Annotated in this window: 55 protein-coding genes and 2 pseudogenes (1 of these 57 running past the window's edge); 19 read left to right on the top strand and 38 right to left on the bottom strand. The window is 44.8% G+C overall.

The genetic code is table 11. From position 1 onward, the window contains the following. The 8 genes from LGT40_RS12415 to LGT40_RS12380 form a co-directional block, all read right to left on the bottom strand. Window positions 1-1,531 carry the 5' portion of an SPOR domain-containing protein gene (locus tag LGT40_RS12415; protein ID WP_226072379.1) on the bottom strand. The gene continues 242 nt to the left of window position 1, outside the view, so 1,531 of the gene's 1,773 nt are visible here — the first part of the coding sequence; the start codon lies at window positions 1,529-1,531; its stop codon lies beyond the left edge, outside the window. An 8-nt stretch (window positions 1,532-1,539) separates the two neighbouring features. After that, window positions 1,540-2,625: a 3-dehydroquinate synthase gene (gene aroB, locus LGT40_RS12410; RefSeq protein WP_226072572.1), complete on the bottom strand. Its 1,086-nt coding sequence runs from the start codon at window positions 2,623-2,625 to the stop codon at window positions 1,540-1,542. Continuing rightward, window positions 2,625-3,158 carry a shikimate kinase AroK gene (gene aroK, locus LGT40_RS12405; RefSeq protein ID WP_226072382.1) on the bottom strand — a complete coding sequence of 178 codons (534 nt, stop codon included), beginning with the start codon at window positions 3,156-3,158 and terminating at the stop codon, window positions 2,625-2,627. The genes aroB and aroK overlap by 1 nt, the downstream gene beginning before the upstream one ends. A gap of 93 nt (window positions 3,159-3,251) precedes the next feature. Next, a complete protein-coding gene (locus tag LGT40_RS12400; RefSeq protein ID WP_226072386.1) occupies window positions 3,252-5,363 on the bottom strand; it encodes a type IV pilus secretin PilQ in 2,112 nt (703 codons plus the stop codon). Window positions 5,364-5,415: 52 nt separating this feature from the next. After that, a complete protein-coding gene (locus LGT40_RS12395) occupies window positions 5,416-5,964 on the bottom strand; it encodes a pilus assembly protein PilP (RefSeq protein WP_226072389.1) in 549 nt (182 codons plus the stop codon). Window positions 5,965-5,972: 8 nt separating this feature from the next. Then, window positions 5,973-6,560, bottom strand: coding sequence for a type IV pilus inner membrane component PilO (locus LGT40_RS12390; protein WP_226072392.1), 588 nt, complete (start codon window positions 6,558-6,560; stop codon window positions 5,973-5,975). Between the two features lie 2 nt (window positions 6,561-6,562). Then, a complete protein-coding gene (locus tag LGT40_RS12385) occupies window positions 6,563-7,123 on the bottom strand; it encodes a PilN domain-containing protein (RefSeq protein ID WP_226072402.1) in 561 nt (186 codons plus the stop codon). Next, window positions 7,123-8,181, bottom strand: a complete 1,059-nt coding sequence (locus LGT40_RS12380; RefSeq protein WP_226072404.1) for a pilus assembly protein PilM — start codon at window positions 8,179-8,181, stop codon at window positions 7,123-7,125. The genes LGT40_RS12385 and LGT40_RS12380 overlap by 1 nt, the downstream gene beginning before the upstream one ends. A gap of 187 nt (window positions 8,182-8,368) precedes the next feature. Between LGT40_RS12380 and LGT40_RS12375 the strand changes: the two genes are divergently transcribed. Next, a complete protein-coding gene (locus LGT40_RS12375) occupies window positions 8,369-10,771 on the top strand; it encodes a penicillin-binding protein 1A (RefSeq protein ID WP_226072407.1) in 2,403 nt (800 codons plus the stop codon). Between the two features lie 94 nt (window positions 10,772-10,865). On the opposite strand, the gene LGT40_RS12370 is transcribed toward LGT40_RS12375, so the two are convergent. The 12 genes from LGT40_RS12370 to LGT40_RS12315 form a co-directional block, all read right to left on the bottom strand. Beyond that, window positions 10,866-12,344 carry a M48 family metalloprotease gene (locus LGT40_RS12370; protein WP_226072410.1) on the bottom strand — a complete coding sequence of 493 codons (1,479 nt, stop codon included), beginning with the start codon at window positions 12,342-12,344 and terminating at the stop codon, window positions 10,866-10,868. Between the two features lie 25 nt (window positions 12,345-12,369). Then, window positions 12,370-12,570, bottom strand: coding sequence for a 50S ribosomal protein L31 (rpmE, locus tag LGT40_RS12365; RefSeq protein ID WP_014705308.1), 201 nt, complete (start codon window positions 12,568-12,570; stop codon window positions 12,370-12,372). A gap of 124 nt (window positions 12,571-12,694) precedes the next feature. Then, window positions 12,695-13,270, bottom strand: a complete 576-nt coding sequence (locus tag LGT40_RS12360; RefSeq protein ID WP_226072415.1) for a class I SAM-dependent methyltransferase — start codon at window positions 13,268-13,270, stop codon at window positions 12,695-12,697. Next, window positions 13,270-14,721 carry a TrkH family potassium uptake protein gene (locus LGT40_RS12355; RefSeq protein ID WP_226072418.1) on the bottom strand — a complete coding sequence of 484 codons (1,452 nt, stop codon included), beginning with the start codon at window positions 14,719-14,721 and terminating at the stop codon, window positions 13,270-13,272. Before LGT40_RS12355 ends, LGT40_RS12360 begins: the two co-directional genes overlap by 1 nt. A gap of 6 nt (window positions 14,722-14,727) precedes the next feature. Continuing rightward, window positions 14,728-16,239 carry an apolipoprotein N-acyltransferase gene (gene lnt, locus LGT40_RS12350; protein ID WP_226072420.1) on the bottom strand — a complete coding sequence of 504 codons (1,512 nt, stop codon included), beginning with the start codon at window positions 16,237-16,239 and terminating at the stop codon, window positions 14,728-14,730. Continuing rightward, window positions 16,239-17,108, bottom strand: coding sequence for a CorC family transporter (locus tag LGT40_RS12345; protein WP_226072422.1), 870 nt, complete (start codon window positions 17,106-17,108; stop codon window positions 16,239-16,241). The genes lnt and LGT40_RS12345 overlap by 1 nt, the downstream gene beginning before the upstream one ends. Next, the gene (ybeY, locus tag LGT40_RS12340) at window positions 17,105-17,569 is read right to left on the bottom strand and encodes an rRNA maturation RNase YbeY (RefSeq protein WP_226072425.1); all 465 of its coding nucleotides are present in this window, start codon (window positions 17,567-17,569) and stop codon (window positions 17,105-17,107) included. Before ybeY ends, LGT40_RS12345 begins: the two co-directional genes overlap by 4 nt. Further along, entirely contained in the window at window positions 17,566-18,540 is a 975-nt protein-coding gene (locus LGT40_RS12335) for a PhoH family protein (RefSeq protein ID WP_226072428.1), read from the bottom strand. The genes ybeY and LGT40_RS12335 overlap by 4 nt, the downstream gene beginning before the upstream one ends. 21 nt (window positions 18,541-18,561) lie before the next feature. After that, window positions 18,562-19,902: a tRNA (N6-isopentenyl adenosine(37)-C2)-methylthiotransferase MiaB gene (gene miaB, locus LGT40_RS12330; RefSeq protein WP_226072444.1), complete on the bottom strand. Its 1,341-nt coding sequence runs from the start codon at window positions 19,900-19,902 to the stop codon at window positions 18,562-18,564. 142 nt (window positions 19,903-20,044) lie between these two features. Further along, the gene (locus LGT40_RS12325; RefSeq protein ID WP_226072447.1) at window positions 20,045-21,634 is read right to left on the bottom strand and encodes a glucan biosynthesis protein G; all 1,590 of its coding nucleotides are present in this window, start codon (window positions 21,632-21,634) and stop codon (window positions 20,045-20,047) included. A 71-nt stretch (window positions 21,635-21,705) separates the two neighbouring features. Further along, a complete protein-coding gene (locus LGT40_RS12320; RefSeq protein WP_226072450.1) occupies window positions 21,706-22,968 on the bottom strand; it encodes an acyltransferase family protein in 1,263 nt (420 codons plus the stop codon). 99 nt (window positions 22,969-23,067) lie between these two features. Continuing rightward, window positions 23,068-23,379 carry a hypothetical protein gene (locus LGT40_RS12315; RefSeq protein ID WP_226072452.1) on the bottom strand — a complete coding sequence of 104 codons (312 nt, stop codon included), beginning with the start codon at window positions 23,377-23,379 and terminating at the stop codon, window positions 23,068-23,070. A gap of 218 nt (window positions 23,380-23,597) precedes the next feature. Between LGT40_RS12315 and LGT40_RS12310 the strand changes: the two genes are divergently transcribed. From LGT40_RS12310 to ycaO, 3 genes are all read left to right on the top strand, one after another. Continuing rightward, complete coding sequence (locus tag LGT40_RS12310; RefSeq protein ID WP_226072454.1) at window positions 23,598-24,032, top strand: GlcG/HbpS family heme-binding protein; 435 nt, start codon at window positions 23,598-23,600, stop codon at window positions 24,030-24,032. 33 nt (window positions 24,033-24,065) lie between these two features. After that, a complete protein-coding gene (locus LGT40_RS12305) occupies window positions 24,066-24,269 on the top strand; it encodes a DUF3185 family protein (RefSeq protein WP_226072457.1) in 204 nt (67 codons plus the stop codon). A gap of 407 nt (window positions 24,270-24,676) precedes the next feature. After that, window positions 24,677-26,419: a 30S ribosomal protein S12 methylthiotransferase accessory factor YcaO gene (gene ycaO / locus LGT40_RS12300; protein ID WP_226072460.1), complete on the top strand. Its 1,743-nt coding sequence runs from the start codon at window positions 24,677-24,679 to the stop codon at window positions 26,417-26,419. A gap of 223 nt (window positions 26,420-26,642) precedes the next feature. On the opposite strand, the gene LGT40_RS12295 is transcribed toward ycaO, so the two are convergent. The 6 genes from LGT40_RS12295 to LGT40_RS12270 form a co-directional block, all read right to left on the bottom strand. After that, complete coding sequence (locus tag LGT40_RS12295; protein ID WP_226072462.1) at window positions 26,643-26,939, bottom strand: DUF1840 domain-containing protein; 297 nt, start codon at window positions 26,937-26,939, stop codon at window positions 26,643-26,645. A gap of 124 nt (window positions 26,940-27,063) precedes the next feature. Further along, window positions 27,064-28,383 (bottom strand): ferredoxin reductase family protein, encoded by a 1,320-nt coding sequence (locus LGT40_RS12290; RefSeq protein ID WP_226072465.1) that lies wholly within the window; start codon window positions 28,381-28,383, stop codon window positions 27,064-27,066. Between the two features lie 204 nt (window positions 28,384-28,587). Next, window positions 28,588-28,908 carry a hypothetical protein gene (locus LGT40_RS12285; protein WP_226072468.1) on the bottom strand — a complete coding sequence of 107 codons (321 nt, stop codon included), beginning with the start codon at window positions 28,906-28,908 and terminating at the stop codon, window positions 28,588-28,590. A 121-nt stretch (window positions 28,909-29,029) separates the two neighbouring features. Next, window positions 29,030-29,302, bottom strand: a complete 273-nt coding sequence (locus LGT40_RS12280; RefSeq protein ID WP_226072471.1) for a TehB family protein — start codon at window positions 29,300-29,302, stop codon at window positions 29,030-29,032. 139 nt (window positions 29,303-29,441) lie between these two features. Further along, window positions 29,442-30,059 (bottom strand): uracil-DNA glycosylase family protein, encoded by a 618-nt coding sequence (locus LGT40_RS12275; protein WP_226072473.1) that lies wholly within the window; start codon window positions 30,057-30,059, stop codon window positions 29,442-29,444. Between the two features lie 22 nt (window positions 30,060-30,081). Beyond that, window positions 30,082-30,336, bottom strand: a complete 255-nt coding sequence (locus tag LGT40_RS12270; protein ID WP_226072475.1) for a DUF1488 family protein — start codon at window positions 30,334-30,336, stop codon at window positions 30,082-30,084. Between the two features lie 202 nt (window positions 30,337-30,538). Between LGT40_RS12270 and LGT40_RS12265 the strand changes: the two genes are divergently transcribed. Further along, on the top strand, window positions 30,539-32,467 hold the full coding sequence (locus LGT40_RS12265) for a metallophosphoesterase (protein ID WP_226072477.1): 1,929 nt from the start codon (window positions 30,539-30,541) through the stop codon (window positions 32,465-32,467). A gap of 3 nt (window positions 32,468-32,470) precedes the next feature. Here the strand turns inward: LGT40_RS12265 and LGT40_RS12260 are convergent, their stop codons facing one another. The 3 genes from LGT40_RS12260 to LGT40_RS12250 form a co-directional block, all read right to left on the bottom strand. Continuing rightward, window positions 32,471-33,916, bottom strand: a complete 1,446-nt coding sequence (locus tag LGT40_RS12260) for a phospholipase D-like domain-containing protein (protein WP_226072479.1) — start codon at window positions 33,914-33,916, stop codon at window positions 32,471-32,473. 230 nt (window positions 33,917-34,146) lie between these two features. Then, on the bottom strand, window positions 34,147-34,527 hold the full coding sequence (locus tag LGT40_RS12255; protein ID WP_226072481.1) for a hypothetical protein: 381 nt from the start codon (window positions 34,525-34,527) through the stop codon (window positions 34,147-34,149). A gap of 202 nt (window positions 34,528-34,729) precedes the next feature. Continuing rightward, window positions 34,730-35,524, bottom strand: coding sequence for a malate dehydrogenase (locus tag LGT40_RS12250; RefSeq protein ID WP_226072482.1), 795 nt, complete (start codon window positions 35,522-35,524; stop codon window positions 34,730-34,732). A gap of 238 nt (window positions 35,525-35,762) precedes the next feature. On the opposite strand from LGT40_RS12250, the gene pstS reads away from it, so the two are divergent. Beyond that, the gene (gene pstS / locus LGT40_RS12245) at window positions 35,763-36,824 is read left to right on the top strand and encodes a phosphate ABC transporter substrate-binding protein PstS (RefSeq protein ID WP_226072484.1); all 1,062 of its coding nucleotides are present in this window, start codon (window positions 35,763-35,765) and stop codon (window positions 36,822-36,824) included. A 91-nt stretch (window positions 36,825-36,915) separates the two neighbouring features. Here pstS and LGT40_RS12240 read toward each other — a convergent pair whose 3' ends face one another. The 4 genes from LGT40_RS12240 to LGT40_RS12225 form a co-directional block, all read right to left on the bottom strand. Beyond that, a complete protein-coding gene (locus tag LGT40_RS12240; RefSeq protein ID WP_226072487.1) occupies window positions 36,916-37,923 on the bottom strand; it encodes a YihY/virulence factor BrkB family protein in 1,008 nt (335 codons plus the stop codon). Between the two features lie 227 nt (window positions 37,924-38,150). Beyond that, window positions 38,151-38,627, bottom strand: coding sequence for an AAC(3)-I family aminoglycoside N-acetyltransferase (locus LGT40_RS12235; RefSeq protein ID WP_226072489.1), 477 nt, complete (start codon window positions 38,625-38,627; stop codon window positions 38,151-38,153). Window positions 38,628-38,771: 144 nt separating this feature from the next. Next, window positions 38,772-39,356 (bottom strand): DJ-1/PfpI family protein, encoded by a 585-nt coding sequence (locus LGT40_RS12230; protein WP_226072491.1) that lies wholly within the window; start codon window positions 39,354-39,356, stop codon window positions 38,772-38,774. A 194-nt stretch (window positions 39,357-39,550) separates the two neighbouring features. Next, entirely contained in the window at window positions 39,551-40,273 is a 723-nt protein-coding gene (locus tag LGT40_RS12225; protein ID WP_226072495.1) for a hypothetical protein, read from the bottom strand. 226 nt (window positions 40,274-40,499) lie between these two features. Between LGT40_RS12225 and LGT40_RS12220 the strand changes: the two genes are divergently transcribed. Then, a complete protein-coding gene (locus tag LGT40_RS12220) occupies window positions 40,500-40,865 on the top strand; it encodes a transposase (protein ID WP_226072498.1) in 366 nt (121 codons plus the stop codon). Between the two features lie 359 nt (window positions 40,866-41,224). Beyond that, the gene (locus LGT40_RS12215) at window positions 41,225-43,018 is read left to right on the top strand and encodes an inverse autotransporter beta domain-containing protein (RefSeq protein ID WP_226072509.1); all 1,794 of its coding nucleotides are present in this window, start codon (window positions 41,225-41,227) and stop codon (window positions 43,016-43,018) included. 246 nt (window positions 43,019-43,264) lie between these two features. On the opposite strand, the pseudogene LGT40_RS12210 reads toward LGT40_RS12215, so the two are convergent. Next, window positions 43,265-43,411: pseudogene (locus LGT40_RS12210) on the bottom strand (TA system antitoxin ParD family protein); the annotation flags it as partial. A 184-nt stretch (window positions 43,412-43,595) separates the two neighbouring features. On the opposite strand from LGT40_RS12210, the gene radC reads away from it, so the two are divergent. The 3 genes from radC to LGT40_RS12195 all read left to right on the top strand — a co-directional run bounded on the left by radC (window position 43,596) and on the right by LGT40_RS12195 (window position 47,637). Next, the gene (gene radC / locus LGT40_RS12205) at window positions 43,596-44,270 is read left to right on the top strand and encodes a RadC family protein (RefSeq protein ID WP_226072513.1); all 675 of its coding nucleotides are present in this window, start codon (window positions 43,596-43,598) and stop codon (window positions 44,268-44,270) included. A gap of 126 nt (window positions 44,271-44,396) precedes the next feature. Then, window positions 44,397-46,424 (top strand): TonB-dependent receptor, encoded by a 2,028-nt coding sequence (locus LGT40_RS12200; protein WP_226072522.1) that lies wholly within the window; start codon window positions 44,397-44,399, stop codon window positions 46,422-46,424. Between the two features lie 76 nt (window positions 46,425-46,500). Then, a complete protein-coding gene (locus LGT40_RS12195; protein ID WP_226072524.1) occupies window positions 46,501-47,637 on the top strand; it encodes a PepSY-associated TM helix domain-containing protein in 1,137 nt (378 codons plus the stop codon). 9 nt (window positions 47,638-47,646) lie between these two features. Here LGT40_RS12195 and LGT40_RS12190 read toward each other — a convergent pair whose 3' ends face one another. From LGT40_RS12190 to LGT40_RS12180, 3 genes and pseudogenes are all read right to left on the bottom strand, one after another. Further along, the gene (locus LGT40_RS12190; RefSeq protein WP_226072532.1) at window positions 47,647-48,384 is read right to left on the bottom strand and encodes a cytochrome b/b6 domain-containing protein; all 738 of its coding nucleotides are present in this window, start codon (window positions 48,382-48,384) and stop codon (window positions 47,647-47,649) included. A gap of 85 nt (window positions 48,385-48,469) precedes the next feature. Continuing rightward, complete coding sequence (locus LGT40_RS12185; protein WP_226072534.1) at window positions 48,470-48,904, bottom strand: bacteriohemerythrin; 435 nt, start codon at window positions 48,902-48,904, stop codon at window positions 48,470-48,472. Between the two features lies 1 nt (window position 48,905). After that, window positions 48,906-49,082: pseudogene (locus tag LGT40_RS12180) on the bottom strand (thymidylate synthase); the annotation flags it as partial. A gap of 138 nt (window positions 49,083-49,220) precedes the next feature. Between LGT40_RS12180 and LGT40_RS12175 the strand changes: the two are divergent. The 5 genes from LGT40_RS12175 to LGT40_RS12155 are packed head-to-tail and all read left to right on the top strand — an operon-like array spanning window position 49,221 to window position 55,679. Beyond that, window positions 49,221-50,444: a tyrosine-type recombinase/integrase gene (locus LGT40_RS12175; protein WP_226072544.1), complete on the top strand. Its 1,224-nt coding sequence runs from the start codon at window positions 49,221-49,223 to the stop codon at window positions 50,442-50,444. Further along, window positions 50,437-52,536, top strand: a complete 2,100-nt coding sequence (locus tag LGT40_RS12170; RefSeq protein WP_226072546.1) for a site-specific integrase — start codon at window positions 50,437-50,439, stop codon at window positions 52,534-52,536. The genes LGT40_RS12175 and LGT40_RS12170 overlap by 8 nt, the downstream gene beginning before the upstream one ends. A gap of 2 nt (window positions 52,537-52,538) precedes the next feature. Then, window positions 52,539-54,401, top strand: a complete 1,863-nt coding sequence (locus tag LGT40_RS12165; RefSeq protein WP_226072548.1) for a site-specific integrase — start codon at window positions 52,539-52,541, stop codon at window positions 54,399-54,401. Beyond that, complete coding sequence (locus LGT40_RS12160) at window positions 54,394-54,828, top strand: hypothetical protein (protein WP_226072549.1); 435 nt, start codon at window positions 54,394-54,396, stop codon at window positions 54,826-54,828. Before LGT40_RS12165 ends, LGT40_RS12160 begins: the two co-directional genes overlap by 8 nt. Beyond that, window positions 54,828-55,679: a thymidylate synthase gene (locus LGT40_RS12155; protein WP_226072551.1), complete on the top strand. Its 852-nt coding sequence runs from the start codon at window positions 54,828-54,830 to the stop codon at window positions 55,677-55,679. Before LGT40_RS12160 ends, LGT40_RS12155 begins: the two co-directional genes overlap by 1 nt. Before the next feature lie 395 nt (window positions 55,680-56,074). Here LGT40_RS12155 and LGT40_RS12150 read toward each other — a convergent pair whose 3' ends face one another. Beyond that, a complete protein-coding gene (locus LGT40_RS12150; RefSeq protein ID WP_226072553.1) occupies window positions 56,075-56,353 on the bottom strand; it encodes a helix-turn-helix domain-containing protein in 279 nt (92 codons plus the stop codon). Window positions 56,354-56,442: 89 nt separating this feature from the next. Between LGT40_RS12150 and LGT40_RS12145 the strand changes: the two genes are divergently transcribed. Genes LGT40_RS12145 through LGT40_RS12135 form a run of 3 tightly spaced genes read left to right on the top strand, consistent with a single transcriptional unit; the run spans window position 56,443 to window position 57,591 of the window. Continuing rightward, complete coding sequence (locus tag LGT40_RS12145; protein ID WP_226072555.1) at window positions 56,443-56,922, top strand: hypothetical protein; 480 nt, start codon at window positions 56,443-56,445, stop codon at window positions 56,920-56,922. Then, window positions 56,916-57,260: a hypothetical protein gene (locus tag LGT40_RS12140; protein WP_226072557.1), complete on the top strand. Its 345-nt coding sequence runs from the start codon at window positions 56,916-56,918 to the stop codon at window positions 57,258-57,260. The genes LGT40_RS12145 and LGT40_RS12140 overlap by 7 nt, the downstream gene beginning before the upstream one ends. A 46-nt stretch (window positions 57,261-57,306) precedes the next feature. After that, complete coding sequence (locus LGT40_RS12135) at window positions 57,307-57,591, top strand: hypothetical protein (RefSeq protein WP_226072566.1); 285 nt, start codon at window positions 57,307-57,309, stop codon at window positions 57,589-57,591. The last annotated feature ends 80 nt before the right edge of the window (window positions 57,592-57,671 follow it).

The following is a 57,671-nucleotide window of genomic DNA, read 5'->3' as shown; positions in this document are numbered from 1 at the left end:
ATGTCCCCATTAACTGGAACGTAAAGGCCTTGGCAGACTGTTGCATAACCCAGTCTTTATCTTTCAATGTTGTATCTGCTAAAACCTCTAATTTAGGCTGCGTTTTCACTGAGTCGGTTGGTGAGATCAGCTCGACAGGCTTGAGTTCTTGGGTCGGAGTCGGAGTCGGAGTCGGAGTCGGAGTCGGAGTCGGAGTCGGAGTAACATCATCCTCATTTGATGTTTCTGCTACTGTGTTTTCCCCCTCCTCGATTGAATCGTCAGACATTTCAGTCTCTTCACCTGAAGAAGCTTCGCTCGTCACCGCACTCGGCAAGGATAATTCATTGACTTTGGCATCATTAATTGCTGGTTCGGCTTCAGAATCGTTGGTTGATGTTAATTCGATGATGGAAGCTTGTTCTGCCTCTATCTCTTCACTGACCAATAAGTCAGCTTCACTAGCCGGCTCTTGCTCTACTTCTATGCCGGGTTCTGAAGCTGCAATATCCTGTTCCAACTCTTCGACTAATTCCACTAACTCCTGACGGTCAGCTTCTGCCACACTGGTGAAATCTTCCGGCTCATCCACAATTACCATAGGTAAATCTTCCGTTAGATTATCCATGTTGACAACATCATCTTCTATGACATTTTTATCGGCCACAAACCAGTTATTGATCTGTTGCTGATACACAAGAATCAAGGCTAATAAAACGCCCAACGGAACGAATGCAAACCCTTTATGCCATTTAAAGGGCACGGCAGGCAGTTTGAAACTTACAGCAGGAACCTGAAACGGATTGCGCTTGCCTTGCCCTAATAAAAATTGATGTGCCAGATGATTTAATTTTGCTGGAATCCCGGCTGATTGACGATGAAATCGTAATAATGCTTTCTGATTAAACGGGCTGTCACCATTGAAACCCACGCCTTGCAGTCGTTGCAGTAAATATGCCGCTGTTTCTTGCTGGGGAATGGGACTAAGCATCAAAGCTTGTATACGGTCATTCTCAACCACCAGTGCATCAGCTTTGATATCTGTCAGTACGGCACGCCACAGATACTTTTCGTCGTGCTGCCAGTCAAACCATGCTGTTACTTGCTGTCGTACAGGTTCAGCCAGTTTACTGACATCATCAATAAACAAAACGGGTCGTATATGTAAGGCTTGAAGTTGTTGTAACCGTTGCTTTAACAGTTGCAGGTTGTTACTGCCCAAAGTACTTTCCTGCGGAGCACCAAAAAACTGTAAACAACGACTGACCAAGAATTGAATGGTCAATGAGGCTTCTGCCTGAATAAAACAAAAACGCAAATCATCACCGCCCAAATGCATTAAAGCTTTTAGCGCAGTAGTTTTACCCAGTCCAATTGGGCCATAAAGTAATGGAATTTTATCGCTGGCGCGAAGTAAATGCAGAACCAGATCAAGACGCTGTTTTATTTCCGGCCCCAAATATAGACCGTCTTCCCCAACCTCAGCACTAAACGGATTCGCCTGTAGGGCTAATCTTGAAATATATTTTGGTTCTGCTGCCGCTGCAGTCATTACATTACTCAATTTCCAACAGTAAATTTAGCCAAAGTTGTTGCCAAGGCATGACTGTCATAGTCATCGGAAATAATCGCCTCACCAATATCATGCAATAGCACTAAACGAATCTGTCCATCCTGAACTTTTTTATCCACCGCCATCAACTCCATAAAGTCTGCAGAGCTTAATTGACCCGGGACAGTGATCGGTAAATTTGCCGCTGTCATAATGTCACGAATACGATTGACTTTATCTTCACTGAGCCACCCCATACGTTGTGACAGATCGGCTGCCATCACCATACCAATAGCAATGGCTTCTCCATGCAGACAATTGCCATACCCGGATCCCGTTTCAATTGCATGACCAAAGGTATGGCCAAGGTTTAGCAGAGCTCTGACACCTTGTTCTCTTTCATCATCGGCCACAATTGTGGCTTTATCCTGACAGGAGCGAGCAATCGCCTGTGCCAATGCCGCTGAGTTCCGTGCCACCAGCAAGGCCATGTTCTGTTCCAGCCATTCAAAAAACTCGGCATCATTAATCAAACCATACTTGATGACTTCAGCCAGACCGGAAGAGAACTGTCGATCGTCCAGGGTGTTTAATGTGGCGGTATCTGCCAGCACACATTGCGGTTGGTAGAACGCACCTATCATATTTTTGCCTAATGGGTGGTTAACCGCTGTTTTCCCCCCCACTGAAGAGTCCACCTGTGACAGCAATGTGGTCGGAACCTGGATAAATGGTACACCCCGTTGGTAACAAGCTGCTGCAAATCCTGCCATATCACCAATAACCCCTCCACCCAAGGCAATAATGGTGACCTGACGTGATAACCGGGACTCTAACAAGCGATCAAAAATCTGCTGCATGATGGTCAGCGTTTTATATTGCTCACCATCCGGCAAAATCGACACTTCAACGCGATAATCACTTAATGCTGCTTTTACCGTTTCTAGATACAGTGGCGCCACTGTTTCATTGGTCACGATCAGCACTTCTTTGCCCCGAATATGTGCTGTAAACAAGCTGCTTTCGGAAAGCAAATTCTCGCCGATATAAATAGGGTAACTGCGCTCACCGAGTGCAACCTGGAGTGTATTCATCATAGTTCGCTATCTTTAGTTTTTAATTGTTGTAGTTGTTTGATAACGGCATTCACAGTTCGGGTGACAGATTGATCACCCGTTTGCAAAACCACATCCGCCACCTCACGATATAAGGGATCGCGTTGAGCCATAAGTTGCTTAATTTGCTGACGGCGATCACCAACTTGCAATAATGGGCGGCTGGTATCTCGAGAGGTACGACGGTATAACTGCTCTGCTGTTGCGGCCAGATATACAACTTTACCACGTGCCAGGTTACGTCTGTTTTCCTCGGCCAGTACCGCTCCCCCGCCGGTCGCCAACACGATATTTTGCATTGCGGTCAGTTCATCAATAATTTTTTGCTCACGCTCCCGGAACCCCGCCTCACCTTCCATTTCGAAAATCCACGAAATGGAAACGCCCGTGCGTTTTTCAATCTCACGATCACTATCATAGAACTTGAGATGCAACTTTTTGGCTAGCTGTCTACCAATGGTCGACTTCCCTGACCCCATCGGTCCCACCAGAAATATATTACCTGAAATCACGCGGCTTATGACTCAACTGTTTATCATGAAAAAAAACCGGATCGACAGGCCTTAGTCGATCCGGTTTTTTTATGTTAACCGAAAAAGCTGGATTTAATAATCCATACCTTCCTTAATAATTTTGGGTGTCACAAACACCAGCAACTCACGTTGGCGATTTTCATTTAAATCGGTTTTGAACAAAAACCCGACATAGGGCAAATCACCAAAAAACGGAACACGAGTGGAAGATTGTGTTGAGGTTTGTTCATATATCCCCCCCAGTACAACAGTTTCGCCATTATCCACTAATACCTGCGTGCGAACACTCCGCGTATCAATGCTGGGAACACCCAGGAAAATTTCACCCACTTCATCTTTATTGACTTCCAGATCCATCACAATACGGTCATCGGGCGTAATCTGTGGGGTGACATCCAGTTTAAGTAAAGCTTCTTTAAACGAAACCGATGTGGCGCCACTTGATGAAGCTTCCTGATACGGGATTTCTGTACCTTGCTCGATAGTCGCCTGCTTCTGATTGGAAGTAATTACACGAGGACTGGAAACAATTTCACCCTTACCCTCTTCCTGCATAGCTGATAACTCCAACTCCAGCACGGCGCCCAACGGTAATTTCGCTAAAGCCAAAGCAATGGTACCTGCCGGATTCGCCACCGGTAAATTCACATTTAAATCCTGGCCACGGACACCTGTTGAATTAGTGGGTCTCACTGAATCTGAATTGTTGGCTGGCACCTGAAGCCCTTCAAGAGTACCTGATGTGCCAGCGCCAAGTGTGCCGCTTTCAGCTGAAGAACCAAACCGCACCCCCAGCTCTTTCGCAAAATCATTATTTGCTATAACAATTCGGGATTCAATTAATACCTGACGCACGGGGATATCCAGCTTCTCAATTAACTTACGTACATCCGCCAGATTTGTTGCCGTATCGCGGAGTAATAGGGAGTTCGTACGTTGGTCAACCACCACGCTGCCACGGTCAGAAAGAAATCCCCCTGCGGTGCTGCCGGCTGTACTTTGCCCCTGCGTTGTGGTCAAAATCTGGGCCAATTCACTCGCTTTGGCAAAGTTGACTTCAAAAATTTCTGAGTACAGTGGCTCTAATTCAACCAATTGTTTTCTGGCCTCGAGTTCCTGCTTTTCTCGAGCCGCAATTTCCGCTGCAGGTGCAATCAGCATGACATTGCCACTCTGACGCATGCCTAATCCTTTGGTTTTCAGGATAATATCCAGTGCCTGATCCCAAGGAACATTTTTCAACCGCAATGTCAGATTCCCGGTCACAGTATCACTGGTGACAAGATTCATCCCGTTAAAATCAGCAAGTAACTGCAATACAGCGCGCACTTCAATATTCTGAAAATTTAATGACAGTTTCTCACCTTCATAACCAAACTCGGTTTCAGCATCAGCGGTACTTTGTTCAGCTACCGGTTTAACTTCGACCACCAGCATATCGCCAGATTGATAGGCCAGGTGTTCAAATTTGCCAGTGGTTGTTAACACCAGACGGGTGCCATCGGCCGTTTGAGTACTGTCAATCAAATTAACCGGCGTCGCAAAATCCATAACATCCAAACGACGTTGCAATTTGTCCGGTAAATTAACACCGGGTAAATCCACCACTAAATCGCCACGCTCACGACGCACATCAAGCGAGGTATTTTCATTACGTAACTTCACCATCAGCTTGGCTTCGCCTTGCTCGCCACGGCGAAAATCAATATCCAGGACTGAATTTCCAGCTTGTGTAGAGGCTGCCGCACTGGAGGTTGTACTTGGTGTTGAGCTTACGACGGACGTATTGTCATTTAACATGACCTTGACCACATTGCCTTCGACTTCAACCTGATAGGGTAATTTGCGTAATAAATTGATAACCATACGGGTACGTTCACCCGCTTCAACGGTAGCAATACTACGGGTTTGCCCACTGTTTATCTGTTTTGTGGTTTCACTTAATTTATTGCTGACACCTCTAAAATCAAGAACGATGCGAGCGGGCTCATCGGTGGCAAAACTTTCTGGTGTTTCGACGGCTTCCGAGAAAGTCAGTGTCACCAGACCTTTGTCACCTGAAAGTGCTGAATAATCGAGAGATTGCAATTCATTAGCTGAAGCAAGACCACTGACAAGCATTAATGAGAGCATTGCCAGACTTGACCGCCACCGTTGAAATAAATTCTTATCCGGGTCTGCCATGAATTGTCGCCGTGTGATTGTCATTCCGTATTTACTCATCATTTTCTGGCCCTTAATTTATCTCTACGACGGATACTGTCGTCTCACGCTCGTTATAGCCGTTACCTTCAGGTACGATCTCTTTTAATGTCAGATAGGTTTCGTTGATCGCAATAATTTGTCCATGGTTCATCCCCATGTAATTCCCCACTTGCACACGATGTATCGTGCTGTCGGGTGCCCGAATCAATGCCCAAAGTGTGTCTTGCTCTAACGTACCGACGTATTGCAAATCAGAAAGTGAATAACTTTCTAACAGTTCTTTCATACGGTTTTCATTTGGTGTAATGCCATTTTCAATTTCTTGTTCTGTTTCAGGCTCAGCAGGCACATCAATCACAGTTGGAACAAATGGATCGCGTAAATCAGCCGCAGCATAGCTGAATTTTTCATAGGGCTTCATAACTGGAATTGGCGGAATATCGACTTGCTGACGGGCTTTTACTTCTTCTACATAATTTTGCAGATCATCTTTATTTGAATCACAAGCTGTCAGCAGTATGGCCATTGAGATCAGCAACAACTTATGGAGGAAGGATTGAGAGGTGATAGTAATGTTCATGACCCGTATCATTTCCCTTGCTCATCAAAGTAACGATAGGTTTTGGCCGTCACATCCATGGTCATATTGCCATCTGTCGTTAAAGGTCCCATCTTGAAATTATGCAACGTCACAATACGAGGTAAAGCGGCAATGCCACTGACAAATTCAGCAAACTGATGGTAAGAGCCTGTTACTCGCATGGTAATGGGCAATTCGATATAAAAATCAATTGGACGCTCTTCCTCGGGTTTGAATAACTCAAACTCAAGCCCATTGACCAAGCCGGTACGGGAGATATCAACCAGCAGATCTGCTACTTCGCTTTTTCTGGGCAATTGTTGCAACATGGAAGCAAAAGACACCTCCATCTCTTTCATCTGTTCTTTGTATGCCTCGAGATTGACTGCTTTGCTCTGTTTTATCTCAAAACTGGTTCTTAGTTCGATTTCGGTTTGCTCTAGTCGCGCAAGTTCAGCACGTTTATCTTTAATTAAAAAGTAATAGCCCCCACCCCAAATAACCGCACAGATCAGCAACGCGGCAACAATTTTTCCAATCAGCGGCCATTCGCCACTTTCATTAAAATCAATATCATTAACTGATGGGATATCCACAACTATTGCTCCTCATCCGTTTCGGGTTTGGACTCTGTCACTTCCAAAGTAAATTGACGAATGGCATCATCACGGGAGGATGTACGCTGCACAACACGAAGCTTCGATTCACTGAACTCTGGATCATTATCAAGTTGATTCATAAATACCGAGACTCGAGCATTGGTCTGCGCCACTCCCTGCACAATTAATTTATCGCCCTCTCGGCTTAAAACTTGAAGATGAATTCCTTCAGGAACAGTTCTCACCAGAGAATCGAACACTTTCACTACTTTAGGACGGCTTTGTTGTAAATCCTGAATGACCTGCATTCTGGCTAATAAACGATCCCGTTTTTTCTCAAGGTCTTGAATTTCCTTGATTTGAATATCTAATTTGGCAATTTCCTGTTGCAGATAAGTATTACGCTGAGTTTGCTCGTCCAGCAGCCCGTTCATATAGCTGGTGATGATATAAAAAACCACAATTGCAAATGCCAGGGTGATCCCCATCGCAACATAAAACTGTTGCTGTCTTTCCTGACGTTTTTCTTCACGCCATGGCAGTAGATTGATATGTGCCATTAGTCAAAGCTCCTCATGGCCAGCCCACACGCTATCATCATGGATGGGGCATCATTACTTAATGCCTGAACTTTCACTCGTGAGCCTAGGGCCATATCAGTGAAGGGATTGGCTACCGATGTTGATGTGCCCGTCTCTGCCTCGACAATCTGATCGACACCTTCAATTGAGGCACAACCACCGGCAAGAATGATGTGATCAATTGATTGATATTGGCTGGAAGCAGAAAAGAAAAATTGCAGGGCTCGCGTGATAGTAACCGCCATGGAACGTTTAAACGGCTCAAGTACTTTTGGAAGATAATCGTCGGGCAGACTGCCATCTTTTTTGGCACGGCCAGCTTCCTGATAAGACATGCCGTAATAACGTTCGATATCTTCGGTCAGCATTCGGCCACCAAAGGTTTGCTCACGTGTGAACACAATTTTGCCATTTACCAAAACATGCAGCGTGGTGACGTTAGCACCGACATCAGCCACAGCAACGGTTAAACCATTACCTTGATTGGGTAATTGTCTGGCAATTAATGAAAATGCATTTTCTACGGTGTAGGCTTCCACATCAACTAAGCGTGGCTTTAAGCCTGCTTTTTCCAATACGGCTGTTCGTGCATCAACATTTTCTCGGCGTGAAGCGGCTAACAAAACATCGACGGCATCAGCATCCGCAGCAGATGGACCCAAAATTTCAAAGTCGAGCCGGACTTCGTCAAGTGGATAAGGAATATAATTTTCAGCTTCCAGCATCACATTCTCTTCCATATCGCGTTCCGATATAGAAGCAGGAAAAGAAACCACTTTGGTAATGGCTGAATTTGCCGAAACGGCTACAGCGGCGTCTCTCGATTTGGTACCGGAACGTTTCACTGCACGCTTTATCGCACCAGCCACTTCGTCACTGTTTTCAATACGACCTTCGACCACAGCATTTACAGGTAATGGCTCGACCGCATAGGATTCAACGGTGTAGCGATCACCCCGTTTATTGAGTTCCAACAGCTTCACTACTGAAGAACTGATGTCTATCCCTAGTAAAGGGGATTTTTTACGTCCAAACATGCATCGCCCCAATTCCATCGAAATGATGTGTGAAGTACACTTATCTTTGTAAGTTAAAGTAGTTTATTAACAATTGCCAGGATGTCAACAACTAAAATGTGACGATTTCCCAAAATTGCATTAACTGGCATTATTACGTGGTTTATATATACTCTACGGTTTTAATTTATGCGAACGAAATAATCCAATGTCGCGACTTGTGTCACGCCTTTTCATATGGGGCTTTACCTTTTTTATAGCTGGACTGCTGTTCGTCGCTGTAGCCTACCTGTTTCTTTCACCCAAACTCCCAGATGCTGAATCATTACGCACGGTTCAGTTACAAATACCCTTACGTATTTTTAGTGAAGAAGGCCTGCTGATGGCTGAGTTCGGTGAAAAACGCCGTATTCCTGTCACCTATGAAAACATTCCTCCAAAGCTTATTGAAGCTTTTCTTGCCGCAGAAGATGACCGCTTTTTTGAGCATCCTGGCGTCGATTATCAGGGTCTGATTCGCGCCGCATACTCCTTAGCGCTTACAGGAGAAAAGGCACAAGGCGGCAGCACCATTACCATGCAGGTGGCACGTAACTTTTTTCTCAGTAACGAAAAAACCTATTTACGCAAAATCAATGAAATTATTCTGTCTCTGGAAATTGAAAACACCCTGACCAAAGAAGAAATTCTGGCGTTATATCTGAATAAAATATTTCTCGGTCATCGTTCCTATGGTGTGGGCGCAGCAGCTGAAGTCTACTATGGAAAAAAGTTGGAAGATTTAACGCTGGCACAAATGGCTACCATCGCCGGATTGCCAAAAGCCCCCTCCACCACCAACCCGATTACCTCACCTGAAAGAGCACTGGATCGTCGAAATTATGTTTTGAGGCGTATGCTGGATGTGGGCTATATTTCACAGTCTGAATATCAGGAAGCGGTAAAAGAAGAAGTAAGTGCACGCTATCATGGAAGGGAAATAGAGGTCTATGCTCCTTATGTTGCAGAGATGGTGCGAACCTACTTGGTTGCTGAGTATGGTGAAGAATCCTATGAAAAGGGTCTTCGTGTATACACCACCATCAAAGCCAAACATCAGCAGGCAGCAACGAAAGCATTGCAAGATGCATTGTTAGCATATGACAAACGCCATGGTTATCGGGGCCCCGCAGCCAAAGTTGATTTAAGTGAATTACCGGATTTGGCAGCTTCAGAACTTCACCTGAAAGATTTTGCAATAATTGGCTCTATCAGTCCTGCGTTGGTGTTGAGTATTGAAAACAATACGGCTCAGGTATTTGTAAAACGCCATGGCCAAATTGAATTACCTTTTACAGCAGTAGACTGGGCACAACCGCAACTCAGCGCCAATAGTATGGGTAAAAAGCCGCAAACCATTTCTGACGTTTTGGCGGTAGGCGATATTATCTACCTGCGAGCATTAGAAGAAGATGCCTGGCAACTGACCCAAATACCGGAAGCACAAGCTGCATTTGTCTCTTTGGCGCCTGAAGATGGGGCAATTACCTCGCTACAGGGTGGCTTTGATTTCTTTCAAAATAAATTCAATCGTGTCACTCAATCCAAACGTCAACCTGGATCAGGTTTCAAACCCTTTGTGTACTCAGCAGCATTGGAAAAGGGCTATACCGCTGCCACCGTTGTAAATGATGCACCAGTAGTGTTTGATGATCCGGGTCTGGAAAATGTATGGCGTCCTGAAAATTACAGTGGACGTTTTTTTGGCCCGACCCGTTTGAGAGAAGCTCTCACCCACTCACGAAATTTAGTTTCTATCCGTCTGTTAAGAGATATCGGTATTCCCTATACTGTGGATTACGTTCAGCGGTTTGGTTTCAAACCTGAGCAAGTTCCCCCCAATCTCTCCATCGCCTTGGGAAGTGGTAACGCGGCACCTTTAGACATGGCCCGCGCTTATGCCACGCTCGCTAATGGCGGTCACTTAATAGATCCCTATGTTATCTCTCGAGTTGAAAATACCGCCGGCGAAATCCTGATGCAGACTAAGCCAAAAAAAGTCTGTGACAGTTGTGCAATGGCTGCTCTGGAGATGAGTGAAGAAGAAGCAATCATGCAGTCTGAACTATTAGGCTTTACGCCTGCTCCACAAGTGATCACACCGCAAAATGCCTATATTGTGAACAGTATGTTAAGGGATGTTGTGAAGTACGGTACTGGTCGTCAGGCGTTAAGTTTAAACCGGAATGACTTGGCCGGAAAAACCGGAACCACCAATGATCAACTTGATGCCTGGTTTAATGGTTACACACCGGATTTAGTCGGCATTGGCTGGGTCGGATTTGATAACCCGCGTACATTGGGTCGGTACGAAACAGGTGGAAGAGCCGCCTTACCAATGTGGATTGATTTTATGCGTGTCGCGCTTGAAGATCAGCCTGAAAAAGACTTTATTCAACCTGTAGACATGGTCACCGTTCGCATCGATCCCGAAACCGGACTATTGGCACGTCCAGGCGACACCAATGCTATTTACGAGACATTCCACAAAGATAATGTGCCAACGATGCGTGGCGGCAGTGGCCCGGGTGCTACACAGAATCAGGATGATTCACTTATCGAGCTGTTTTAAAGAGTTACGCCTTTCCGGATAACACAAGTTTCCGGGTAGAAGATGGAATTAGAGCACAATTATAAATGAGCTAAAAGCCGCATTCGATAATCCCTTAACGAATACGTTTCGCCCATTGTCCAGGTTCTAACTCAGCATTGGGATAGTCACCATTCAATAACCGTAACTGTTGTATGGGGCTGTTACTGATTCGAGTGTTTGCTGCCCAGCTGGCATAACTGTCGCCACTGCCAACCCGAACGACTTCAATACGTTGAGCTTTAGCAAGATGTTTTTCGTCCTCACGAAGCGCATGAAAACTCATCACTGTTTGACGGAAGTTCGCATCAAAAGTCTTGAAGTCACCCGCTGCCTTCGTAGTAGCAATAAAAATATAAGCCTGTTCACGTAAATAGATAACAGCAACACGAACTGGTTTGCCCTCAGCTACTGCCAATCCGGTATATCCCTCAAGACCATTGGTAGAAAATGGTTCACCGTTTTGCAGATCATTAATATTCAACCGATCCTGAATAAATTCGGCAGGGGTCTGTTTGCGATTAAGATCGGCGGCGCCCATTTCAATGATGGCTAAACCTTCTGGCGCAACACCACGTAGACTGGTTGGATTATTTTGAATATGCCAATTTGCAGGAAAACTCAATGCAAACTGCATGTCGCCATGATAAAAATTTCTGCCGGAACGAATCCCCTGGGATTCGCTATCACCAAACACCATGCCATCAATACGCTTCAGATATTGCTCTACGCCTTCTTCACCGCCAGCAGTGGTTTTATACTTATCTGCAGCTTTGACGACTTCCTGCAAACGGGTGTCATTGTCGGGATGGCTGGCAAACAAACCATGATAACCTTGCGCTTCCTGACCTTGCTTTTTCGCTTCGGCTGACGCAAATGTGGCCTGATCTTTTAACACTCCAATGACTTCAATCATCGCCTGCGGATCATATCCGGCACGCGCCAGATATTCAGCTCCCAGTCTATCTGACTCTAATTCATGTTCACGACCATAGCCACTCAGCAGCGCTCCACCAAAAACATTAAATAAATCCTGGGCGCCGGCAGTCCGTAATCCAGGTAATAAAATTGCGCCGAGGGTGTACCCGAGATTAGCCGCCTGTGAGGCACTTTGCTGACGCACTCCATGTCTGGCCGTAACATGTCCTATTTCGTGCCCCAATACCGCTGCCAACTCCGCTTCAGAGTTGAGGTAGGACATCATGCCGCGCGTGATATAAATGTACCCGCCAGGTAACGCAAAAGCATTGATTACCGGCGAGTCTAAAATGGTAAAACGATAGACCAGATCATCACGATGACTAATAGCAGCTAGTCTTTGCCCCACATCCTGAACATATCTTTGTAGCGCTTCATCTTCATAAAGCCCATATTCTTTAATGATCTGTGGATGGTAAGTTCGCCCCATTTCCAGTTCAGCGCTTTCACTGAACATGACAAAGTCATGACCACCGGTCACGGGGTTTTGTGCACAACCAGAAACAAGTCCCAGAAACAACAAAGCCCCTGTCAATCGACAGAGGCTTTTGTATGTCATGTTGATGATATTCATCATTACCTTCGGCTTGTAACCCGGAAGATTATTTTCCGTATTTTTGACGGAATTTATCAACACGACCGGCGCTATCCAGCATTTTCTGTTTGCCGGTGTAGAACGGATGACATTCTGAGCATACATCCAGCGTCAGGTCATTGCCGCGTGTTGAACGGGTTTTGAAGCTGTTACCACAACTACAAGTAACGTTAATTTCGCTATAATCTGGATGGATATCCGCTTTCATATCTGTTCTCGCCAATAATAATGTTTGCCCGACAAACATACTTTATATGTTTGCCCTTTCTGAACCGCATAATTCTACTGATCCGCCCGCCATTCAGCAAGCCTTAAATAAGTATTTATTTTTATTACGACTTTTGAGCAACCAGCATCGCCTGGTTTCGCCAGCCATGTCCTGTATCCCCGAGTAGAGATTCTTCGCGATAAACACGTATTTTGAGACCATCAAACAATTGCAACAGTTCATTATCTGCTAATAAAAACTCTGGATTTTGCGGCCCCTTGTTATCAACCTTATCGCGACAATAGGTTTGATAAAAAACCAAGCCATTCGGTTTTACAGCATTGGCGATATCCGGGCAGATTTGTCGCTCCAGAAAATGACTGATAACAATCACATCAAACGTATTTGCCCCAGGTGGTGCTACAGTGACATCTCTCTGTTCGGTCAACATTTCCAATTGCCGACGTTGAGCTTCTGCACTCAATTTTACTAATGCTTCATTGCTAATATCCCAGGCATGCGCCTGCAAACCAAGACTTGCCAGTAACAATGCATTAGCACCCAGTCCACAAGCCAGATCCAGTGCACGCCCCTGACGGGGAAGTAAATGCTGGTTTTGCGTAAGAACCCTTGCTGGCTCAGGATAAACCACGACATCAGCTTGATAACGCTTGTTCCACTTTTGCTTACTATCTGTCATTATCGACGCCAGAATGCAGGAGTCAGTACAACTAACAAAGTGAAGATTTCAAGCCGTCCCAATAACATAGCCACGCATAATATCCATTTTGACGGCGCATTGATCTGCCCAAAATTAGCCCCCACATCACCCAGGCCTGGGCCAAGATTATTCAAACAGGCAGTAACCGCTGAGAACGAGGTCACCACATCCAGACCGGTTGCCATCAATAATAGATGCATAATGCTAAAACAGAACACATAAAGGGCAAAGAACCCCCACACCGCACCAACGATTTTTGCTGGTAACGCCTTGCCATTAACTTTGATAGCAAATACCGCATTGGGATGGATGAGACGCAAGACCTCACGATACCCCTGCTTGAACAGCAGCATGACTCGGATAACTTTAATGCCTCCACCCGTCGAGAATGCACACCCGCCGATATAACTGGTCATCAACAATAAAATCGGTAAAAACCCGGGCCATAAATAATAATCTGTGGTGGTAAAACCGGCGGTGGTTCCAATGGAAACAGCCTGAAAAATGCCATGGTGGGCTGAGGTCCAGCCATCATCAAAAGTCCCCGTAAAATAAAGATAAGTCGAGGTAATTAATGAAATAATGAACATAATGCCCAGGAAAACTTTCAGCTCAGAGTCGCGTAAGTAATGCATCAGACTGCGATGTCGCCAGGCCAGAAAATGCAATGAAAAGTTCATCGCCGAGATCAGCATGAACGCCACAGCAATCATCTCAATTGTCGCGCTGTTAAAGAAGCCCATACTGGCATCATGCGTGGAAAAACCGCCAATGGCGACAGTCGAGAAACTATGACCAATAGCATCAAACCATGACATTCCCGCCCAGTAATAAGCGATGGCGCAAGCAATCGTTAAACTTAAGTAGATATACCAAAGTGCCTTTGCCGTTTCAGTGATACGTGGCGTTAATTTGGCATCTTTCATAGGGCCCGGGGTTTCTGCACGATACAGCTGCATACCACCGACCCCTAATAACGGCAGAATAGCCACCGCTAAAACAACGATCCCCATACCGCCCAACCATTGCAGGAATTGTCGATAGAACAAGACGGCTTCAGGTAAGGTGTCCAGTCCGACCAATACCGTGGCCCCCGTCGTAGTTAATCCCGACATCGACTCAAACACCGCATCGGTAATACTCATCTTGGGTGATTCTGTCAGATAAAACGGCAATGCCCCGGAAAAGCCCAGCGCAATCCAGAACATCACCACGACGATGAACCCGTCACGGATCTTCAACTCTTTTCGATGATTACGTGCTGGCAGCCACAATAATAACCCCGTACTGACCAAAATCAAAAAGGCTGTCAGAAATGCTGTGGCAGCACCATCATCAAACCACCATGACACCAGCACAGCAGGTAGCATGGTAATACTGAACAAGCTCAGTAAAATGCCCAAAATGCGCTGTATGGTCATTAATTGCATGGCGGGTTACGGCTCGTGTCGACGATAAAGAAACTGACCATACGCCCAGCCAATCAGTAACAACAAAATGACGATCAATAATGGCCATTGTCCAAAACGAACATAGGGCGTGCTACCGTTGCGAGCTTGTATATCTCCGGTAAGAACCGCCAGTTCAAATTGTGGACTTTTTTGCAGGATTTTCCCTTTATGATCAATGAAGGCGGAAATGCCATTGGTCGTCACACGAAGTATCGGTCTCCCCGTCTCTAATCCCCGGCTTCTGGAAATCTGCAAGTGCTGATGCGGAGCAAATGAATCGCCATACCAGGCATTGTTTGTGGCATTAATTAACAAAGTCGCTGCAGGCACGGTATCAAGTATCTCAGACGAAAAGGCATCTTCATAACAAATTGAAACCCCGACCGGTTGCCCCGCCAGCATCATTTGTGGCTGACCTGTAGTACCGGGTACAAAGCCGGACATGGGTAAATCAAAGAATTTAATCAGGCCGCGTAATGTTTCAAAAGGAACATAATCTCCAAAAGGCACCAGATGGCGTTTGTGATAAAAAACCGGCGTTTCGGTCAGACTGACCATACTGTTGTAATAATCTTCACCGTTCTCATCCAGTACGGGTAATCCCAGAATGATATCGGTGTTTCGGGAGCGTGCTTCTTGACCAAGCGGTGTCAGGTAGCCTTCAGCAATTTGATGATAAAACGCAGTGGCAGCATTTTCCGGCCAGACGATGACATCTGCATCCCAGTTCTCACGGCTGAGATCTGCATATAACTGCAATGTGTTACGAAGCTGCTGGGGATCCCATTTAATTTCCTGGGGTACATTGCCCTGTACCAAAGCAGCCTTTATTGGCTCACCGGTGGGTTGGGTCCACTCAATGGATTTCAAGGCATACCCCCCGCTCCATATCACCAGTGGCAATAACAAGAATGACCATTTACGCCAACAGAGGGAGACGGCCAGGCTACCAGCGGTAAGTGCAACCAGCCAGGAAGCCCCATGCACGCCGATTAACGGAATCACACCCGCCAGCGGACCTTCAATTTGGCCAGTGCCCAATTCCAGCCAGGGGAATCCCGTCAGGAACCAGGCTTTAAACCACTCAAATAGCAGCCAGCCAATCGGCAGTAATATCAGAAAATCTTTAGCAGAAAACACCGGGCCGGACAGGCGTTTTAAAAGCCAGCCCAATACGCCAACCATCAAACCTAAGGCGATAACAAACAAAGCCGTCAGCATGCCGGCAAGCAAGACACTGGCTTGTCCAAATACATGGATGGCAACGTATACCCAGGAAACCCCGACGCCAAACATCCCTGTACCAAACAAACTGCCCCGCCAGAATGCTTGTCTTGGTGTGACGTTTTGCCAGCTTAAAAACAGCATCAGCAGACTAAATACCGCTAATGGATAAAAATGGAAAGGCGCCAAGCTGAATGGCAGGATGGCACCCGCAACTAATGCCGCCCAGCTACCCAATGCACCTTGCCAAGCATTCTGCCCCGGGTTTGTCATTATTCTGTTTCGCTATCGCTGTCAGTAACTTCAGGTAATTTCACCATGCGTAACAAATGCACACGACGTTTATCTGCTCGTAACACCGTAAACTCAAACTGCCCGATAGTGACTTGCTCACTTCGACCCGGCAAGTGACCAAACTGATTCACCACATGACCACCGACGGTATCAAAATCATCATCACTCCAATCGGTCTCGAAATATTCGTTAAAATCTTCGACCGGGGTTAAAGCCTTTACCGTGAACGTATTTTCATCACGTTGTAAAATCGGTGCATCATCATCCACGTCATGTTCGTCTTCAATCTCACCAACTATCTGTTCCAAGACATTTTCGATGGTAATCATGCCGGCCACGCCGCCATATTCATCTACAACGATGGCCATATGATTACGACGGGCACGGAATTCACGTAACAGTACATTTAATCGCTTGCTTTCCGGAATAAATACCGCAGGACGAAGCAGCTCCCGCAAATCAAAATTAAACTCACCTGTACTGACTACTGCGGACAGTAAGTCCTTGGCAAGCAAAATACCAATAACATCATCACGATCATCGTCAATCACCGGAAAACGTGAATGCGAGGTTTCTGTCACCAGCTTAAGCGTTTCTTCCGGTGGCGCATCTCTGGAGACCATCACCACTTGGGATCGTGGGATCATGATGTCGCGGGCCTGCATCTGAGAAACGCTCAGAGCGCCTTCAACAATCGATAGTGCTTCCGCATCCAGAATATGTCGTTCGGAAGCATTGCGTAATAGTTCGATCAGTTGTTCCTGGTCTTTTGGCTCCAGAAACAAATTACTTAATTTTCTCACCCAGGAAACTGGACTGTCTGAGCGACTCGGTCGTCCCTCACTCATGATGTAACCCTCTGCTCTATATAAGGATTTTTGATATCAAGCTTTGCTAAAATACGGATTTCCAATGCTTCCATTTCTTCGGCTTCATCATCTTCAATATGATCATAACCGAGTAAATGCAAGCAGCCATGCACAATTAAATGGGCCCAATGATCGTCAAGAGTTTTATGTTGTTCCACCGCTTCGCGCTCAACCACTGGCACACACAAAACCAGGTCACCTAACAACATAGGTTCTAACGGTACTGGTGACTCAAAAGGAAAAGATAAAACATTGGTGGGGACATTTTTGCCACGGTAATCATTATTCAATTCGGCACTTTCTGCTTCATCGACTAAACGAATACTGAGCTCACAGTCTTCATTGACTTTCTCCAGTGCGGCACTGGCCCAGAGTTGAAATTGTTGTTCAGATGGCACATCTGCATCAGTCGCCTGCTGCAAATCAATAATGACGTTCACGACTTTGTTTCAGCCTTTTCATAAGCCTGGATGACTTTCTGTACCAGAGAATGACGCACAACGTCCTTGGCCTGGAAGAAAGTAAACCCTATGCCTTCGACATCTTTTAAGACTTCAATTGCATGTCGCAAACCAGAACGTACCGATCCCGGTAAATCCACCTGGGTAATATCGCCGGTGATAACTGCGGTCGAGTTATAGCCCAGTCGAGTCAGAAACATTTTCATCTGCTCAACTGTTGTGTTCTGCGCTTCATCAAGAATGATAAATGATTCATTCAAAGTTCGTCCGCGCATATAGGCCAGCGGAGCGACTTCAATCACATTGCGCTCAATCAGTTTGGCAACTTTTTCAAATCCCAGCATTTCGTAGAGCGCATCAAACAATGGTCGTAAATACGGATCCACTTTCTGAGCCAAATCGCCAGGCAAAAAACCCAGTCGCTCACCCGCTTCAACAGCCGGTCTGACCAGCACAATACGTCTGGCAAAATCACGTTCCAGTGCTTCCACTGCACAGGCCACGGCCAGATAGGTTTTACCGGTACCGGCAGGTCCAACACCAAAATTGATGTCATGCGTCATCACCCGACGCAGATAGGCTTGTTGATTTTCACCACGCGCTTTAATCAGTCCACGCTTGGTTTTGATGGTGACTTCTTTTTCTTCTTCAAAACCCGTCGTGTCGGTACCACCAGATTCACGAATCGCCAGATGAACCTGTTCCGGTTCCAAAACAGTTTGAGCAGTGTCGGCGTACAGCGCATGAATAACATCTTGTACTTCCGTCAGAATATCCGGCTTGCCAATGATCTGAAACTTTCCACCGCGATTATTAATTTCGACACCAAAGCCACGCTCCATCATCCGGATATGCTCATCCAGATGACCGCAAAGGTTAGCTAAACGGGGATTGTCCGCAGGACTTAATTCAAAGCTTATCGTGTCAACTGTTACAGCTGGAGTGACCACAAATTAGATTCCAAAAAGGAGTTAGAGGATAACGCTATCAGCAAGAAGTTCTCCTCGCAAGGAGTTGGTGTGCGCTTCAGTAATTCGCACGTCGACAAACTTGCCCACCAGCGCCATATCACCGGGGAAATTGACTACCCGATTATTTTCAGTTCTGCCGGCAATTTCGGCCGCATCTCGGTGAGCGGCCCGCTCGACCAATACTCGTTGCACCGTCCCGATCATCGAATCACTCACGGCATCTTCCAGTTCACGCAACCGATCCTGCATGATTTGTAGACGATGTTTTTTCTCTTCATCAGACACTGAATCGTTAAACATCGCGGCCGGTGTACCAGGACGTGCGCTATAAATAAAGCTGAAAGAATGATCAAAACCGATTTGATTGATCAATGCCATGGTGGCATTAAAGTCATCTTCCGTCTCGTTTGGAAATCCGACAATAAAATCACTCGACAGGCTGAGGTTGGGGCGGATTTTTTTCACCCGTTCAATTTTCTCAATATATTGTGCAACAGTGTGACCACGTTTCATCATCGCCAGAATGCGATCAGACCCTGACTGCACTGGCAAATGCAGGTGATTGACCAATTCCGGGACTTCGGCAAACGCCTCAATCAATGAATCGGAAAACTCCACCGGATGTGAAGTAGTAAAGCGAATTCGCTCAATACCTTCAATTGCCGCGACATAGTGAATCAATAACGCCAGATCAGCAGTTTCATCATCTTCAATAATACCGCGATAGGAATTTACATTTTGTCCTAACAGATTGACTTCACGTACACCCTGCGCAGCCAGCTGCCGAATTTCACGTAATACAGCACCAACCGGGCGACTCACTTCTTCACCCCGGGTGTAAGGTACGACGCAGAAGGTACAGTACTTGCTGCAACCTTCCATAATAGAGACAAACGCTGTCGGGCCATCGGCTTTCGGGGCAGGCAGGTTGTCGAACTTTTCGATTTCCGGAAAGGAGATATCAATTTCCGGTTTATTATTTTTCCGGACGTCATCCAACATGGTGGGCAGACGATGCAGGGTTTGTGGCCCAAAAATCAGATCCACATACGGCGCACGTTTACGAATCGCTTCACCTTCCTGGCTGGCAACACAACCGCCAACGCCAATCACCAGATGCGGTTTTTTATCTTTCCAGCGCTTCCAGCGGCCCAGTTGATGGAAAACTTTTTCCTGGGCTTTTTCACGGATCGAACATGTATTCAACAACAGTACATCGGCCTCTTCAGCGATGTCGGTGGTTTCCAATTGATGTGACGCAGCAAGCACTTCGGCCATCTTGTTCGAGTCGTACTCGTTCATCTGGCAACCAAAGGTTCTGATAAAAAGTTTTCCGGCCATAAAATCAGTTATTGATAAAGGGCGCACAGCATACGCTTTTTAGCGCGCAGAGTACAGACAAGTGATTGTTTTTGTTAGCGCAAACTTATTGGCCGTAAAACAAATCACTTGTCTGTGCCGAGCTGAACCTTGTCTTCCTTTTTCAGCGGGTTACAGCATAACCAACAGGGATCTGATAACTCCAGGTTTCGGATAAGGGTTGCTGATTTTCGTCCACCAGAGCAGCACGCATTTCCACCACTTGGTTAGGATCATGAATCTGCGTACGCATAATTAAACGCCAGCCTTTGGTAGCCGGGTTATAACGCAAGTGGCTGCTCAAAATTTCGGCATGCTCGCTGATACTGATTTGGGTTGCTGGAACCTTATGTTCACCACGCTCGGTCAATACTGGTCCTTCAAAATCCACCTGCAATAATATGGTTTCATCCAAATCACGGATCAGATTGGCTTGTTTGTCTTCACCTGCAGAACGTAATGTTTGTGACACCCAGGCAATATTGGGGTCAGTCAATGAGGCTTCATCCAGTGTCCAATGAATTCGATATGATAGTTCTAGCGGTTCCCCCAGCGGTGGAAGATTATCCGGAATCCAGAAAGCACCGATATTGTCATTGGTCTCATCCGCCGTACGGTATTCAATCAATTTAATACGGCCTTTACCCCAATCACTTCTGGTTTCAATCCAGCCACTGGGGCGTAAATGATATAAATCATCCAACTCCTGAAAGCGCGAAAACTCACGGCCACGTTGCAGTAAACCAAAGCCTTTCGGGTTTTCGACCTGCCAGGTACTGACAGATACACCATCGGGATTATTCAGGGGGCGCCAGATCCGCTCACCGTTGCCAGCATGAATGGCCAACCCGTTTGAATCATGAATTTGCGGGCGGAAATTATGCTGACTTGGCGGTTGACGACCATCATATAAAAACATACTGGTGAGCGTTGCCAGTCCGAGTTCATGAACCTGTTTACGCAGATAGATCTTGGCGTCGACATCCAGCAACGTATCGGCGCCCGGCTGTAAATTAAAGCGATACGCTCCCGTTGCACTCGGCGAATCCAGCAAGGCATAAATCACCAGATTATCTTCACCAGGTTGAGGCCTTTGAATCCAGAACTCGCGAAACTCCGGAAACTCCTCGGCAATATCATCCGATACCGCCGTGTCGATATTCATACCGCGCCCAGACAAGCCGTACACCTGATCTTTACCAATCACTCTGAAATAACTCGCGCCTAGAATGCTCATAATTTCATCGTATTTATCTGCTTTGTTAATCGGATACAGCACCCGAAAACCGGCATAGCCCAGGTTGGCCGTTGTGGCTTTGTCAAAGCTTAAATCGCCAAACGCAAAATTTTCCGGGTCATACTGAATTTCAGTCACGCCATTGGGCAGGATCTCATTTATCTTAACCGGCACTTTAAAGTGCATACCCTGATGATAAAAAGCCAGGCGGAATGGGGTTTGCTGATCACTCCAATGAAATTTTTCCGCTTTCGGTTGGATCTTCATGTAATCAGCAAATTGCATCTGACTGAATTCATCAGGCAAATTGCTTTGAGGTTTGACATAGTCCTGTTTTACCAATGCCTGCGCTTGTTCCGCGACATCATCGAGCGAAAAGGCATAAAGACTACTTGAAAGCATCAACAAAATGATGGCAACAAGGTGGCTGAACAATATGGATAGATGTCCTGAGCGATTCGTTAAGGGATAAGACATGTTATTTCCTCAAATCAAAGCTGAAAAAGAAAACTACCTGGGCATGAGATAACACAACATCTACCCAAAAATTAAACTGGCTTGGTGGTTGTCAGTGGCAACCGTTTTAATATCCATTTGCGTGTAGGCACCACTGCCCTCTCCATAGACCAGACACACAAAATAATGGTCAGCAGCAGGAACAATGGATAAAACCAAATTGATAAGGTTTGTTCGCTGGCCTGAACCGCGCAACTTTCCCAATTCTGTAAGCACTCAAATGAAAAGACATTGAAAATCTTTTCTGTCCGGGAAAATAAAACAAAGGCCGGTACATGCAGGACAAATAATGGCAATGATGCCGCGCCAAGTCTACGGGACCAGTTGTTAAACCACTCACTGCGAGGCGTTCCCGCTAAGGCACATAGATAAATCAATGTCAGTTGTGCTGGTAACAACAAACCGTTGTGCAACAGAAAATACCAATAACGTTCGCCTTTAAGCAACCAGATGGCACCGAAAAAACAGACTAAAACAAATAACGTCATCATGACGCGGGTGAATAATTTTGGATCTCGTCCACTGTCACGTAACTGGCGGAATAAAGCATAACTGACGATACCGGCAAAAAACTCTGGAATACGAATAATCGGCATTCGATGCAATATGCCGGTAAAAGGCATTCCATAATCGCCATTCCATATCACCAGAAGCGGAGGAACAAGGTAAATCAGCATCAGCGCGGTAATCCATAACACTTTATGTTTTACCTGCATCAAATACGGCGCGGCAAAGGGAAAGGTCAGATAAAAGAAAAACAGCGTTGAAATCGACCATAACGGCGCATTAAAGGTCAGATAATAAGGATTCCATGCCTGCAACATAAACACTTGCAAAAACGAGTTCAGCAACAATTCTCCATTGCTCATGTAGTGTTCAAGTGAAGCACGGCCCGCCTCCCCTAAATCCACATTAGTGTCATACACCACAAATCGTACCGTCGCTTTAACATCATCAGGAGGAATGCCCAAATGACTGATAATGGTCAGCACAGTAAACGTCAACAATAATGAAAAAATATGTAACGGATATAAATTAGAAAAGCGTTTGGCCCAAAAGCTGGTTGCAGCCTCGCGTAATTCGCCATTACGACAATACACATGCGCCAACAAAAAACCCGACAAAACAAAGAAACTACTGGTCGCAAAAAAGCCGACGCCGACCATATCCATTAACCAAGGGACTTGGTCTTTGAGTTTGTAGGTATGCAGTGTGTGAAAAACGACAATGTATAAGCCGAGCAAAAAGCGCAGCCACTCCAAGCCTATAAAATGTTCCTTACCGCCTCGTTCCACACGGTTTCCTTAGCAAAGTTGAATATACCCGATAGTACGGATCGCAATTTAAAACGGTTTAACTTATTTTTTGCTACAAGCTATTTCAGTCAACTAAACTTAATCGGCACTGCGATAACTCCGCCGATAATTCCAGGCTTTTTCACATTCGGGCAAATCATAAAATAATACTCTTTGATCTCCCCCTGCATTGCCATAATCACTGTAGAAACGATCACAATATTCCTGACTACGGTCCCACTCAGCGACGCACTCCGCGGCATACTTTTCTCTGATGGGCCGTAGCTTTTCGAGTCTGGCTGCTTCACAGGCCTGGTCAAGTTGCTGCTGAACGGCATCCTGATCTTCAGCAAAACCCACCGGCATTGAAGTACTGATAACTATTGCCGTGAAAATTAAAACAGGTTTCATAGTCATATCCTTGATCAGTTTTAAGCCAATCGGCTTAATTTAAGTTAATGCGCTTATTCACTCACTCCCTGAGAGTAGACCTGATTGTTCCAATGTTGGCTGAAAGAATGGTCCATCCCTTTTCAGGCAACACATCATCCAATCCCGGATCATATTTCATATCGAAATGCTGCTGTAAATAATCTATTTACAGATCCTAAACTTTTAAGGAGATAAACATGCACGTTACTTCAGAAGACGCTAAAAAAGCGATTGACGGTGCACTCAAAAAGGCCGAGGAAACAGGTACTCGCATGTGTATTGCCGTTGTCGATTCTGGTGGCGCACTCAAAGCATTTTACCGTATGGATGATGCCTGGGTAGGCAGCATTGATATCGCGATAAAAAAAGCTCGCACAGCGGTCTACTTTGGCATGCCCAGTGGTGAAATCGGTGAACTTTCTCAGCCCGGCCAACCATTGTATGGCATCGAACACTCGAATGATGGCATGATTACTTTTCCTGGTGGCGTGCCAATTGTGGATGACGAAGGATTTATGTCAGGCGCAATCGGCGTCAGCGGCAGTTCTGTCGAAAACGACGACTTGGTTGCCCGTGCAGGAGTGGAAACCATTGGTGTTTGTGATTTACCAGATCACCCATGGAGAACGTAATTATATAAAACAAGAAATTAAGGAGAGAGAAAGATGGGAAGTCCCAAGCTTTTAGGTATTGTTTTAGTCATTGTTGGAATTATATTGCTGGTATTCGGCTTTAATGCTTCGCAATCGTTGGGCGATCAAGTAACCGAAACAGTGACGGGCCGTTTTACCGATGAAACCATGTGGTACATCATTGGGGGTGCTGTTGCAGTAGTAGTTGGTGGATTTTTGGCTTTAGGTAAAAAATAAATCTTTCTTAGTTGATGATTAAATCATTTTTATCAAATTAAGCTAAAAGGCACAGCAGCAAAAACTGTTAAGATGTGAAACCAAATCAGGCTAACTGAAAAAGCCCATTATCAGGGTCTGTTGATATTTCATAGTCACCACTGCTGGAGACTATTTTTCCTTCTCACAAGGCGGAAATAATGCGGTGTAGTAATTCTGCATAAGTCCTTTCCAACGTCGTGAGGGAAAATAGTCCCAGCCATCCGGGTTGAATCTGCAAATGCACCACTCTGCGTTGCTCGTCGTTTATTTAGAATGACTAAACTGCACATCTCGCGTCTTGATTGTTGCATTTTCAGTCACAACAGAAGCGGCTATGAAATACCAACAGACCCTAACGGCTTTTTTATCTATACGAGTATCACATCATGACTGAGCAAACATTCATCAAAGGCAAAGACAGCGACCTGGAAACCAGTATCGCCACCATGCAGGCCAAATTAAAATCCTTTGGTTTTGATATCGAAGAAGCCTCCTGGCTGAACCCGGTTAGCAATGTTTATTCAGTCCACATTCGCGATAAAACCTGCCCACTGATGTTTACCAATGGGAAAGGCAGCAGCGAAAAAGCTTGTCTGGCCAGTGCACTGGGGGAATATTTCGAGCGGCTCAGTTGCAATTACTTTTTTGCAGACTTCTATCTTGGTCAGCAGCACAGTAATGCCGAGTTTGTGCATTATCCTGATGAACGCTGGTTTGATATTGAAGGCGATGAGATGCCTGAAGGGTTGATGGATGAAACGTTGTGGAAATACTTTGATCCGGAAAATGAACTTACACCGGACATGTTGTTTGATACCAATTCAGGTGATGGTCAACGCGGAATCTGTGCACTTCCCTATCAGCGTCTGCGTGATGGTGTAACACGTTTTATTCCCGTCAATATTATCGGCAATATTTATGTCAGCAATGGCATGTCAGCAGGCAATACCCAGAACGAAGCCCGGGTACAGGGATTGTCTGAAGTCTTTGAACGTTATGTTAAAAACAAGATTATTGCCGAAGGGCTTTGTCTACCCGAAGTACCTGATGAGGTCTTGAACCGGTATCCCAAAATTCAGCAGGCCTTGCAGGAGTTGCGTGATCATGGTTATCACTTAAGAGTAGCCGATGCCTCTCTGGGGGGTCAGTTTCCGGTGATGTCAGTAACACTGATTAATCCGCAAGACGGCTCCGTGTTTGCCTCGTTCGGTGCCCATCCCAGTTTTGAAGTGGCACTTGAACGTACCGTCACCGAATTACTCCAGGGGCGGGGACTGAATCAATTGGATGTGTTCCATCCAGCGACTTTTGATCTCGATGAAGTCGCCTCTCCCGCCAATCTGGAAATGCATTTTATTGATTCCAGTGGTTATATTTCCAATGACTTCTTTCGGGAAACGCCAGATTACGATTTCTTCGACTGGGATTATGATGATGCCACGGCCGACGAATTCAAATTTTTGACCGATAAAATTCACGGACTGGGCTTTGATATATACATCGCTGATTATCATCACCTGGATGTCTATGCCTGTCGGATTCTGGTACCGGGTATGTCCGACATTTATCCGGTCGATGAATTAGTCTGGGAAAACAATAATGAAGGCGCGTTATTCCGTGAAGACTTCCTGACCCTGAAAGAGGGGGATCCAGAGCAATGGCAGGATATTCTGGATCGCCTAGATGAAGGTGGTTATAACGATCAAACTCCCGTCGCGCCGTTTATTGGACTGGCAGCGGATCCCGGCACGTTATGGTCCGACATCCGTCTTGGCGAACTCAAAGCCATGCTGTATCTGGCATTGGAAGATGAAGAGGCCATTGATTGGATTGACTGGTGTCTTGCATTGGATCAGGCAAGTGAACAATCCATTCGGCACTACCGTTGCCTGAAAGCCCTGCTGGAAATCAAATGGGATGATGGGCGTGACTATGCAGAATACACTTCTGGTCTGGCATTAATGTACGGCCAACAGAATGTCGATGATGGCATTCAAATCCTCGAAGGAGAAAAACTGTTTCATAACCTGCATTGCCCGGGGCTCAGCTTAGAGGGCTTTGAACGCCATAATGCGTTATTAGCCGGCTATGAAAAACTTCAGCATGCCAAGCGCACCAACTGGAAATAGGGTGACAGGCGTAAAATCATTGCCAGCAGATCACTCGCAAAAGCGTAAATCTAAGCCGGTTCAAAGATGTGAGACTTACGTCTGATTACCCATCAAGAACCAACCATAAGGCAAATCATACCCCAGAAGATCGCCTTTCAGCAGAGTGCATGTGGAGTATGGATTGATAAATTTTCTGGCTCTGTAACCCGATCCGGAGAATGGCCGGAGATTTTAGCGGATGTTATTTCCCATCCCACATAACATCGGCATTGGCATCGATGGCTGCTTTTAACAAATTGATTAATGGTAATGCCCGTTGAGACAGCCCCGGTTTAAACTCACCCTCTTGAGGATCCTGTTCCGCAGCCTTACTGGAATCAACGGCTTTTTGCAGATGAGATAAAGCAGATGGTAAATCCTGAGGCTGAAATGCACCCGGAATGGTGCCGCTATGCCCCATGATTTTCAGCATATTTTTGGCAACGTCACCAAACATAGTGATATCGGCATAGGCTTTGGTGCTAAACGTAACGATCATTATAAATCTCCATTAAAGCGTTCAACCTGCATATAAACAGGCTACAGTCAGTGCAATAAGTAACAAAAAAACGGATATGGCACTACCAATTCGTCGTGCATAAACATGCAACATCACAAGTTCCTCATACCAGATTAAACCGTTCAGAATACACACGTTGTTTTTTTACCCCGCGTTTCTGTAATTCAGGTTCCACCAGATCCATCATCGGCGGAGGACCGCAGACAAAGTAATCAATATCCTCTGCATCCTCCGGCAGATAGTCATCCAGCACATCGCCATCAACATAACCGGACTCGCCCATCCACTCATCGGAGGGATCCGACAGCACATGTATCACCCGTAGCGGCAGCTTTTCGGCAAAGGCTTCCAGCGTATTACGCATGATAATTTCTGCTTCGGATTTATTGGCATAAATCAGCCACATCGGCGTGTCATTGAGTTCATCCAACCGGCTGCGGATCATCGATAATATAGGTGTAATACCAATACCACCGACAATAAATACAGCACGCCGTTTGGCTTTGGGATCCATGGTAAATACCCCGTATGGTCCTTCAAGATAGGCCTTATCGCCCGGCTTGACCGTAGATAAATAGTGAGTGAAGTCACCCGCTTCTTTAATCACAAACTCCAGATGTCCCGGATTACTGGCACTGGAGGCCATAGAAAAAGGATGTTGCTGAGTTGAAAATGGGGAATCGCCCATGGTCAGCCAGGCAAATTGTCCGGGTTTGAAATTCATCCCCCGATGCCCTTCTGCGACGAGTATCAGATCAGTCGAATCAGCCCGAGTTTCTTCTGATTCCACAACCCGCCATGGCCGTTTTTGTAACTGATATGGTCGCCATAGGCGGGTTTCCAGCAGTAATAATAATGGAATCGCGACCACCAAAATAAGCAGTCCCTGGGTTAACAGACCAGCCGTATGATGTTGCCCCATCAACGCGTGCCCTAATCCCCCGGCGACCACAAATAAAGACAGGCTGGCATGCAAGGTTCGCCAGGTTTCATATTGCAGCCCCAGTTCTTTTCGCCAAAGCGAACTAACGATCAGTGCGGTTACCGCCAGTGCCAAGGCAATTACGCCACCGGCCCGTAGCCAGCTTTCGGTTGGATCTAGCCACGCAACAAACTGGCGGTCGCCAAGCATTAATAAAATGGGATGTGACAGAATAAATATCCAGGCGGCAATACCGGTGCGCCGATGAAATTGCAGTAAATTATCCTGGCCTAGACCACCAGCAAACCAGCGGTGACGACCTGAAATAATCAGCTGGGTAGCCAACATACCCAATCCCAGCAATCCCAACATTGACCCCGTTTCCACCAACAAATTACGGGGTGCTGGACGCTCAATTCCCATGGCGATCAACATAGGCAGCAAGGCAATCATCAGATAGAGAAAAAGCCACAAAACAATGGTGACGGGTTTTATCGGCATAGCTCTACTCCGATGAAAAAAGAGGATCGTACGAGGGACTTATCAGTCAAGAAAGGCAGTAATAATGGTGAACAACATTATTATTAATGTTCACCAACAACTAAGGTAGACGGATCCGCAACAACCGTCTTTAACCAGCATTAATGGTTGAGAGAAAAAAGAAACCTGACAGACCTTATTGATCTGTCGGGTTTGTATAGCGTGTTATCTTGGTTCAACTGTGGTTTCATATTCGGGGCTGACCAAACGGGGGTCACCTTTGCTGAGACACAGGAAAGTCGTATCGTAAAAATACTTCACCTTTTGGCGCTTCAGGGTTTTAGTGACCAGCAATTCTTTGCCTTGATCGGCGCAATATGCCGCCGCCTGATCCAGCACAGAAGCTTTTGCGGTAGAGGCATTCAGATGATCAGCCGAAACGGTGTACGTATCAGGGCCGACTTTTTTAACGCCTGATGTTTTCACTGCGCAGCCAGAAATAACCAAAGCGGCAGAAATAGCGGCGACGAATGTCAGTAACTTCATTATTTGATCTCCACATTAATAAACCCAATTATGTGCCAGATGGCCAATCACTTGCCGATTATCCGCTGCCTGCGAGCACCCGCCGACAATAATTTTGGTTAAACCGTTTTCTGGCGAAGATTTATTGATAAAACTCGACAAAAAAACTGACCTGACCCAATGGCTTTACCTGGTGTAATACCGCGGGTTCTACCACACCATAATGGTTTGAATCCAATTGTACTTCTTCAAATGGCTCCTGGATGGTATAGAGCAGCTTGCCACTCAAAATAACGATTTTTCCCCACACGCCGTCTTTGGTTTGATGTTGATTCAGCAAGCCTGATGGGATAGTCCCCTCATGAAACTCCGGCGTACGTTTATATGCAACAACATTGTCTGGCAGTGATTTCATTATCTTTACCTCTTAAAAATCCGCATTCGGTTTATCTAGATAGCAAATACATTGAAAGTGCATTTAAGCAGTTGTGTTGATTTCACTATATAACATTGATTTATGTCGTTTTGCCTATTAAACGCAAAATGACGCCTTTTCAATTTTCTGGATCTGACAAAACCTCGGCCACTCGTCGGCGCAGCTCAGGTAATAACGATTTTTCAAACCATGGGTTATTTTTCAACCAACGATTATTTCGTGGACTCGGATGAGGCAACGGCAACAGATAAGGCCAGGTTTCTTGCCAGTTCAATACATTCTCTGTAAGCGAGCGATTACTTTCCGGCAAATGGTAAGCCTGTGCATATTGTCCGATGACCAACGTCAGTTGGAGATCGGGAATCTGAGAAAGCAGTGCTTCACGCCATGTCGGAGCGCACTCTGGACGAGGCGGTAAATCACCATATTTACCGGTTCCCGGATAACAGAATCCCATGGGTAGAATTGCAATACGCTTTTCATCGTAAAACACCTCTGGTGAAATACCCAGCCAGTTTCGTAATCGATCACCGCTGGCATCATTAAAAGGTATCCCGGTGATATGTACTTTCCGGCCAGGTGCCTGTCCGGCAATCAAAATCTTTGCCGATGGTTGAAATTGCACCACCGGTCTCGGTTCAAATGGCAATTTGTCAGCACAGAGTCGACAGGCGCGAATATCCCTCAGCACTGCCGAAACATCGTGATTGAGAAAGGTAGCGGATTGTTTCAACATTGAAATGACTCAATTAAATGAATTAAAGCTCGCCCCGATCAATGTGCAACTCGCCCTCAACCACCTTATGGTTGAGAATCAATCCCTCAGCAATCTCTTCAAATTTGTACTGATGCTCCAAAAACACGGTTTCAGCATCCAGTTCATCATCCGGATCAGCCAAGCCATCTAACGCCGAGGTAGAAACAATACAGGCCACCGTCTGATTATTAACGATGACATAAAATGTCACATCTTGATCATTCACTAAATATTCACCAGTAAAGTCGATATCCATAACGTCTCCTTGGGTAGATTAATTTTTTGAGGATGTATCTGAGCACATCAAACAGAGACTTAAATTGACAGATTGTTTCGCCAGCTGCGTTAACTGAAGTTAATCAATTTACTGCTTTACACAGATTCATTTGCCTGATCATCCACTGGTAACACGCTTTACCGATAATCTCCGTAAAACCCTTAATCGGAGAGCCTAATGCATGATAATCTCGAGACAGATGCAGCGATGCCTTATTACTGCGATGATGATTTTTTTATCGGTCGATATTCAGTCAGGAGAACAGATGGTCAAACGTGTACCGGAAAGGATTGAGTCAAACCAACGCTTTCTGAGTGATCCTTTCCTGCAGATACCCACCACGAATTCAGTGAATGTGGTGTGGTTTACCAACTTTAAGGGGCAACACCATCAATTGCAGTATGGTGATGGACTGAGTGCGGATGCCAGCACCACCAAAATGAGCAAAATGTTTGAGGATGCCGATTCCTCGCAACCCGGACAGGATTATTCGACGCTCACCCAAAGAATTGTTTATCGTCACGAAGCCATCGCAACAGGATTAACTGCCGGGAAACGGGTGAACTATTCAGTCACCAGCACTACCGATGCGGGGCAGCGTCTCACAAGTGCCATCTTTACGTTAGCGCCACTGCCTGTGAAAAACCAGCCTCTGAAAATTTTGCTTACTTCGGATCTGCAATCCAAAACCAACTCGCCTGCCAATTATCAAAAAGTGGTGGAAACGATCGGCCAGCCGGATGCCGTTTTTTTTGCTGGCGATCTGGTCAATATCGTTGACCGGGCTTCAGAATGGTTCGATCAAATTGAAGACGGCGCGCCGCCTTTTTTTCCGACCCTGCAGGGACGTTATCAGCAACTCAAACCGGACTCGCTGTATAACGGTGGGGAAATTCTTCAACACTCGCCCTTGTTTGCCACAATTGGTAATCATGAAGTGATGGGCCGGTTTCTGCCTGAGCAGCTGGATCATCGAATGAACAACAGTTTTAATGATCCCCAGCCACGCTGGTATGCGGAAATCGCTTATCAACAGATAAAACAGCAGATCAATCCGCAAAATGATCCCGACATCAAAGCGCAATGGATTGAGGATAACTCGCACAATCAGCAAACTTATCTGGAAATCTTTTCTTTTCCGGAGGATGGCCCGCGCGGTAAAGAATATTACGCCATAGCATTTGGTGATGTGTTTCTGATCTCGATGAATGTTTCACGGATCTGGCGTTCATGGAATGTCTGCGGTCAACACCGTAGTAAATTTGTCGAAGGCCTATCAGAGCTGCAAAACCCTGAAGCCTGGGGTTTTGGTGAATTTTTATTTGAACGATTCGATGCCCAATCGCAACAATATCAATGGCTGGAATCTGTTCTGCAATCGGAAGCATTTAAACAAGCCAAATATAAAGTGGTTCTCGCACACCAAGGAGTGTTTGGGCTGGGAGATAATGTGGTGCCTGTTCTGACCAATCCGCTGATGCAACTGGTGGAAACAGATCATAATAAAAACCAAACTCTGACCGAGCTCAGCTTTCCCATTTCCCCACAAGATTGGCAAAACATCGTATTACCCAAATTAACCTCGATCAGTGAAATACGTTATCAATATCCGCTGGAGAGTGATATCTGGCGGAAGGATATTGAGCCGTTATTATTGAAACATGGCGTTAATCTGGTGCAAATCGGTCATTCGCACCTCTGGAACCGAACACAAATCGGCAAACTGCATTACCTGGAGACCTCTAATGTCGGCAATACACTCGGGGCTTATTACAACGATCCCACCGGTGCTTATCAACAAAATAATCGCAACAGCAAAGCCAACTTCTGGATAGAGTTGAATTCGGAAAATTCGCGTTGGGATCCGGCGAATTACGCCGCAAATGGCGATCCACATGGACGCAAAATGATTTCCCCCAGCATTTTCAGCCCCATGGGTTTGTTAGATAAAACATTGCCAGCATTGCCGTTTGTCTCCAGCAACCAACTGACAACGTTTTCGATTCTGGACACTGGCAGCGGAACAATTAAAAGTTATGTTTTTGATACCGCCGATCCGGATTCGGAAGTTCGGTTATTCGATGAATTTCCGATTGTTGATGCCGAGTAACCGCTAAAACGTACTTACACCGGTGCATTCCATCATGCGATACAACAGACGAGGCCAAAGCCTCTCATCAGCATAAGTCGCATAGTCAACGCTGTAATGCCGTCCATACAGATTATTCCAACGCTCATCAAACCAGATTTGCCCACGTTGTAACGGGACAGCTTCAGCCGGACCTTTTACGATGACGTTGGTTTCGAGATTGAGGTTGTGCAGGTTACGCCTTGTTAAGTTAGTAGAGCCCAGCAACATCGTTGTATTGCCTTCCACTCCACGATGCATCAGCCATTTGGCATGACATTGCTCGCCATGCGTATCACACCAGCGAACCGTGATACCCGCTTGTTTTAATTCATGGGCAACCGGCCGATTCGGAACTCCGTTTTTCTCACGACCAAACGCATCCTTATTTGGATCCAGCAACACCCGTAAAATCACCCCTCGCACTTCTGCTGCTTTCAAAGCCTCGACAATATGCCGATCGGAGAGATAGAACATGGCCATATCCAATTTATCTCCGGGCTTCGCCTCATTAATCAACTCCAAGGTCGATCGTTCTACTGCCCGCTCAGTCACCACCTGAACCGTCAGACCGTTCTCGATTGGTTCGGCTACTTGCTGCAGTTCAAAAATCGGCGCAGCCTTACCCGAAAAGGTTAATACCGCTGCTTCAGTTTCAAACAAATCCCACGCAGCATCACCATTAAAACGTAATGCCACATTGCCATGCGCGCTACTGCCATCGTGAGGATTGGCTGATGTCACTAAAGCAGTCAGTTCATGTCCATTATCGGCAATAATCAGTTTGCGATGATTGGCTTTGAAATTGAGCATGGCGAGATAAGTCCGCACTGAAACGCGGCCTTCTCCAAAAGGATTGGGAAGCAGCTCACCTTCACTATTGCCAAATGGTTGGATAAACAGACGCCAGAACACAGAGTACACAGGGTTGCTGTCACGCAAACGGGTTAAATCAGTCACTGTGACGGGGATGCCAGCCGCTTCCAATTGAGCAAAATGACGCGAGGCTCGACCGCCATACAGGTTATTAATCGGGTCAGAAATGACATGTACTTCCAGCTCAGGATAACGCTGCTTCTGAGCAATCAGCGCGTCAGTCAGTTCGTCTGACAAAGCACGATGTTCCTCTGCTCCCTGACCTTGAAAGTCATTAAACAGAAACATATCCACCAGCACTATCTTGCGCGCACCGGCAATCATGTCAAAAACCGCATCAAAGATCTGTTGCTCCATGTGCCGCGTATCATTAACGGTATAGGTTCTATCAGCCAGAAACTGAATGTGGGAGGCTGTTCGTGCAGGAGCAGTGTAGTCAACACCATATGGTAGTGGTTTGTATACATGATAAACCGCCACACACATCAGCAGGATGCCCAGCCCAGCTAACCACCTAAAACGATAATTCCGAAAATACACTTTGGACTCCGCCATCAGGTTGAGCTCCTTTTGTTTCTTACTTTGTTCATCTGCTTCAAATCCATTTGAGAACATCCCGCATTAATAAAATCGAAAGATGATACTTGCTTGGCATGCCAATCAAAAGCTTGGGTGCGCTAAACCGTATTGCATCACTCCATCTCCATTCCATCGACTTAACGCATTGTCATACTCTCAATTTGTTACGGATGTTGAATTGCTATCAATAAATCAAGCAAAAGATTTTAGTTGAAATGAATGTCTATTCCATAAGCTTTGACCGAGCGAGACATGAGCTGATGTTCATCATATCCATCACACGATATGCTGATTTGCTGGTTTGAGTACCATTCATAAAAGAAATGATCGCAATAACCGGCGAAAATGACTTGTCCATCTTCTGGTAATTTGACAGGCGCGGTTGAGAGCACCAGATGCAGACCATAGGGAGCCTGAGAAACTTCGGTCATTGAGAGAAATTCGGTAATCAAATAACGATTATCTGGAGAGCTTTTACTGGATAAGCTTTGATAGTCCATGCCCTTTGTATAGTAAATAACTGCCTGAAAAGCGGCATACCCGAAGCCCAACAGCACAAGTAGCACGAGAATGGTTTGACGTTTCACAGTATACGTTTTCAGCTGAAATTAAATCCTGACTAACTAAAGTCTAAGCGTCTTAACTATATCCCAACAAAGCGACGACTTCTTTCACCGCCTTCATCGAGTTTTCCAGTTTGGCTTTTTCATCAAAATCCAGATTGAGCTCGACAATTTTTTCCACACCCTTGCAGCCCAGAATAGTCGGCAGGCCAATAAATAAATCGCTTTAACCATATTCGCCACGGGTATATACCACGCTGGGAATGAGCCGTTTTTGATCTTTTAATATTGATTCAACCGTCTGGGCGGTGGCGGCGGCAGCTGCGTAATAGCTGCTATAGCCAAGCAGATTGACTATTTCTCCACCACCATGCGCGGTGCGGTGAATAATTTCTTCCAGGCGTTTTTCGCTGATTAAATCGAGAATCGGAATTCCAGAAATAGTGGTATGTGTAGGTAACGGCACCATCGCATCGCCATGTCCGCCAATCACAAGCCCATTCACATCTTTCACACTCACGCCCAACTCCATGGCAATAAACGCCTTATAACGTGTGGTATCCAGAGCCCCTGCCTGACCGATAATTCGTTCACTCGAAAAGCCAGTGATTTCTTTGACAACATGACACATTGCTTCAATCGGGTTGGTCACCACAATCACTATACTGTTGGGCGCATAGCGTTTTATATTCTCTGCCGCCAGCTCAATCACGCCTTGATTGATTTTGATTAATTCATCCCGACCTGGATATTTCCCTGTTTCAGGATCTTTACGTCGTGGCACTCCAGCAGACACCACCACAATATTGGCATCAGCAATAATCTCGGGATGCTGACTGCCCGTAATCTTGGCATCAAACCCCGCAGCTGGTCCGGACTGCATTAAATCCAGCGCCTTGCCTTCAGCTATCTGCTCGTGGATATCAAATAAAGCGATATCCCCTAATTCTTTTTGAGCTAACCAGTGGGCCGTTGTTGCACCGACGTTGCCAGCACCGTAGAGAGCAATTTTATTTTGCACGTGGCTTCCTTTCTTTCTCAGTTGATTTGGCTTGCTCAACTATCTTATTGGAAATAGTTGAGAGGTGTAAGCTTAAAAAACCTGAGTGATACCAGCCTATTTCGGCTGTTGACAAATAATAAATCAACTTAGTGCAACAACATATATGGATTGCCATATATATGTAACAATGCATATGTATATTGCTTAGTGGAAGCTACACGCCAGATGAATCAACTGATGCGCTAAGGAAATAACAATGAATAAACAAATTAAATCCCTTTTCTATTTTGCGGTGACACTCTTTTCACTCAGCCTGACTGCCTGTGACTCAAAGAATCCATCCATGGAAACATCAGAAACAGAAGACTTTCGCCCTGAAATAATCCTTGCAGGCTCTACCTTTGCCTCACCATTCTTTAATAAAGTGTTAGAAATATATGGTGAAAGTCACCCCACCACCAAATTCACCTATCGTTCTATTGGCAGTGGTGCAGGCATTGAACAATTTATTGAAGGCACAGCCGACATCGGCACCACTGACGCACCGATAAATGACAAAGAATCTGCCCGTTTGAATGGTGAGTTTGAGGAAATCATTGTTATCTCGGGCATGATCAGTATCGCCTACAATATCGATGGCCTGACTGACACGCTGCATCTCCCCCGAGATGTCTATACTGATATTTTTCTGGGCAACATCACTCGCTGGAATGATCCACGGATTTTAGCGGCCAACCCAAACATCAATCTGCCTTCCAGCGCGATTCAGGTCATTGCCCGCTCTGACAGCAGTGGCACTACCTTCGCATTTACTAATCACCTGGCAACCATTAGCCCTACCTGGAAGACCGAATTCGGTGCCACAAAATTACTGGACTGGCCCGGAACAACCGTGGTGGCCAAAGGCAATGAAGGGGTTTCACAAAGACTGGCCATTACCAAAAACAGTATTAGTTACGTTGAATTTGGCTTTGCAAAACGCCTCGGCTTAAATGTCGCACGTTTGGAAAATAAAGCAGGTAAATTTGTGCTACCGGATAACAAAACAGGCGATATGGGACTCACCGATACCTTCTACCCGGAAGCAGAAGATCTCGCTTCATCCATTGCAGATCCAGAAGGCGAATCGGCCTACCCTATCGTCGCCTACACCTGGGCATTAATCCGTCAACAATATAAAACACCGGACAAAGCCAGCGAAATAAAAAATCTGATTAACTGGACACTGGAGGAAGGCCAATCATTAGCACAACCATTGTATTACCTGCCTTTATCACCAGAGATTATTCAGGCAGAGCAGGAAAAGTTGGGGCTTTAATAAATCAAGTTTGTTGGCAGCTTGATAATTCCTTTTGAAATATCAAGCTGTCTTTCCCTTCATCAGCCCTGACATTCGATATACATGTTGTTTAGCGCTGCCTATCTTTTGAGGGCTCAGGAGCGGGAGTGTCTGCTACGTAAGCACCCCGCTGCCCCATTGGTTTGTCTTCTCCAACCGTGGAGTCAACTTCGGTTTGCAGCTCTATTTCAGCGTTTATCTCGGCTCCCAGCAACACAACAAAAGCACTAAGATAAAACCACAAGATCAGAATGATCACACTGCCAATCGCGCCATAGGTTTCATTGTAACTAGAGAAATTTTGCACGTAGACAGTGAAACCGATAGAAGCCAAAAGCCACAGCAAAGTAGCAATAATCGACCCGACGCTGACCCAACGCCATTTGGCATTTTTTCTATTGGGGGCAAAACGATAAACACACTCCAATATGATAATGAACATCACCGCCAGGATTGGCCAACGCAATGTTCTCAACAAAGTCTCTAACTTTTCCCCCAGAGGAATCATGCTGAGAATCACAGGTACCAGAATGGCGAGTAACGCTAAAATGACAAAACTGAAAATCCCGACTACAGTAAATAAAAGTGACATCAGCAGCAGGTTCCAAAATGGTCGCTTTTCTTCTTCTCTGTAAATAATATTACACGCCTTAATTACCGCCATAGCCCCCTTGCGTGCCACCCAAAGCCACACTAACAGCGACATGACTAACGTTAAGCTAAAGGTTGCTTCGTCAGTACTTGTGAGCTCAGTAAGCTGGTCCGTAAATATAGTGAATGCCTGTTCAGGCAACAGTTGCCGAAGTGGTTCGACTTGGGAAAGGATATTTCCAGGTGACGAAAAAAGCCCAAAAAGCGACACCCCGACATTTAATGCAGGGAAGATGGACAGCATCATAAATAACGCCACGCCAGCGGCGAGAAGCGAAATATCATGGCAACTCACATTGTTAACAACCCGCCGAACGATATCCCACCACCCTCGCCAAGTGATTTCAAGCGGCGAGCTGGCTTGTTGCCCACGCTCATCTTCAGAAGCTATTTCTGCTGAATTTGATGTGATGTCATCTTTTGGCATAACGCTCCTTTTTTTCTGACTTCGGGCCAGATTGGTAGGGATTTTTACTCTATCTCGTTAAATCAAGTTTGCTGCACTTGAAATGATGAAGCTCAGCCAACTCACTCAGCAATGAACTCCATTTATCGGCCAGAGGAATAATTTGCACGGTCTTTGCCCTTTAACACCCGCAACAACCACGAAGTGAAGTGACGTCAGGGCCCCGAAGAGCATATTGCTTATGCTTGTTATGCCGTTTTATCAGCAGACTCAACCGAAATATCAAAGTGCAGGACCTCTTCGCAAGACCCAAATCTGTTATAAAGCGCAATGGCAGCCTCGTCCTCTATGCCCGTATCAGCCTGAACAAAAATGACATATGCACCACGCTCAACGGCTATCTTTTTTAATTTTTCAATCAAAGCTGTAGCAACGCCTTTTCGTCGATGCTTTGCCGAAACCGCAAGATCATAGATATAAATTTCACTGCGTTCTTGCTCAAATTTTTGTAGCTCGTAGGCTGCCAGACCTCCTACAACCTTTTCATCTGACAACGCTGCCAATGCAATAAATGAATCACCACTAAGTAAACGTTTAAGATAGTCTGCCGTTGGGGGTTTTTCCGTGTAGGTTTTCATGTCATTGAATACCTCACCGAAGTTCGTAAGCCACGCATTCATCAGTCCGACATCTTTTATTGTGAGTTGGCGAATTTCTATTGTCATGTATCGCTCCTACACCGCATCGCCCATAGTAGAACTGGCAATAAAAACTTGGTGTCAGAATCAGGATTAAAAAATAAATTCTAATTCATGTTTCAGTTTCAGGCAGTAGAAAAATCAAGCTTGCGGCCCCTTAATAGGCCATTGTTATGCGTTTTTTGTCCATGAAAAATCCATCTGTCTTGCTGTCTTTTCAGCCAGGTCATTACTGTGCAACTTGCTGACCAAATGGAGACTCATGTCAATTCCTGCTGAGATACCGCCTGACGTGATGATGGATTCCTCATCTACCCAGCGAACATGCTCGACAACTGTCAACTGAGGAAACATCTTTCTTAGGTCAGCGACATCTTCCCAATGCGTCGTCACCTTATGCTCGTTCACTATTCCAGCCTGTGCCAGCATAAATACACCAGTGCAAACTGATGCAACCAGAGTGGCTTTACGTGCCTGTTTAGAAATCCAATCAATGACCTGAGGTTTTTTCATTTCATCCGTATGAACACCGCCTGAAACGATTAGAACATCAATGTCTGGATGATTGTGAAAACCATAGCTCGGTAAAACTGAATACCCAGCTCGGGCAGAAACCATATTCCCGGTTTCACTTACCAGAAAAACATTGAAAGGAATATCGCCCTTACAAAGCCGCGAAGCGGTTGAGAACACTTCGAATGGTCCCGAAAAATCCAGTACCTCGGCGTTGTCGTAGATGTAAATGCCAATATTCATTCAAGTATTACTCTGACTCATAATATCTACATCAACCGCGGCTTTGTAATGGAGACGCGGGTAGAAGGAAAAACCGTCAAATTGAATGTGGTTCTTACAGACATTCCAATAAACCTCTGCTCTGGGAAAAGCTCCCTGAATACAGAATTAAGTATTTGTGTATTTTTAGCCTTGATTGACGGCTGGTCTGAACGCTACAAAGATGCATATTCAACCCATTGCGGTGGAGAGTCCATCTTTGAAGTGAAGTATCGAATGACATCAAACGCTGTTTTATGTGGCATGCTTAGAATGAGAAGTTGATGCCACAACGTATCGTTTTCAGGTCCTGAAGACTTCCTGTCCTGCGTTTTCATATGAATGATTCGATCTCGCAGTTTCTTTAACTTTTTAAACTCAGACCAAGACCTGTGGTTTTTAAGTGATTTAACTCCTAAGACTTCTGGAAGCACTTGATCCAGCTTCTCTTCTAGGGAAATATATCTCTCAATTTGTTGCTTGTTGGCAGTCTCTAAAATAATTTTACTCTTACGAAAATGTGCATATTCAAAGTTATCTGGAATTACCTCATTTGCGAACGCTTCTATCGCCGCTAGAGCCAAAATAATTGATTGAATTGTATCTTCAAGGAAGTCAAATGCATCACCTTCAGTAAGAAATTCAACTTCTTTTTTTATGGATGAATCTATTTTGCTTTTTGCTCGAAGCTCCTTGGCCCTGGAATGACTCTTCTGTGATGCGCTCAAAAGAATGGCAGAGCCATTTGGAACTGGAATAGTAATTTGCTTCTTAGAGTTCAGTTTTGCGACAGTAACAACTGTAAGTCGTGAACCTTTAGGAATAACTTGCCCGTCCCAAGGGTTATTCCAATCTTCAGATAAATTGCCTGTGGCCTGAAGTCTCCAGTCTCTATCCATCAAAAAATATCCCAATAGTTTTCATAAATAGGCCGTGCGGCAAAGCAGTCTGGCTTGAAAGTATTTAGACAAGAAACCTCGCTATTCCAAACGCACCTACTGAAAAGATAGCCAATAGAATGAAATATTTGGAGTCAGAGTAAAAATACATGGATTTGAACCCAAAAAGAAATTCAATTAGTTAAACTCTGCTTTAAATGATAACCAAAAATATCAAGGATGATATATGGCGCGTTTACCACGTTTGTGTTTACCTGCTATCCCTCAGCATATAATCCAGCGTGGCACCAACCGACAGGCTTGTTTTGCAAAACCTGATGATTTTGCTGCGTATGCCTCTTGGTTAGCACAAGCAGCTAAAGACAATGATGTTTTGATTCATGCGTGGGTTTTCATGACAAATCATGTTCATCTTCTTGTTACACCGAAAAGTGATAGCTGTGTATCAAAGATGATACAAAATTTAGGCAGACACTACGTTAGGTCCAACGGATGGGAGCGTGTTAAAGCCTACCAATCTCTGTTTTCATCCCAACTTGACCGGAATATTGTCAAAAATATCAGGTCATCTGTTCAAAAGAACTTGCTTTGAGAAACAACAAATTCAAACAGCAAATTCAAGCGTTAACAGGGCGGCGTGTGATTGCTATGAGACGTGGCCCTAAAACCAACCAAAAAAGGGTGAGTTTTTACTCTGACCCCAAATATTCACAGCACGAATTGGATAATTGTCGCTGAGAACTTCGCGTGCCCAAATGATCGTTTAGCTCGGTGTTCAAGGTTGTTGTGCAAAACCTCTGATGGCATACTGTTTATTGGGGGAGGCTAAGTTGAATTAGCCCGACTCTGACAGGGCAGCAGCAGAACTACTGGACCCGAATAGATTAGTGTTTCTGAAATGCTCATTTCCCCCAATCGTACTGTAATTAACACAAATTGGGGCGCATGAAGATGGATGCTATTCGCTCGTTACTATGGGCGACTGCCGTGGCGGGGTTATTGAGCCACCCTGCGATCACAAAGGAAGCGGCTGCTGAAGACCAGTCATATGATTCCACTAACAATAAGTGGGAGTCGAGGTTTGAGCTCGGCGGACGTGTCAGTGATGAACGATCACTGGGCGAAGGCAGTATGTTCATACCTCTGACACAAACCCAAGACAGCCTAATATTCGTCGATCTGCGTGGGATGTTTGATGACCAGAACGCTCGAGAAGGCAATATCGGTTTAGGCATGCGGCGCATGCTGCGCAACGGCTGGAACCTCGGCGGATATGGCTACTTCGATCTGCGGCGTTCATCTATGGGCAATCGTTTCTACCAAGGCGTTCTGGGTGGCGAAGCGCTCAGCAAAGACATAGATCTGCGAGGCAATCTTTACCTCCCGCTAGGTAATCGCGAGAAACGAATGGAATTGCCCACGACTACTACCCAGGTGAGCGAATCGTTCTTTAACCCCGCCAACCTCGCCATAGAGACGCAGCGAAGGACTACCACGACTAGTGGTTTAGTAAGGGAGAAAGCACTGACCGGCTTTGATATTGAGGTTGGTTTCCGCATACCAGTTTTCGACACAGCTTCCGGTATGGATCTGAGAGCCTTCGTCGGCGGCTATTATTTCGATGCTTCGGGGATGGAGCCCGTTCGCGGCCCTCGTGGGAGATTGGAATTCACCGCCCGAGCCCTGAATAGCCGTCTCGGAAAACTTCTGCCCGGACTACGGTTCACGGCGGGGGTTACAGTGCAGGAAGATGGTCCGCGCGGTCAGCAGACTATCGGCTATGCCCGCTTGAGTTTACCTTTCCAGCGCCCATCCCGAACCACTCGTACCTTGAACTTCATGGAACGACGCATGACCGAGACTGTTGTTCGCGACGTGGACATAGTCACTAATAACCAAACAGAAATCATTACCTCGGAACCTATCATCAGCGTCGAAACGGAGGCCGCAGTCAACTCCTGGAATGGTGAACAGATCACCTCAATCGTCCAGGTAGACTCTTCGGATGGGCAATCGGCACTGCAATCGGCACTCGACGACGCTAGTGGCGGTGACATCGTCGTTGCCAACGGTGACTTCATTGTCAGTGGCACGACCGAGCTTGCAGCCGGCAGAACACTGCTTAGCGGCAACACCGTCCTTCCTCTAAGGGGTGCGGACAGCGGAGTTGAGGTGGGTTTCACCACACCAGGCTCGGAAGGAAGCTTGTCAGGCACTTTTGGTAGTGGTGATTCCTACATGGTTCAGATGGCTAACAACAGTGTGCTCGGCGGCATGAACTTAGAGAATAATAATTCCAGCACTTATGGCGTCGTCTTACAGAATGCCGACAACACCATTGTGTATGACAACACAATCGACGTTGCGAGATCTGGAATCGACATGAGAAGCGGAGACGGCATTTCTATTCTGAGGAATTCCGTGAACTCCAGAGCTTCAGGCATTCAGGCGCAGAATGGCTCGGTTACCAATCTAACTATAGACGGAAACACCGTAAGCTCTCGATACTCCTCTATCTTTGTCGGTAATGGCCCTGCTGCATATTCGGCAAGAATATCCAATAACATCATGTCTCCTTCCGGTGGCCCCCAGTATGGCACCATAGATATTCTATCCGGCCCCCTCCGGGAGGTCCTGTCCGGCTCTGATGGGAACGTGTATGTCCCAGGCTCGAACACTCGCTGTGCCCTTAGGAGCAACTTCGATGGCATTGTGAGTTTTATTGATGGGGGTAGTTGCCAGTAAACGCCGTTAAGATGACACTGATTCATTCCCATTAGGCTCCATGGATATGCTTTGGCAGGGCTAACTGTTTAAATTCTTCTATTTTTTAAAAATTTACGTGCAATTAACGACTAATCCGATACGTTCAGTTTCATTTATACAAACCAAATTCTTTTTTTGATTGGGATACAGTTTTTAACTGCTTTTTAAACATCTGTGTTTTTTTAAGACTTGTATATTCTTAGTCAAACTCATAAGCCTCAAGCTTTACGGCCTCTTTTCATCCTTGGCAAGGATGGCTTGTTTTACAAATTCATACAACAGGTCGGGAATGTCTTCCATCATTTCGCCGATTTTTGTCCAGTGCGCAATTTGTTTCGACGTTGAGCGATTGAAGGCTTTTGCCATGATGTTCGCTTTCTCAACGAACGCTTAAACGAGTCTGACACTTAATGTTATGAAATATCCCTTATGATTCATTGTTGCAAGTTGCCACAAAAAGTCACCGTTCACAAAACAGATAATCTCAGATTGTTTTTAACTGATTACACCGTTAAATTTAATTTTCAATCTATTCCAAAATCGCAGGGAGCGAATTATGGCAATCAAGGACTGGCCGGCAGATGAACGGCCGCGTGAAAAACTGCTTCAATCAGGGGCTGCAGCATTATCGGATGCTGAGCTCTTGGCTATCTTTCTTCGAACGGGTGTTACCGGAATTTCGGCTGTGGATTTAGCTCGAAAACTGCTTTCCGACTTTGGTGGTTTACGGGCTTTATTTGAAGCCGATCATCACAGCTTTTGTCAGCAGCATGGTTTGGGCACGGCGAAGTTTGTGCAGTTGCAGGCGGTACTGGAAATGAGTCGTCGGCATCTGGAATCAACTTTGACGCGTGGCAATGCGTTTACCGATGCGGCAACTACCCGGCTTTATCTGCAACGCCAGTTACGGCATTTTCCCCATGAAGTCTTTGCCTGTCTGTTTCTCGATACCCGGCATCGGTTGATCAGTTTTGAGCCATTGTTTCGTGGCACGATTGATGGGGCCAGTGTGTATCCGCGTGAGGTGGTGAAGCAGGCGTTGAAACATAATGCAGCGGCAGTGATTTTTGCCCATAATCATCCTTCCGGTGTGGCTGAGCCGAGTCAGTCAGATATTCAGATCACCAAACGGTTACGCAGTGCGTTGGAGCTGGTGGATATTCGCGTGCTGGATCATATTATTGTTGGCGATGCGGAAACCACTTCATTAGCAGAATTGGGGCATTGTTAGCGGGATTAATCATAAATTCAGGCTTTTGCCACACCACTCATGCATATCACGTATTTCTATTGGCACAGAGATCGTTATGCTTTTGGGATTGTAAATCCTAACCATTTATCAGACGTGACTCACATCATGACAATAATAAAAAGACTTAAACCCATCAGCATGGCGCTGGCCGTAATTTATGCCAATGGTGTATATGCCGAATCCTCCAATCTATTGGATGACGCCAGCTTGAGTCTGGGCGGCATGGTGGTGTCTGGAGAGAATATTGGCCCACTGACTTCACGTAATCTCTCGACTTCTGTGGATGTATTGAGCCAGGACCGCATTGAAGATCAAAACGTGAATTACACCTGGCAATTGTTTGATCAAATGCCTGGTGTAATGCTCACACAATATGGGATGGGGAATGAGTCCGGCAAAATCTCTTTTCGGGGCTTTAATGGTGAAGGCGAAATTAACGCCGTTAAATTGCTGATTGATGGGGTTCCGAGCAATCAGAATTCCGGCAATATGCCGTATCTGGAATTACTGACACCACTTGAAATTGAGAGTATTGAAGTGGTTCGCGGCACCAATGACCCGCGATATGGATTACATAATATTGCTGGCAACGCCGACATACTGACCCAACAAGGCGGCAATTATAATAAAGCGCGTGCCAGCTACGGCAGCTTTGATACTCGTCATGTGCAATTTGTAAGTGGTATCGAAAACAACGGTTTTTCACAAAACTATGCGGTCAGTTATTTGGATTCAAATCGTTACCGTGATCATAGTGATATCGAAAAAAGCACGTTTTCCGGTAAATGGTTTTATACACCGGAAAGTGGCCGTGCTCAGATTGGTTTTATCGCCCGTCATGGTCAGGCCGATGCAGAAGAGGCAGGTTACTTAACCCGTTTTGAAGCCCGTGATGATCCAGAACAATCCCGTCCTCATAATGCTCCGGATGGCGGGGATCGCTCGATGAATCAATTCAGTGCACACCTGGATGTTGATCTCAGCGATAACCTGTTCTGGAATACCAAAGCCTATCTGAATCAGCTTGATGAATATCGCTATGTGACCTTTGCCGCAGGAGGCAATCATAATGAACGCATCACCCAGGAAGATCATAAAGGCGCTTTAAGTACGTTAACCTGGCGGCCTGATGTGAGTTGGGCACATGAGTTCGCCTTGATGGGTGGATTGAGCGCCGAGTTTCAGGACAATGAAAGCCGCCGTTATATTGTCGATGATTTTAGAAATCGGACCTCGCAGACTCGTGATCAAAAGTTTGACTTTGATATCTACGGCGGCTTTGTTCAGGCCATTTACAAACCGACCGAAAAGTTAAAACTGGTTCCTGCTTATCGCGTGGATACGGTTCGCGGCAGCTTGAATGATGCCGGTGTGCATCGTGATATAAACGATTATGGCAATATCAGCCAACCAAAATTCAGTGCGGTGTATTCACTCACCGACCGTTATGCGGTTTACGGTAACTGGGGTAAAACCTTTCAAGTCGCTTCAGGTGCTGCCAGCTACCAGAAAAATGTTTTCTCCGATGATTTGGATGCGTCTATCAACGAAGGCTGGGAAATCGGACTGAAATTCACCCCGACCGATTGGCTAAATGGCCGCGTTGCCTTTTGGGAACAAGTTGCCTCGGGAGAATTCAAAACAAAGTTAGGTGATGCCAATAATGACAGTGAAAATATTGGTAAAACCGAACGTCGTGGCGTCGATATTCAATTTAATGCACAAGCCACCGAAAAATTAGGGTTATGGTTTGCCGCGGCATTTCAGGACTCGGAAATCCTCAAAGCGGGTTCAGATAAACTGGGCTCCAAGGGCAATGAGATTGATCATGTGCCGAACTATTTAATTGATGCCGGTATCGATTATCAGGCGAACCCAAAGCTGAAACTGTCCAGCTGGGTCAGCGCACAAGATGATTATTATCTGACCGTCGATAATGACACACGAAAATTTGGTCAGTATGTTTTGGTTAATGCTTCAGCCAGTTATGCACTTACCGATAAAGTTAAACTGGCAATGGAACTGAAAAATGTATTTGACCGCGATTACGAATACGTTTGGTTAAATACTGAAAGCATGCACTCCCCGGGCGATGGACGAGCTGTATATGGCTCGGTTCAGGTAGACTTTTAGAGTATTCATTTTTTCATTGATTTGCTGTCGAGCGTTCAGCAGCGAATCAGCTACGTCATTCGGATAAACGCCCACCATGAAAAACGCCCGCCGCATCTGGCTGAGCATTCATTTATATCTTGGTTTAAGTATCGGCGCCGTGCTGGTTTTGCTGGGGCTGACCGGCAGTATTCTGGTGTTTTATCTGGAAATCGACCAGATCATCAATCCGCAAATAGAGCCAACAACGGTTCCTTATGAAATGCCTGCCCAGCAAGATATTCTCGATGCTTTGCAACAGGCACATCCAACTCGTAGCGATCCGTGGCGCATCGAACAGCCAATGCACGCAGACTGGCCGATTATGGCGCGCTATTACACACCGGTTGAATCGGTAGGGAAAAACTTTGCACCGCTAATGCTGACAGTTGATCCGCTTACATTGGAAGTCACCAGCTCCCGTTTGTGGGGGGATTATACAATGACCTGGATTTACGATTTGCATTACAGCCTGCTGCTGGAAAAACCCGGCAAAATTGCGATTGGGATTATCGGGCTGATTTCTTTAACTTCGTTTATTTCAGGGATTTGGCTATGGTGGCCGGGTTGGGCAGGATTGAAGCAGGCATTAAAACCGCAATTGCGTTCTGGTAAGGCACGACTGAATTATGATTTGCATGTGCTCTCTGGCAGCTATGGGTTAGTGTTTTTATTTATTTTAAGTCTCACCGGGGCGGCACTGGCCTTGCCTGATGAAACAGCGATGCTGGTTAAGCCATTTTCACCATTAACCAGCGCACCGAAGATTGCCTTAAATTATAGCGAAAGTACTGGTCGAATTACCGCGGATCAAGCTGTTGAGATTGCCAAAAACCGGTTTCCTGACGCGGAATTACGTTGGGTTGAAACGCCCGGATTAAATAACCAGAAAGCCTGGCGGATTGCGCTGTATCAAGCGGGGGAACCCAGTCGACGTTTTCCAAGAACTCAGGTGTGGATTGATCCAATTACTGGAGAGATTCTGGCGCTTCGTGATACTAAACAAGATACAGGTGGCGATGTGTTAATGCACTGGTTACATCCACTGCATAACGGTGAAGTGTTTGGCATGACCGGTCGGATATTGGTGTTTATTGCTGGATTTTTACCGTTGATATTATTTGTGACCGGACTGGTTCGCTGGTTACAAAAACGTCGAGCGCGGCGACTGGTGACCAGTCGCCATTCGGCTTAACGATTTTCTCTAATCGGCATCAAAGGGTTTTTCGCTAAAGACTTTTTCACCGGTAATCATGGCCGATGTCAGGCCGTTACGTTTGCGTTTTTCTTCGACGATGACAGCTGTGATATGAATCACAATCGACAACATCAACAAATAAAAGAAATAGGTATGCAAAGTGCGATAAGGTTTACGAAAGTCCCGCATCTCCTGATAGGCAATCGGGTCAATACCTGTCTCGCGATCACCGGGCACAATTAACGCCATGGAAGCCTCATCCTGTGCCACCCAGGTTTTTATTTGTGAACCGAATGGCGGCATATACAAATCAGTACTGGCTAATATCAGACCGGTCACGCCCTGCCCTATCATTAGCAAGAACATCAGTAAAATACTCCAGCGACCCAGCGGGTTATGGCCGAGAAAATTTACATTTTGGCCAATTTTCCGACCTTCCAGATAGGCTTGAAATTGCACTTTATACACTTTGCCAAACGGTAACATGGCTTTCCAGCGGGCGAAGCGATTGCCAAAAAATGCCCAGACCAAACGAATGAACAAATTGATAACAAACACATACCCCACCCAGATATGCACAGCTTTGAGCAAAATTTTGCCATCGCCGCTCACGCCGAATTCTTTGCTGAACATCAACGCTAAACCAATTGCCAACAAGCCGATGATCGTTAAAACATTAATCCAGTGAAATAGTCGAACCCCCCGATCCCATACCGGATATGTTTTTAAGGTTTGTTGTGACATGTATGCATTCCTTAAATTGACTCAGTTGTATGTAGCTTGAACCTGTAATCTTAAAAGACTCTTAAGTTCTCAATGCGGCGTTTGTTTATACATTAACGCGACAATAATCCCCTTTCCACTCGTGCAGAAACGGGGTGATTTTTTTATGTAATTCCAGATGCTGTTGCCACCAATTTCTCAGACAAATCAGTAATATCGTTGGATCTTGCTCAGCAATACCCTGTAAATAACAGGCATCAAAGTCTTTTAAGGTTTCAGCTGATTCAGATTTGTACTGCACCATTAATGGGCATTCCAAAGCTTCTAAAATTCCCTGTTCGGTAATGAAATGAAAATTTAGATAACTCTTCAGCATGTTTACCGTTGGCGTGAGTTGCTTCAGCGTCAAACCTTGTTGAATGAAGTAATGCAAGCTATTGATAATCGCGATAGCGCCACGATGCTGTTCATCAATAACCGGTTCGTGTTGCAGAAAGTGATCCTGCCAGACGATATATAAAGGTTTCTGTGCCTTTTCCATATCAGACGGCTATCGGGGCTTTAATGTGCGGTTGGGCCACATAATCGACAATTTCAAAATCATCAAACTGATAATCAAAAATTGATGCAGGTTTACGATGAATCTTCAATTTAGGTAATGGCCCAGGGGTACGCTGTAACTGTGTTTCAGCTTGTTCGAAATGATTGCTATAGATATGTTTATGGAACCAAATCATGAATCCATCACTCCATTAAAATCCCTAGTTTTACTCAATTTCATTTTTTTCATCTGAGATCTTTAAATAGTACTAAAATTAAACCATCAATACACCGAACTGTAGAAGGCTGAACATGTTATGGTTGAAATAATTTGCCTTAAGCCAATTCAACTCTCTGATGAACTTACTGTCTCATCATCCGGCGAAAATATCACTCTATCTTTTGCCAGTCAAAGAAGGCTAATAGTATCCCTCAGTGATAAGGAAGGGAAACTTATTCGCCACGCCAACCGTTGGCTCTCTTATCTATCAAATGCTATTGGTAAATCAATCTCAGCTAATACTGTCGAACAGTATGGTCGCTCTATTAAATATTTTTGTGACTGGTTAGAGCTTTCAAGACGTTATCCCAGTCTATCTATAAATGAAGCACTAGAAATAGTGACAAGAGAAGATATTTTAATGTGGCATGAATATCAAAGTTCTAATAAATCATGTGCTAAAAGTACTCTTCACTCCCGAGAGGCGGCATTAAAAGAACTCCTCACTTGGCTCACTACTTTTGAAGGCGGAAAAGTGAGGAATGTCGAAAAGTCGCCTTGGGGGCGCAACAATGATTTAGGTTATGTTGTAAAGAAAGGGCACAGGAAGTCACCCAAAATAATTACTTCGGAGCATGTCGTTCAATTATTAACCTCAATGTATAACGAATGTGAAAGGTGCATGTTTCATACCCAATATGACACAGGACTAAGAATATCGGAACTCATCGCTTTGAAGCGATCTGACCTACCACCTGATTCAATTTATAGTGACCAAAGTTTTGAATTTATACCTCTTTATATTCAGGGCTCTAAAGGTAGAGGCGCAGGCGTAAAGCAGCGAATAACGATCATTTCCCGTGCTGTGCTAAATCGGATCAGAAAATATCACAGTAGCCCTGAATACAAACTTGCAGAAACATGGGCGATAAACGATCCAAATAAACCAGTTTTTTTAACATCTAATGGTCGCCGCTGGTCTGGTCGTAATGCATCTAAACAATTCAAGTCTGCTGTTACGAGATCTGGAGTTGGTAAAGAATTTTCAACACACTGGATGCGTCACGGGACCGCTTTTTCAGTTTTGATGTCCGATACGGGAAAAGACTATGAAGACAAAATGCTAACCATCCAGCAGATGTTGGGCCACACTCATCTTGGCACTACAGAAATATACACGCAGATTTCACCCTCGCTCCTTTCTAAGCTCACTAAAGAAGGAAACAAGCAAAACAGACTCCATGAAGCAGAAGATATAAGATTATCAACTTACCTGCCTCCGCTAAAGCATGCCGAGAAACGAGGGCATAAATATGACTAATGTTATTAGGTTATTTCCTAAAGCAACGACTTTCGACCCAACCAAGGAAATTGACTGGATTTTTTCAATTCTCCTCCGTGAAAGACCTTTAAATAGTATTCAGCCTGCCCGAAACTGGTATTTAAGGTTTATCCAAGAGACCAACGCTGGATATGAAGAGCTAAAGTCGGACCCTCGATTCTTCATTTCAAAATATTGGGAAGCTGACGCCCTAATTCGTTTTACAAATTGGCTTAGTAAGCAAAATAAGGCGCTTACAAGTAAAACAAGATATTCAATATACAGAATCGTTCGTACAGCAATGGATTGGGCTTACGAATTGGGAATTACTAATCACATTGTTTACCACGCCCCCATGTTTAAGGGGATACCTGAAACTGATAGTCGCTCCCCATACTCGGATTCAGAGCAAGAAGTTATAAATGTTGCCCTTCAACGCTGGATTAAGCATGCTAGAAACGTTATGGAACCTTACAAAAAGTCCGGCGCCGGCATTCCATGTATGCCAATGAATGCATTTACGGTGATTATAGACGGCCTTAGCTACACAAAAGATGAGGCTTCACAGGCTTTTGGACTTAAAGCCTCCGTCATATATCGTAGAAAGAAGAATGGCTGGACTGACAGGCAAGCAGTGGGTTTCGATGCCCCCCCTCTTCAAAATTCTACTGCTAAATCTATTACGATCGAGGGAGTCGAATGGTTTTCAGTCAATAAAGCGGCCAATCATTACCAAATTGATCCCGGGACCATTAGAGACCGTCTCACATCAGGAGCTACACCTGAACAGGCGGTAGGTTTAGCGCCCATGTATAGCAATCGAAGTAGTTTTGAATCAGCGCTTTATGATTTTGAAGAGCGTTTTGAATGTGATCCTTTGAAAATGCTGCGTGCGTCTCACAGTGCGAAATATTCAGTAAAGTTTCTCATGAGCTTCTTCATAAAGCTTGGAGTTTGGCCATTTAAGGCCGATTGGAGGCTTATTATGCCCCTTGCAGCGGAATTATCACGTTTGACGGGTTTGAACGCTGAGTCTGTAGCATCCCTAACATTGAATAGTTACCAAGCCAAACATCCTCTTACACAGCAACCATGTATCCGCTATACAAAAGTCCGCTCAGGCTCAATGGATCGATCTGATGATCGCGAACTGCACTTATCCTTACTTGAGGATGCGGAATATTTTATTGAAGATGGGATCCAACAAAAGGTGTCTGAGCTCATTGAGCTAACAATTGCTCTTACTCAAAAAATTAGACACGATGCAGTTGGTGAGACAATTAACAAACTATTTATTTACGAACATGACGAATGGTATCAATCACCAGATAGCGTTAAAAATGGTGTGACGCATATTGTATGGGGGAATCCATCTAAAAAGGACAGGCAAGCAAATCCTGCCGTAAGATGTGCTGACAAATGGTTAATATCTTTTTCTAGCGAGAATGGTCTTTACGACCTTTTAGGTAAGGGCTTCCGCTTCAATTTTAGTCGGTTTAGGTCAACTTTGATTAATAATATGGTCAAGAATGGTTATGATCTTTTCGATATTCAAGCTGCCGTAGGTCATCAAGACATAAGTACCACAGTTTCCTATCTAAACGAGCGAGCATTAAACCCTGAATTCACAAAAATTGTTCAGCCAGCTTTGGAATCAATTTCACAACAAAAATTCCATGAAGAAGATGGTTTCCAAACGCCAAGCTATAGCACGGGCTATACCGAGACTCTTTGTGGCACCGGTTGTATGAATGCCTTCAACCCAAGTCAAAAAGTCAAAGATCTAACTAATCACACAGAAGGCTCACCTTGTAAATTTTGGAATATGTGTCTCCTATGTGAACAATCTTCAATAACAGAAAATGGTCTTCCAAAAATCATTGCATACAAATGGAAAATTGAAGAAGTATTGTCTCGAGACAAAGAGAATATGAAGGGCCGCAAAGCTCTTTATCGAGAAATAATGGCTGTAATTGAGGACCTCTTAACTCCAAATCATCACTATACTGAAGAGATTATAAATCAAGCTGAATACCTTGCGTCAGAGCTAGATGATGAAGCTCTTGATCATCTGGTTTATCAAGGTTTTTGATTATGAAAGCTACAGCACTCATACCATCGATAAATGAGTTAGAAAATGGAGGTGTAAGTATTAATCCTTCAACTCCAATTTGGCACTCAAAATTTAGTGACGATCAATGGATTATCAAAAATTCAGATGAAATTGGTTATCAAGGACCTAGAGCCTCATGTATTGATTGGAGGCGCTATATGAACAGGACGGAGCATCACAAGCAGAGATACTGCTATTGCCTTTCCGAGCAGATGGTTTTGGAGATAAAGATCGCAGCTTTCATCTATGCGATGTACCCGAACTTGCTCAAAGGGGCCAAAACTTCGAAGACGATGATAGATGGTAAAACAGTTTCTGCAAGGGTGTTAGAGTTGGCCAAAATAGGCTCTCATCTCATGCGTGAAGAGTCGAAAAATGGATTTGTTATTAATTCATTTTCTGATATAACTTTTAATTGCATTAAATTCCATGCCGCATCTATAGGCGGTCGTCCTAGTCACCTAGTGAGAGCCATGCGGCTCTTGACATCAGAAGTTATTCAACGAAACTTACCTAAGAGGCTGCAATTAAGTGCTTCGGAGATTGATTCAAAATCAATCAATTGGGGCGAAGAGACTGAAGTAAAAGGTATCCAAACACTTTCCGACCCTCAGTTTCTCTTCCTTTTGAACTATTGCAAAAGAGCAATCGCTGAGTTCAAAATAGCAATTGGGTTTGATATTCATGATCGAACTATTAGTGATAGTGCACGACCGACAGTTATCCAAAAGTTTTCCGATATACGCGTGCCTCTTGAAAGCTATCTGTGGGGGACACAGGAGCTCTCAAAAAGTAAACCGAGACTATATCGAAAGCAATACGGCTACACTCCGGCGGAAGTGCGACACCTTTATAAAGAAGCCCATAAGGCCTCAATGCTTACGATTTTACTATTAACGGGTATGAGACTATCTGAGGCTCAACGTGTCCAAAATGATTCGTTGAGATTTATTGATGGCATAAAGTATTTAATTTCTAAAGTTGTTAAAAAGCGACATGAAAGCTCCCCTCTGACCGACAGATGGATTGCTACCCCAATAGTTGAAGATGCCTATGATGTTCTAAGTTATGCTTGTAACAAAACTAATAATAGATACCTTTTTTCCTCTCCAACAGCCGTAATCCGCAAAGGTGGTCAAGGTTATTCAGTCCTTGATCTTACCTTTAATCGCTGGTTCCAAAAAATTGATCAGCATAAACTGTTCAAAGATTACACTTTTTCCGTACATCAATGTCGAGAAACCTTGGCGCATCAACTTGCTAAACATAAAGTAGGTTTACCCTTCATATCGAAACAACTCAAACACTTCCATAGTCGTTTTAACCGCATGCCAAATGCAATTACCGTGGGTTATGGAAATTATAGAAAGAGTATGCTGTTAAGCATCGAATCACGAATGGCAAGTGCACGTGAAGAGGTTTTGAATGATATGTTTGGTGAGGATAAAAGCTTTGCCGGTGGTGGCGGAGAGCTTCACAAAAATCGAATTGACGCCTGGTTTAAAGGTGCCGGTCTGTTCGGGGAGCAAAGAGCTAAATACATTGCTAGATTAGCCAACTCGAATATTTCATTAATGCCCACATCCATCGGTATTTGCACACACAATTTCGTCAATCAGGAAGATGGAAAGATTCCACCGCCCTGTTATGGTGATTTTTCCTGCGACCCAGACTGCCCTAATCACGTTATTTCCGAAGGATGCTCGATGGCCCTTAAAAATCGCCAACTACATGCGGAGAATAAAGCAAAAGAAAGTAAAGAAAATGAAGTGATTTGGTTAGGCTTAGCTGAGCAACTGAGTAAACACGTCAAAAAATTTGAATGGACGCCTAAAGATGGCTGACCGGCGACCACAACAGCTCATAGAAAGTATCAAGGCCCGCATCAATGATAACGACGAAGCTCTTGCAGAAGCCCTGGATAAGCTCCAGGCGGATGTATTAGCTGGCAAAACTAAAGCCACCATAGCCAGCCTAAGAGGCTACTGTAACTTATCGGAAGGAGCGATACGTAAAAGGGGCTGGGCGATCTTGCGACTCAAATCTATCAAGCAAGGAGCTAAAGGCCGAAAAAGTATTGCAGGACCCATAGTAAAAGTAAAAACAGAGGTTCAATTGTTAAAAGATCGTGTGAGACAGCTCCTAGCCGAGAATGCTGTTTTATATGAAGAAATACTTGGGATGGAAGAGCTTATTTCTCGACGAGGGCGAGAAATTCAAATCTTAGAAAACCGGCTCAAAATTAAAAGTGATAACTGTAAGGATAAATAATGAAGCAATATCTCGAACTGTGCCATCGTATTTTGGACGATGGAGTATGGATAACTAATGAGCGAACGGGTAAGCGGTGTCTAACTGTAATTGATGCTTCACTTAATTATGATGTTGAGAATAATAAATTCCCTTTGATTACCACTCGCAAGAGCTTTTATAAAAGTGCGATAGCGGAACTACTTGGTTATTTACGAGGCTATGATAATGCCGCTCAATTCAGAGCTATTGGTTGTAACACTTGGAATGCTAATGCCAACCAGACAACCGCCTGGCTTAAAAACCCTAATAGAAAAGGCGAAGATGACATGGGCCGAGTTTATGGTGTGCAAGGTCGCAGTTGGGCAAAGCCCGATGGGGGCACCATTGACCAGCTAAAAAAATTGGTAAATAACCTATCTAAAGGTCTTGATGATCGTGGAGAAATCTTATCGTTCTATAATCCTGGTGAGTTTCACCTCGGTTGTTTGCGCCCATGCATGCACACTCATACTTTTTCATTATTAAATGAGGATTTGTATCTAACCTCCTACCAACGTAGCTGCGACGTGCCATTAGGATTAAATTTCAACCAAGTTCAAGTTTTTACGCTTTTAGCGTTGATCGCCCAGATTACCGGAAAAACCCCTAAAACAGCTTTTCATCGCCTAGTCAATTGTCATATTTACGAGGACCAGTTACCTATGCTTCGAGACATTCAGCTTAAACGGGACCCTTATCCTTCGCCACAACTTCATATAAATCCTGATATTAAGACATTGGAAGACATTGAAACTTGGGTGACTGTTGATGATTTTGAAGTGATTGGCTATCAACATCACGCACCAATCAAGTATCCATTTTCGGAGTAAACAAATTCCGAGGCAACCAAACTAAAGTAGTAGCGGGCATTTCAACTATATTAGTTTAATGCCTTGTAAAGACCAGTCTAAACATCTTTTTGACTGTAGTGTGTCTCGGGCCATACTTTTTGGTAGTTCGACCATTAAATTAGCAGATCCGAATAAGCTATCCAAACTGCATCTTATGTAAAGGCTAAACTATTTCCGATATTGGAAGATAAAAATGGTAGAACCCAAGGTGCTGCCCCCTCGACAAAACTTTCAGTTCTTTGAGGAGTTGATGGCCAGCCAGGAGATGCTAAATTAAGGCTTTTATTTACTGCAGAACTAAATTGAAAGCTGGAGAAGCTGAACAATCCACATTGAATATGGCGATGAACTCATAGCGTTCATCACCATGGTATTTAATAATAAGTATTTTTGAGCTGCGATTCGGCTTTTTTTATCACATGCATCGTATCCACCTCATTAAAATAAGCATAAGTTAATATCATTAATGAGAGAGGACATATACCCATGTCTCCAGCTATCTCATTTACTTTCTCTATAGTCGGACTTTTGAGCCCCCTCTCTAAAGAACTTATATAAGTACGACTTGATACTTCGGCAAAATCTTCCTGTGTCAGCCCATTGGCAAGCCTAAAAGCTTTTAATGCTTTTCCAAATGCTTTGTTGATGTCCATGTAATTCTCCAAAAGACATCATCTAGCCACAACGAACACTATAGGAGTACAATCTATAGTGTTCATTTGTTATGTAATTAGGTATTCTTATGAAAAGAAATGAAATAAGACACCCAATAGATTGGATGGCTAGAAAAATTGGACTGCAAAAGTTAAAGGATGAAGAGGTAAGAGATTACGATTGGCTGGTAGAGATGGATCGTTATGGGGTATGTGTGTACGCAATTATTTACAACTTCACCATGACTGACTCTATAAGTATCCATAAGCGATATTTATGTAGTGATACTGAATTTGCCATGGCTGCATTAACTTTGAATTTGCCTAAAATTCACCTATTTAAAGTCAGTTTAATTTCAAGCAGATCTAATGCCGTGCAATATGATTATGTTTCAAAAGTTTACTTGGCAGAAAGTCTCCCCAAAGATGAATCCGAGATAAAGTTTATATTTCAAGTACACCAAAAACACTATGGTTTTGATGGCGAAATTCACGATGAGGTTCTTGCTGAATATCAGTATGTTGAGACCAATCTTGATCGGTCCATTAGAGGATTGGCAAGATGTTAATAGGTCTGAGCAAATCTGAGGTCCAACTGATTAACTGGAATATTATTCAACTTTCTTTGCCTTCAGGAGAGTCTGGAGAATTTTTTATTGGGTATAGCTTGAAAGATTCTCTGGCCAGATTTAGTACACCAATTGTTGAATATGATGAGATTAAAAGATTAGGCAGAACTAGGTCTGGTTCTACATATCAATTGCTTGGCCAACCAAGTCACCCATGTAAAGATGGAATGCATGTTCTTTATGAACTGTTTGGTAAAGAGCATATACAAAAAGAGCTTTTTTCATTAGAAGCAAGTGGTGTTTTAAGTTTTAAATACCCTATAAATAAAAAGCCATGAGAGTTTTTATAGAAATGAAGTCCGTAAAGGCTAAGTAATGATAGGCATGGATAATGAAATCATACTTTTTCACTGGAATATTTTAGAAATCAGAGATGATATGGCTATTTTTGTAGGTCTTCGTCATCGGTTAGATCGTGATGTATCTGAACCCAATGAGGTTCTTCTTAACTACTCATTCCGTCAGAGCACCCCGATAAAGTTATTCGATGAGCAACTTGGTCATGGTATTACTTATTCGGGTAGACGTTACCAATGTATTGGTGAACCGAGTGATCCTCATAACTTAATCCGAATCGCAGTCGGTATCTTATTTGTAAGCGTCCACTGAGCACACCCTACCGGAATTGAACGACACTTGTTTAGATCCCCATTTAAATTTAGATGGGGATCTAACACATGAATCACCAT

Origin of the sequence: Methylophaga pinxianii, assembly GCF_020447225.1 — a bacterium.
GTDB classification, from domain to species: Bacteria; Pseudomonadota; Gammaproteobacteria; order Nitrosococcales; family Methylophagaceae; genus Methylophaga; species Methylophaga pinxianii.
This window is presented reverse-complemented; position numbering and strand designations above follow the sequence as displayed.

Coding starts and splice junctions, on each gene's coding strand:
- aroB (WP_226072572.1), bottom strand. CDS start 2,625: ATGAATACACTCCAGGTTGCACTCGGTGAGCGCAGTTACCCTATTTAT.
- LGT40_RS12400 (WP_226072386.1), bottom strand. CDS start 5,363: ATGGCAGACCCGGATAAGAATTTATTTCAACGGTGGCGGTCAAGTCTG.
- LGT40_RS12395 (WP_226072389.1), bottom strand. CDS start 5,964: ATGAACATTACTATCACCTCTCAATCCTTCCTCCATAAGTTGTTGCTG.
- LGT40_RS12385 (WP_226072402.1), bottom strand. CDS start 7,123: ATGGCACATATCAATCTACTGCCATGGCGTGAAGAAAAACGTCAGGAA.
- LGT40_RS12380 (WP_226072404.1), bottom strand. CDS start 8,181: ATGTTTGGACGTAAAAAATCCCCTTTACTAGGGATAGACATCAGTTCT.
- LGT40_RS12375 (WP_226072407.1), top strand. CDS start 8,369: ATGTCGCGACTTGTGTCACGCCTTTTCATATGGGGCTTTACCTTTTTT.
- LGT40_RS12370 (WP_226072410.1), bottom strand. CDS start 12,344: ATGATGAATATCATCAACATGACATACAAAAGCCTCTGTCGATTGACA.
- rpmE (WP_014705308.1), bottom strand. CDS start 12,570: ATGAAAGCGGATATCCATCCAGATTATAGCGAAATTAACGTTACTTGT.
- LGT40_RS12360 (WP_226072415.1), bottom strand. CDS start 13,270: ATGACAGATAGTAAGCAAAAGTGGAACAAGCGTTATCAAGCTGATGTC.
- LGT40_RS12355 (WP_226072418.1), bottom strand. CDS start 14,721: ATGCAATTAATGACCATACAGCGCATTTTGGGCATTTTACTGAGCTTG.
- lnt (WP_226072420.1), bottom strand. CDS start 16,239: ATGACAAACCCGGGGCAGAATGCTTGGCAAGGTGCATTGGGTAGCTGG.
- LGT40_RS12345 (WP_226072422.1), bottom strand. CDS start 17,108: ATGAGTGAGGGACGACCGAGTCGCTCAGACAGTCCAGTTTCCTGGGTG.
- miaB (WP_226072444.1), bottom strand. CDS start 19,902: ATGGCCGGAAAACTTTTTATCAGAACCTTTGGTTGCCAGATGAACGAG.
- LGT40_RS12325 (WP_226072447.1), bottom strand. CDS start 21,634: ATGTCTTATCCCTTAACGAATCGCTCAGGACATCTATCCATATTGTTC.
- LGT40_RS12315 (WP_226072452.1), bottom strand. CDS start 23,379: ATGAAACCTGTTTTAATTTTCACGGCAATAGTTATCAGTACTTCAATG.
- LGT40_RS12310 (WP_226072454.1), top strand. CDS start 23,598: ATGCACGTTACTTCAGAAGACGCTAAAAAAGCGATTGACGGTGCACTC.
- LGT40_RS12305 (WP_226072457.1), top strand. CDS start 24,066: ATGGGAAGTCCCAAGCTTTTAGGTATTGTTTTAGTCATTGTTGGAATT.
- ycaO (WP_226072460.1), top strand. CDS start 24,677: ATGACTGAGCAAACATTCATCAAAGGCAAAGACAGCGACCTGGAAACC.
- LGT40_RS12295 (WP_226072462.1), bottom strand. CDS start 26,939: ATGATCGTTACGTTTAGCACCAAAGCCTATGCCGATATCACTATGTTT.
- LGT40_RS12290 (WP_226072465.1), bottom strand. CDS start 28,383: ATGCCGATAAAACCCGTCACCATTGTTTTGTGGCTTTTTCTCTATCTG.
- LGT40_RS12285 (WP_226072468.1), bottom strand. CDS start 28,908: ATGAAGTTACTGACATTCGTCGCCGCTATTTCTGCCGCTTTGGTTATT.
- LGT40_RS12280 (WP_226072471.1), bottom strand. CDS start 29,302: ATGAAATCACTGCCAGACAATGTTGTTGCATATAAACGTACGCCGGAG.
- LGT40_RS12275 (WP_226072473.1), bottom strand. CDS start 30,059: ATGTTGAAACAATCCGCTACCTTTCTCAATCACGATGTTTCGGCAGTG.
- LGT40_RS12270 (WP_226072475.1), bottom strand. CDS start 30,336: ATGGATATCGACTTTACTGGTGAATATTTAGTGAATGATCAAGATGTG.
- LGT40_RS12265 (WP_226072477.1), top strand. CDS start 30,539: ATGATAATCTCGAGACAGATGCAGCGATGCCTTATTACTGCGATGATG.
- LGT40_RS12260 (WP_226072479.1), bottom strand. CDS start 33,916: ATGGCGGAGTCCAAAGTGTATTTTCGGAATTATCGTTTTAGGTGGTTA.
- pstS (WP_226072484.1), top strand. CDS start 35,763: ATGAATAAACAAATTAAATCCCTTTTCTATTTTGCGGTGACACTCTTT.
- LGT40_RS12240 (WP_226072487.1), bottom strand. CDS start 37,923: ATGCCAAAAGATGACATCACATCAAATTCAGCAGAAATAGCTTCTGAA.
- LGT40_RS12235 (WP_226072489.1), bottom strand. CDS start 38,627: ATGACAATAGAAATTCGCCAACTCACAATAAAAGATGTCGGACTGATG.
- LGT40_RS12230 (WP_226072491.1), bottom strand. CDS start 39,356: ATGAATATTGGCATTTACATCTACGACAACGCCGAGGTACTGGATTTT.
- LGT40_RS12225 (WP_226072495.1), bottom strand. CDS start 40,273: ATGGATAGAGACTGGAGACTTCAGGCCACAGGCAATTTATCTGAAGAT.
- LGT40_RS12220 (WP_226072498.1), top strand. CDS start 40,500: ATGGCGCGTTTACCACGTTTGTGTTTACCTGCTATCCCTCAGCATATA.
- LGT40_RS12215 (WP_226072509.1), top strand. CDS start 41,225: ATGGATGCTATTCGCTCGTTACTATGGGCGACTGCCGTGGCGGGGTTA.
- radC (WP_226072513.1), top strand. CDS start 43,596: ATGGCAATCAAGGACTGGCCGGCAGATGAACGGCCGCGTGAAAAACTG.
- LGT40_RS12200 (WP_226072522.1), top strand. CDS start 44,397: ATGACAATAATAAAAAGACTTAAACCCATCAGCATGGCGCTGGCCGTA.
- LGT40_RS12195 (WP_226072524.1), top strand. CDS start 46,501: ATGAAAAACGCCCGCCGCATCTGGCTGAGCATTCATTTATATCTTGGT.
- LGT40_RS12190 (WP_226072532.1), bottom strand. CDS start 48,384: ATGTCACAACAAACCTTAAAAACATATCCGGTATGGGATCGGGGGGTT.
- LGT40_RS12185 (WP_226072534.1), bottom strand. CDS start 48,904: ATGGAAAAGGCACAGAAACCTTTATATATCGTCTGGCAGGATCACTTT.
- LGT40_RS12175 (WP_226072544.1), top strand. CDS start 49,221: ATGGTTGAAATAATTTGCCTTAAGCCAATTCAACTCTCTGATGAACTT.
- LGT40_RS12170 (WP_226072546.1), top strand. CDS start 50,437: ATGACTAATGTTATTAGGTTATTTCCTAAAGCAACGACTTTCGACCCA.
- LGT40_RS12165 (WP_226072548.1), top strand. CDS start 52,539: ATGAAAGCTACAGCACTCATACCATCGATAAATGAGTTAGAAAATGGA.
- LGT40_RS12160 (WP_226072549.1), top strand. CDS start 54,394: ATGGCTGACCGGCGACCACAACAGCTCATAGAAAGTATCAAGGCCCGC.
- LGT40_RS12155 (WP_226072551.1), top strand. CDS start 54,828: ATGAAGCAATATCTCGAACTGTGCCATCGTATTTTGGACGATGGAGTA.
- LGT40_RS12150 (WP_226072553.1), bottom strand. CDS start 56,353: ATGGACATCAACAAAGCATTTGGAAAAGCATTAAAAGCTTTTAGGCTT.
- LGT40_RS12145 (WP_226072555.1), top strand. CDS start 56,443: ATGAAAAGAAATGAAATAAGACACCCAATAGATTGGATGGCTAGAAAA.
- LGT40_RS12140 (WP_226072557.1), top strand. CDS start 56,916: ATGTTAATAGGTCTGAGCAAATCTGAGGTCCAACTGATTAACTGGAAT.
- LGT40_RS12135 (WP_226072566.1), top strand. CDS start 57,307: ATGGATAATGAAATCATACTTTTTCACTGGAATATTTTAGAAATCAGA.